Source organism: Undibacterium sp. FW305-107, from assembly GCF_058788535.1.
The window spans coordinates 217,497-274,663 of sequence record NZ_JBYTAV010000002.1; the positions used below are offsets into that span (position 1 = coordinate 217,497).

Consider the following 57,167-nt stretch of genomic DNA (forward strand, 5'->3'; position numbering starts at 1 on the left):
GAAGTATTGCAAATTTGCAGCAGGCCCGTGCCAGTGCCAGGCAAGGGTGAGTTATTGATCAGGGTTGTCGCGGCTGGTGTGAATCGCCCTGATGTCTTGCAGCGACTTGGTTTTTATCCTGTGCCACCAGGGGCTTCTGATTTGCCTGGGCTGGAGGTGGCAGGTGAGGTGGTTGGTGGTGATGTGCAGGGTAGTGGGTTTGAATTGGGTGATCAGGTTTGTGCATTGGTGCAGGGTGGTGGGTATGCGGAGTATTGCGTGGCACCTGCGGGTCAGTGTTTGAAGACGCCAGCGGGCATGTCCGTTATAGAAGCGGCCTCGCTGCCGGAAACCTATTTTACTGTCTGGAGCAATGTATTCCAGCGGGCGCATTTGTCGCCTGGCGAAAGTTTTCTGGTGCAGGGCGGTACTTCAGGCATAGGTGTAGCAGCAATCCAGATTGCCCGGGCATTGGGGCACAGGGTTTTTGCTACCGCTGGTTCTGATGAGAAGTGCAAGGCGACTGAAAAGCTGGGCGCGGAGCGCGGCATCAATTACAAGACTGAAAATTTTGTCGAAGTCGTCAAGGAATTGACTGCAGGTAAGGGTGTGGATGTCATCCTGGATATGGTTGCTGGATCTTATGTGCCGAAAGAAATCAATTGCCTGGCGGATGATGGCAGATTGGCCATCATTGCTCTGCTGGGCGGTACTTCTGCCGAGCTTGATCTGGGGCAGGTCTTGCGCAGGCGGCTGACGGTGACTGGATCGACCCTGCGACCTCGGTCTATTGCTTTCAAGGCAAAAATCTCTGCTGAGCTGCAAACGCATGTCTGGCCACTGCTGGTTTCGAGAAAAATAGTGCCAGTGATACACCAGGTTTTTCCTCTGGAGCAGGCGGCGCAAGCTCACGCCATGATGGAAGAGGGTTTGCATATAGGTAAAATCATGTTGGCTTTGGATTAGGGGCTGTGCCGCCTGCTTTCTTGAGTTTTCTTGCGAGTATGTAGTGTGCTTGCCTCTTATGTTGCTGTATTGCTCATATATCTGAGGTAATTATGCCTTTAAAGCAAGTTCTTGATGTAAAAACTGGTCTTGCTGGTTTGACCCTGTCTGCGCTGAAGGCTACAATAGACGGTTATTTATATTTTGGCTCACTATGCGACGCACCTTAATAGCCGGTAACTGGAAAATGAATGGTAGTTTTGCTGCTAACCGTTCATTGTTGTCTGAAGTCAAGGCGGGTTTGCCTGCCGATTTGCATTGCGATGTGCTGGTGTGTGCTCCTGCGCCTTATTTCGCGCAATGCGCCGATTTGCTGAGTGGTACTGCTGTCAACTGGGGTGCGCAAGATGTATCAGTGCATGCCCATGGCGCATACACTGGTGAGATTTCTGCTTCCATGTTGCAGGACTGCGCTTGCAAATATGCAATCGTCGGGCATTCTGAGCGCCGTGCTTATCATGCCGAGAGTAATGAGTTGGTAGCGCAGAAGGCGCAGCAATTGTTAAGGCACGGTGTATTGCCGATAGTCTGCGTGGGTGAAACGCTGGAGCAGCGTGAGAGTGGCCAGACTAATGCAGTTGTGGCTGCGCAATTGAATGCGGTTCTGGATGTGCTGGGTGCCTTGGATGGTGTGGTGATTGCCTATGAGCCTGTATGGGCTATTGGCACAGGTAAAACAGCAACGCCAGAAATGGCGCAAGAAGTACATCATTTCCTGCGCCAGCAGGTGGCTGCGCGTGATGCAGGTGCGGCAGAAAAAGTACAGATTTTGTATGGTGGTAGCATGAAGCCGGAAAATGCCAAAGAATTATTGGCAATGCCCGATATTGATGGTGGTTTGATTGGTGGGGCTGCACTGAAGTCGCAAGATTTTCTTGCGATTATCGCTGCCAGTTAATTGATTTATTGTAGTACTTAATTTTTACTTGGATGTTTTGAATGCAAACTTTACATACGTTGGTCATTGTTGTTCAGATACTGTCTGCATTGACAATTATTGGTCTGGTTTTGTTGCAGCACGGTAAAGGTGCTGATATGGGGGCCTCTTTTGGTTCCGGTGCTTCTGGTAGCTTGTTTGGTGCAACTGGCTCGTCCAATTTCTTGTCCAAAGCAACGGGTATAGCTGCTGCGATATTTTTTGCGGCGACCCTGGGTCTGGCAGTATTCAGTACTGGTGCCCGCAAACCTTCCGGTGGTGTGATGGAAGGCGTAACAGTCGTCCAGCCTGCTGCTAATGCTGCTGCAAGTGCGCCGGCATCTGCTCCTGCGGCGGCTTCTGCTGCAACTGCAACATCTGCGCCAGCTTCCGCCGCTGGTCAAGCGGGTCAGATTCCAAAATAAATTGATCTTGCTCAGCAAAAAACATTGAATTGCTGCAATTGCGCGTTGAACAATGAGGCTATACATAGTAGAATGCTGGGCTTAAGCCGACGTGGTGAAATTGGTAGACACGCTATCTTGAGGGGGTAGTGGCGAAAGCTGTACGAGTTCGAGTCTCGTCGTCGGCACCAAAAAAATAAGGCCAGTTTTCTTTGCTGGCCCGGTCGAGGAAGCAGTCGTTTCTTGTTGTCTGGTCTTAAGAAATGACTTGCTTCAATCTGGCATTCAATTACAGGTAGCCTAACGTGAACCTCGAAAATTATTTCCCAGTTCTTCTCTTTATTCTGGTTGGTATCGCTGTAGGTGTGGTGCCGCAAATCCTGGGGCGTGTTCTTGCTCCATATAAACCAGACTCACAAAAAAATTCTGCTTACGAATGCGGTTTTGAGGCATTCGAAGATGCGCGCATGAAATTTGATGTGCGCTATTACCTGGTGGCGATTCTGTTTATTTTGTTCGATCTGGAAACGGCATTCTTCTTCCCTTGGGGCGTGGCAATGCGTGATCTGGGCTGGACGGGTTTTCTGATTATGCTCGGCTTCGTGCTGGAGTTTGGCGTTGGATTTTGGTACATCTGGAAAAAAGGCGCTCTGGATTGGGAGTGATGGATTATGTCAATTGAAGGTGTATTGAACGAAGGCTTTGTTACGACAACAGCCGATAAGCTGATCAACTGGACGCGTACCGGTTCCATGTGGCCGATGACCTTTGGTCTGGCCTGCTGTGCGGTAGAAATGATGCACGCTGGTGCTTCCCGCTATGATCTGGATCGCTTTGGTGTGGTATTTCGTCCTTCTCCGCGTCAGTCTGATGTCATGATCGTTGCTGGTACGCTGTGCAACAAGATGGCTCCTGCCTTGCGTAAGGTATATGACCAGATGGCAGAGCCGCGCTGGGTTATTTCCATGGGTTCTTGCGCCAATGGTGGTGGTTACTACCATTATTCGTATTCAGTAGTACGTGGTTGCGACCGTATTGTGCCAGTTGATATTTATGTGCCAGGTTGCCCGCCAACTGCTGAAGCACTGATGTACGGCATCATACAGTTGCAAAACAAGATCAAACGTACCAATACCATTGCTCGTTAATCGCGCGATCGCTGGGGCAATATTAAATTATGACTACCAAACTGGAAAACCTTGAGGCAGCAGTAAAAAATGTCTTGGGTGAACGCATTCTTGACTTAAGGAATGCGCTGGGTGAAATCACCATCGTGGTTTCTGCAACTGCTTACCTGGATGTGATGCGCACTTTGCGTGACCATGCAGAAACCAGTTTTGAAGAATTGATCGACCTTTGTGGCGTTGATTATTCTGCCTATGGCGATGGCTTGTGGGAGGGTGCGCGTTTTGCCGCTGTTTCACATTTGCTGTCGATTAAGCATAACTGGCGTTTGCGTGTGCGCGTGTTTGCACCGGATGATGAAATGCCGGTCGTGCCATCGCTGATCGATATCTGGAATGCCGCCAACTGGTATGAGCGTGAAGCTTTCGATCTGCTCGGTATTCTGTTTGATGGTCACAATGACTTGCGTCGTATTTTGACTGACTATGGTTTTATCGGTCATCCATTCCGTAAAGACTTTCCAGTTTCCGGCTATGTTGAAATGCGTTACGACGCAGATCAAAAGCGCGTTGTTTACCAGCCTGTCACGATAGAGCCACGCGAAAATGTGCCGCGTGTGATTCGTGAAGAAAATTACGGGATGAAATAATGGCTGAGATTAAGAATTACACCCTGAACTTTGGTCCTCAGCATCCTGCTGCGCACGGTGTGTTGCGCCTGGTGCTGGAGCTTGATGGTGAAGTGATACAACGTGCCGATCCTCACATTGGCCTCTTGCATCGCGCGACTGAAAAGCTGGCTGAGCAAAAAACTTTCCTGCAATCTGTGCCTTACATGGATAGACTGGACTATGTATCAATGATGGCCAATGAGCATGCCTATGTCATGGCCATTGAAAAGATGCTGGGTCTGGAAGTGCCTTTGCGTGCGCAATACATCCGCGTCATGTTTGATGAAATCACGCGTCTGTTGAACCACTTGCTGTGGATAGGCGCGCATGCATTGGACGTGGGTGCGATGGCGGTGTTCCTGTATGCATTCCGTGAACGTGAAGATCTGATGGATTGCTATGAAGCAGTCTCAGGCGCACGCTTGCATGCTGCTTACTATCGCCCAGGCGGTGTGTATCGTGACTTGCCGGATCAAATGCCGCAATTCACGACATCGGCCTTGAAAAATGAAAAAGCGATGAAGCTGCTGAATGAAAACCGTCAGGGTTCTCTGCTGGATTTCATTGAAGACTTCACTAACCGTTTCCCGAAATATGTCGACGAATACGAAACACTGTTGACCGACAACCGTATCTGGAAGCAGCGTTTGGTTGGTATTGGTGTCGTGTCTCCTGAGCGCGCCATGGCCATGGGTTTTACTGGTCCTATGTTGCGTGGTTCCGGCATAGAGTGGGATTTGCGCAAAAAGCAGCCGTATGAAGTCTATGACTTGCTGGACTTTGATATTCCAGTTGGCGTCAATGGCGACAGTTATGACCGTTACCTGGTGCGTGTCGAAGAAATGCGCCAGTCCAACCGCATCATCAAACAGTGCGTTGAGTGGCTGCGAAATAACCAGGGCCCGGTGATTACTGATAACCACAAGGTTGCGCCGCCACATCGCGTGAACATGAAGTCGAATATGGAGGAACTCATCCATCACTTCAAACTGTTCACCGAAGGTTTCCATGTTCCTGCTGGTGAAGCTTATGCCGCAGTTGAGCATCCTAAAGGCGAGTTTGGTATTTACTTGATGTCCGATGGCGCTAACAAGCCTTATCGTCTGAAAATTCGTGCGCCAGGTTTCGCGCATTTGCAGGGTTTGGATGAAATGGCAAAAGGTCACATGATTGCTGATGCGGTAACGATCATCGGTACTCAGGATATTGTGTTTGGTGAGATTGACAGATAAAGCGGCGTCCTGAGGGCGTCGAATCGAGGCATTAGCTATGGTGTTATCAGAGCAGGCATTTAAAAAAATTGATCGTGAACTTGCAAAGTTCCCGGCTGACCAGCGCCAGTCCGCTGTGATGGCCGCATTGGCTATTGCCCAGGATGAAACTGGCTGGGTATCTCCGGAAGTCATGCAGACTCTGGCTGACTACATCGGCATGCCGGCAGTAGCAGTGCAGGAAGTTGCGACTTTCTACAATATGTACAACACCAAGCCGGTAGGCAAGTTCAAGATTTCGGTCTGTACCAATCTGCCTTGCGCCTTGTCTGGTGGCGAACGCGCTGCACATCACCTGAAACAAAGACTCGGTATCGATTACAGGGAAACCACGGCAGATGGCCAGTTCACCCTGGTTGAAGGCGAATGCATGGGTGCCTGCGGTGATGCGCCTGTGATGCTGGTTAATAACAAACGCATGTGCAGTTTCATGTCGAATGAGAAAATTGACGGTCTGGTCAATGAATTGAAAGAGGTTAAATAATGACGAGTCTGCATAATCGCCATATTAAGCCTTTAATATTGGCTGGCCTGGATGGTAAAAACTGGCATTTGCAAGATTACGTAGCTCGCGGTGGCTATGAATCTTTGAAACGCATCCTCAATGAAAAAATCCCTCCTGAGCAAGTGATTGCTGAGTTGAAGGCTTCTTCTTTGCGTGGTCGCGGTGGTGCGGGCTTTCCTACCGGTTTGAAGTGGAGTTTCATGCCACGTCAGTTCCCTGGTCAAAAATATCTGGTCTGTAATACAGATGAGGGCGAGCCTGGTACATTCAAGGACCGTGACATTATCCGTTATAACCCACATGCGTTGATTGAAGGCATGGCCATAGGTGCTTACGCCATGGGGATTACGGTAGGTTACAACTACATCCACGGCGAAATTTTTGCCGACTACGACCGTTTCGAAGAAGCGCTGGAAGAAGCACGTGCAGCCAATATGCTGGGCGACAAGATTGCTGGTTCAGACTTCAACTTCCAGTTGCATGCTTTCCACGGCTATGGCGCGTACATCTGCGGTGAAGAAACAGCCTTGCTGGAATCGCTCGAAGGCAAGAAAGGTCAGCCACGCTTCAAGCCGCCTTTCCCTGCCAGCTTTGGTCTGTACGGCAAGCCAACCACGATCAATAACACAGAGACATTTGCTGCTGTGCCTTTCGTATTTGCCATGGGCGGTGAAAAATATGCTGCGCTGGGCAAGCCAAATAATGGTGGCACCAAAATTTTCTCAATGTCTGGTGACGTAGCAAAACCAGGCAATTATGAAGTGCCGCTGGGCACGCCATTTGCCACCTTGCTGGAACTGGCTGGTGGCATGCGTGACGGAAAAAAAATCAAGGCAGTTATTCCTGGCGGTTCCTCCATGCCGGTATTGACTGGTGAAGTCATGATGGCGACCGACATGGACTATGACTCCATCGCCAAGGCTGGCTCCATGCTGGGTTCTGGTGCTGTCATCGTCATGGATGAAACACGCTGCATGGTCAAGTCACTATTGCGCCTGTCTTATTTCTATTTTGAAGAGTCATGCGGTCAGTGCACACCTTGCCGTGAAGGTACTGGCTGGTTGTATCGCATGGTGCACAGGATAGAGCATGGTCATGGCCGTCCGGATGATCTGGATATGCTGAACTCCATCGCTGACAATATCCAGGGCAAAACGATTTGCGCTCTGGGTGATGCAGCGGCGATGCCGGTACGCGCAATGATTAAGAATTTCCGCGAAGAATTTGAATATCACATCGAGCATAAGCATTGCTTGGTGCCCACTTACATGTAAGCCAGCTTCGGTTAGCACACTTAGAGTAGACCATGGTTGAAATCGAAATAGACGGCAAAAAAGTCGAAGTCCAAGAGGGCAGTATGGTGATGGACGCTGCCAATAAGCTTGGCACCTACATCCCGCACTTTTGCTATCACAAAAAATTATCTATTGCGGCCAACTGCCGCATGTGTCTGGTCGAGGTTGAAAAAGCACCGAAGCCTTTGCCTGCCTGCGCGACACCTGTCACGCCAGGCATGATCGTTCGCTCTTCCAGCGACAAGGCAGTAAAAGCACAAAAAGCAGTGATGGAATTCCTGCTCATCAACCATCCGCTGGATTGCCCTATCTGCGATCAGGGTGGTGAATGCCAACTGCAGGATCTGGCTGTTGGTTATGGCGGCACTGCATCCCGTTACGACGAAGAAAAACGCGTGGTATTCCACAAGGACGTAGGTCCTCTGGTTTCCATGGAAGAAATGAGCCGTTGCATACACTGCACACGCTGCGTACGTTTCGGCCAGGAAATCGCTGGCGTCATGGAACTGGGCATGCTCAACCGTGGCGAGCATTCTGAAATCACTTCCTTTGTTGGCAAAACGGTTGACTCGGAATTGTCCGGCAACATGATCGATCTGTGTCCAGTCGGTGCACTGACATCCAAGCCTTTCCGTTACTCCGCCCGCACCTGGGAATTGTCCCGTCGTAAATCGGTCAGCGGTCATGATGGCCTGGGTTCCAACCTGATTGTTCAGGTCAAGAACAACAAGGTCATGCGCGTAGTGCCTCTGGAAAACGAAGAAATCAATGAATGCTGGATTTCTGACAAAGACCGTTTCTCTTACGAAGCACTGAACAGCACGGAACGCCTGACCAAGCCCATGATCAAGCAGGGCGGCGAATGGCAGGAAACTGACTGGCAAACAGCACTCGAATATGTTGCGCATGGTTTGCGTAACGTCAAGCATGAGCATGGTGCTGATGCTATCGCCGCTGTTGCTGCACCAAGTTCTACTCTGGAAGAACTGACACTGTTGCAACGCGTTGTGCGTGGCCTGGGTTCTGATAACGTTGATTTCCGTCTGCGCCAGTCTGACTTCGCACTGAATTCTTCTGTCAAACCTTGGCTGGGTACCAGCATCGCCAAATTTGGTCAGTTGAAAAACGTTTTTGTGATCGGTTCTTTCCTGCGTAAAGACCATCCTTTGCTGGCAGCCCGTCTGCGTCAATCAGTAAAAATGGGGGCCAAGCTCAGCATCCTGCATGCAACGAATGATGAATTGCTCATCAAGCTGGCAAACAATGCAATCGTAGCTCCATCACTGTGGACAGCGTTTCTGGCCGAAGTTGCAGTTGCTATTGCAGCCAAAAAAGAAATCGCCAAACCAGCAGGTTTCGAAGCAGTACAAGCGTCTGCCAAAGCAGAAGCGATTGCGGCCAGCCTGCTGGCTGGCAATGCCGGCGTATTCCTCGGTAACACAGCGTCTTACCATCCAGAAGCATCGCAATTGCATGCACTGGCCCAATGGATAGCAGAAAACGCAGGTACAGAATTTGGTTACCTGACAGAAGCAGCAAACACAGTTGGTGGCTACCTGGCAAACGCAATTCCTGCCAATAATGCCAAGCCAGTATTCACTGAAGCCAAAAAAGCTTACATCGTCTTGCATGCCGAGCCTTTGCTTGACAGCGCACATCCTGTACAAGCCAAAGCTGCATTGGACAATGCTGAAATGGTCGTCGTCATGTCACCATTCAAGCACGGTGCTGAATATGCTGATGTCTTGCTCCCAGTTTCTCCTTATACAGAAACATCCGGTACTTTCGTGAACTGCGAAGGCCGTGCACAAAGTTTCCACGGTGTGGTCAAACCGCTGGGCGATACGCGCCCTGCATGGAAAGTCTTGCGCGTACTTGGTAATTTGCTGGGCCTGGAAAACTTTGATTTTGAAACAGCAGAAGCAGTGCGCGCAACAGTATTGACGCAAACTGACCTGACTACACAATTGAACAACTCGTCCAAGCTGGCTCCATCAGTTCCTGTCAGCGCAACTGCTGGCATGGAACGTATTGCTGACGTTGGTATCTACAGCACAGACGCTATCGTACGCCGTGCAGAATCCCTGCAACTGACAGCCGATGCCCGTGCACCACAAGCATGGATCAGCCAGGTTGATGCTGGCAAGCTGGGTATCGCTGAAGGCGATATGGTGAGACTGAGCAAAACAGGATCTACCCTGATCCCGGTTGGAATCGATAAGTCCCTGCCTGATAATGTAGTCAGGATTGCTGCTGGCCATACGCTGACAGCCAATCTGGATGGTATGTTCGGTGCGATCAAACTGGAGCGTGCATAATGAATTTGCTGCTCTCTATCCATGAACTGGGTCAGCACTACCTTGGTGCTTTGTGGCTGCCTTTGTGGACGCTGATCAAGATTGTCTGCATTACTTTGCCAGTGATGGGTTGCGTCGCCTACCTGACCTTGTGGGAACGCAAGATGATAGGCTGGATGCATATCCGTCTTGGCCCTAATCGTGTAGGTCCTGCAGGCTTGTTGCAGCCTATTGCTGATGCGCTGAAGCTGTTGCTGAAAGAAATCGTCATCCCGGCCAAGGCCAATAAAGTCTTGTTCGTATTGGCACCTATCATGACCATCATGCCAGCACTGGCAGCCTGGTCGGTAGTTCCATTTGGTCCTGAAACTGTATTGGCAAACGTCAATGCAGGTTTGCTGCTGATCATGGCAATCACTTCAATGGAAGTTTACGGCATCATCATCGCCGGTTGGGCATCCAACTCCAAGTATGCTTTCCTTGGTGCCATGCGTGCTTCTGCACAGATGGTGTCGTATGAAATCGCCATGGGCTTCGTACTGGTTATCGTGCTGATGGTGTCTGGCAGCCTGAACATGACCGACATCGTTAACGCCCAGACCAAAGGTTTTGCGGCCAGTCATGGTTTCAACCTGTTCTCGTGGAACTGGTTGCCATTGTTGCCTATGTTCGTGGTGTATGTAATTTCCGGTATCGCTGAAACCAACCGTCATCCGTTTGACGTGGTCGAAGGTGAATCCGAGATCGTTGCCGGTCATATGGTGGAATACTCTGGTATGTCTTTCGCCATGTTCTTCCTGGCTGAATACGCCAATATGATTTTGATCTCTGCCATGGCATCCCTGATGTTTCTTGGCGGCTGGTCTGCACCGTTCAGTTTCCTGGATTTCATCCCTGGCTGGATCTGGCTCGGTATCAAGACTTTTGTTGTGGTTTCCATGTTCATCTGGGCACGCGCATCTTTCCCACGCTATCGCTATGATCAGATCATGCGCCTGGGCTGGAAAGTATTTATCCCGCTGACTCTGGTGTATCTGGTGATCGTCGCAGCATGGATGCAAACTCCATGGAATATTTGGAAGTAAGAGGCTAAAAAAATGGAAGCAATCAAGGATTTTTTTGGCAGCCTGATGCTGCGCGAGCTGATCAAGGGCCTGGCCCTGACAGGCCGCTATATGTTTGCCCGCAAGATCACGGTGCAATTTCCTGAGGAAAAAACACCGCAGTCTCCACGTTTCCGTGGTCTGCATGCCTTGCGTCGCTACCCGAATGGGGAAGAGCGTTGCATCGCTTGTAAATTGTGTGAAGCAGTGTGCCCGGCAATGGCAATCACGATCGAATCTGAGCAGCGTGCTGATGGTACTCGCCGTACTACTCGTTATGACATTGATCTGACCAAGTGTATTTTCTGCGGTTTTTGCGAAGAGTCCTGCCCGGTCGATTCCATCGTGGAAACCCATGTACTGGAATATCACGGTGAAAAACGCGGCGATCTGTATTTCACCAAAGAGATGTTGTTGGCTGTAGGTGATCGTTACGAGCCACAAATTGCAGCAGCGCGTGCCGCTGATGCCACATACCGCTAACTGGACCTGGTTCGATATGGAATTTACTACCGTTTTATTTTATGTTTTCTCAGCGATTATGATAGTCGCTGCGATTCAGGTGATTTCTGCACGTAACCCTGTGCATGCCGCCTTGTTCCTGGTACTGACATTCTTCAATGCTGCAGGTATCTGGTTGTTGCTGAAGGCCGAGTTCCTGGCCATCGTACTGGTGCTGGTGTATGTCGGTGCGGTCATGGTGCTGTTCCTGTTCGTCGTGATGATGCTGGACATCAACCTCGACAAACTGAGGGAAGGTTTCTGGAGCCACTTTCCATTGGCTGCGGCAGTCGGTGTCATCATCGTGCTGGAAATGTCGGCAGTTTTGCTGCGCGGCTTCCTGCGTCCGGACAATCACGTACCGGCAGCTGCTGACAAGATAGGTAATACCAAATACCTGGGTATAGAGATTTTCACACATTATCAGTTTGCTTTTGAAGTCGCTGCAGCCATTCTGCTGCTGGCTATCATTGCCGCGGTTGCCCTGACTTTGCGTCGTCGTAAAGACAGCAAGTATTTTGATCCTGCAGCTGCAGTCAAAGTGAAAGCCAAGGACCGTATCCGTATCGTCAGCATGAAGGCTGAATCCGAACGCGCTGAGAATAATGCCACTGCTGCGGCAGCTACTGTGAATCCGGAGGCTTAAATGGCTTTGACTTTGAGTTTGACGCACTATCTGATTTTGGGCGCAATCCTGTTTGCGATTTCCATCGTCGGTATTTTCCTCAACCGTAAAAACATCATCGTCTTGCTGATGGCAATTGAATTGATGTTGCTGGCTGTGAACATCAATTTCATCGCATTCTCCCATTATCTGGGTGATGCAGCAGGGCAGGTATTCGTCTTCTTCATACTTACCGTTGCTGCTGCTGAGTCAGCGATAGGTCTGGCGATTCTGGTGGTCTTGTTCCGTAATCTGGACACCATCAATGTCGAAGACCTGGATGCATTAAAAGGTTAATCAGGTTAATGGTGCGGAATGTCGTGAATCGCGGCATTCCGGTATACGCTGGCGATTTAGAAAAGTAATAAAGCTAACAAAGGGTCATCATGGCGGGGCAACTTAACCCACAATTATTATTGGCAGTACCACTGGCGCCGCTGGTCGGGTCTGCTATTGCAGGTTTGCTAGGAACGAAGTTTTTCGGCAATGTGGTTGGCCGCAAGGTATCGCATACAGTCACCATACTTGGTGTGCTGATTGCACTGATCATCTCTTGCATGACCTTGTCTGCCGTGATGGATGGCGCAATTTATAACGAGACCCTGTATCAATGGATGAAGGTCGGTAACATGAAACTGGAAGTCGGTTTCATGGTAGACAGCCTGACAGCCGTGATGATGTGCGTTGTGACCTTTGTGTCGCTGATGGTGCATATCTACACAATTGGCTATATGGCAGAAGACGAAGGCTATAACCGCTTCTTCTCGTATATCTCCCTGTTCACCTTCGCCATGCTGATGCTGGTGATGAGCAACAATTTCCTGCAATTGTTCTTTGGCTGGGAAGCTGTGGGTCTGGTTTCTTATTTGCTGATCGGTTTCTGGTACACCAAACCAACGGCGATCTACGCCAATATGAAAGCCTTTCTGGTTAACCGTGTCGGTGACTTTGGTTTCATCCTGGGTATAGGCTTGCTGGTCGCTAATACCGGTTCCATGAACTACGTTGAAGTATTCGCCAAGAAAAATGAACTGGCAGCCATGTTGTTGCCTCATACAGACTGGATGCTGATTACTGTTGCCTGTATCTGCCTGTTTATTGGCGCGATGGGTAAGTCTGCACAATTCCCTCTGCATGTCTGGTTGCCAGACTCGATGGAAGGCCCAACCCCGATTTCTGCACTGATCCACGCGGCGACCATGGTTACCGCAGGTATCTTCATGGTGTCACGCATGTCACCATTGTTTGAATTGTCTGACACTGCCTTGTCCTTCATCCTGGTGATAGGTGCGATTACTGCGCTGTTCATGGGTTTCATGGGTATCATCCAGAACGATATCAAACGCGTGGTGGCTTACTCCACATTGTCACAACTGGGTTATATGACAGTGGCACTGGGTGCTTCTGCTTACTCGGTTGCGGTATTCCATCTGATGACACATGCTTTCTTTAAAGCGCTGCTGTTCCTGGGTGCCGGTTCCGTGATTATCGGTATGCACCATGATCAGGATATCCGCAACATGGGGGGCTTGAGAAAGTACATGCCGATTACATGGCTGACATCTCTGGCTGGTTCGCTGGCATTGATAGGTACACCATTCCTGTCCGGTTTCTATTCCAAGGACAGTATTATCGAGGCAGTGCAGGCCAGTCATTTGCCTGGCGCCGGTTTTGCCCAGTTTGCTGTACTGGCAGGTGTATTTGTGACGGCATTCTATTCTTTCCGCATGTATTTCCTGGTCTTCCACGGCAAGGAAAATTTCGGCAAGGCGCATGCACATGATCATCACGATGATCATAAAGTTGCACATAAGGATGCACACAAAGACGACCACCATGCTGCTGACGATCATCATGATGATCACCACCATGGTCTGGCTCCGGGTCAGAAACCGCATGAGTCTCCTATGGTTGTCTGGCTGCCTCTGGTCTTGCTGGCTATTCCTTCGCTGTTTATTGGTGCGATCGCAATTGAACCGATGTTGTTTGGCGGCTTCTTCAAAAACGTCATTTTCGTTAATGAAGCACATCATGCGATGGAAGAGCTCAAGCACGAATTCCATGGTGCTGGTGCGATGGGTCTGCATTCCTTCATGACGCCACCATTCTGGCTTGCGCTGGCAGGTGTGGTAACTGCTTATGTGTTCTACATGGTCAAACCTGAAATTCCGGCAGCGATCAAGAAGGCAGTCAACCCACTGTACACCTTGCTTGAAAACAAATACTACATGGACCGTTTTAACGAAATCGTGTTTGCCGGTGGCGCACGTGTACTCGGTGGCGGCCTGTGGAATATTGGTGACAAAGGCCTCATCGATGGCCTGGTAGTTAACGGCAGCGCGAAACTGGTTGGCTGGGTCTCCAAATTGATACGTCATTTGCAGAGTGGTTATATCTATCACTATGCATTTGTGATGATACTCGGCGTGATGGGATTCCTGGCTTATACAGTGCTGTTTCCCTTTGCTAAATAAGTGACCACGGCTATAAAAAGATAATTACTATGCAGTCTACTTCTACTCTACTTAGCCTTTCGATCTGGTTACCGATAGCCTTCGGTATCTTCATACTGGCCTTTGGTCGCGATAATAATCCCGCCCTGGTGCGCGGTGTTGCACTGATCGGTTCTATCTGCAGCTTTATCGTCACGCTGCCCTTGATCAAGCTTTTTGACAATGCTGCGCATGGCATGCAGTTTGTTGAAAAATATACCTGGATAGAACGCTTCAATGTGTTTTATGCACTGGGTATAGACGGCATTTCATTGTGGCTGGTGCCTCTGACAGCTTTCATCACCGTGATCGTCGTGATCGCAGCATGGGAAGTCATAGAAAAACAGGTTGCCCAATACATGGGTGCCTTCCTGATTTTGTCAGGCTTGATGATAGGCGTGTTCTGTGCAACTGACGGTATGTTGTTCTATGTCTTCTTTGAAGCCACGCTTATCCCTATGTACATCATTGTTGGTGTCTGGGGTGGTCCGAACCGTGTGTATGCAGCGTTCAAGTTCTTCCTGTACACCCTGATGGGTTCTTTGCTGACGCTGATTGCCATCATCTACCTGTACCTGAAAGCCGGTCACTCATTTGATATCCTGGTATGGCATAAACTGCCTTTGCCATTGACTACCCAGATCATGATCTTCTGCGCCTTCCTGATGGCGTTTGCAGTCAAGGTGCCAATGTGGCCAGTACATACCTGGTTGCCTGACGCTCACGTAGAAGCACCTACTGGTGGTTCCGTGGTACTGGCTGCCATCATGCTGAAACTGGGTGCTTATGGTTTCCTGCGTTTCTCTTTGCCTATCGCACCTGACGCCAGCCATTACATGGCAGGTTTCATGATCACATTGTCTTTGATCGCCGTTATTTATATCGGCTTGGTGGCATTGGTACAAAAAGATATGAAAAAGCTGGTCGCGTATTCTTCAATTGCGCACATGGGCTTTGTGACTCTGGGCTTCTTCATGTTCAACGACATGTCTGTGCAGGGCGCTATTGTACAAATGATTTCTCACGGCTTTATCTCTGGCGCGATGTTCCTGTGTATCGGTGTCTTGTATGACCGCGTACATTCCCGTGAAATTGCTGACTACGGTGGTGTGGTTCATACCATGCCTAAATTTGCTGCCTTGTTCGTGTTGTTCTCCATGGCTAACTGCGGCTTGCCGGCAACTTCCGGTTTCGTTGGTGAGTTCATGGTGATCCTGGGTGCAGTACAGTTTAATTTCTGGATAGGCATGCTGGCAGCAACAGCTCTGATTTTTGGTGCAGCCTACTCTCTGTGGATGGTCAAGCGCGTTGTGTTTGGCAATATCACGAATGAACATGTGGCTCATCTGAGTGACCTGAATAAACGTGAATTCTTCATGCTGGGTGTGTTGGCAATAGCGGTACTGGTAATGGGTTTGTATCCGGCTCCATTTACAGATGCAATGCAGGTCTCGGTAACTGATCTGTTGCAACACGTGGCAGTTCCCAAGCTGACACCCTGACCGGGAATTTGGATAAGCAAGCCACGGCAACCTGGATCAGGCAGTCGTGGCAGCAGATCAATGCTAGTAAAAAATGAATAATATGAACCTGATACCACTTTATCCTGAAATCTTTTTGCTGCTGGCGATTTGCGCCATCTTGCTGATCGATATGTTTTTGCCTGACAGCAAACGCAATGTGACATATGCGCTGAGCATACTGGCTTTGACGATCTGTGGTGTCCTGACTGTGCTATTCGCTGATCCGGTGAAGTCGGAGTATGTCAGTAACAACATGTTTGTTTCTGATCCCATGGCAGTGCTGCTGAAACTGTTTTCTTATATCGCAGTAGGTGTCACCCTGATTTATTCACGTCAATACGTCAGCGACCGCGCCATGACCAATACCCACCTTGGTGGCGAGTACTATGTGTTGGCGCTATTTGCCTTGCTGGGCCAGATGGTGATGATTTCAGGTAATAACTTCCTGGTGATTTACCTGGGCCTGGAATTGATGTCCCTGTCACTGTATGCCCTGGTTGCCCTGCGTCGTGACCATACTGTTTCTACCGAAGCGGCGATGAAGTATTTCATCCTGGGTGCGCTGGCTTCTGGTTTCATGTTGTATGGTATTTCCATGTTGTACGGTGCTACAGGTTCCTTGCAACTGAGTGAAGTTGTGAAGGTGACTGCTACTGCAACAGCGAATAAAACCATCCTGGTATTCGGTATTGTTTTCCTGGTTGCCGGCCTGGCGTTTAAACTGGGTGTGGTACCTTTCCATATGTGGGTGCCCGACGTCTATCAGGGCGCACCAACTGCAGTGACCCTGCTACTGGGTGGCGCACCTAAACTGGCAGCATTTGCAATCACCTTCCGTTTGTTGGTCGAAGGCTTGTTCCCGTTGGCAGTTGACTGGCAACAAATGCTGGTAGTGCTGGCAGTCTTGTCAATGGCGATTGGTAACCTGACCGCGATTGCGCAAACGAATCTGAAGCGTATGCTGGCTTATTCCACCATTTCGCAAATGGGTTTCATGCTGCTGGGCCTGTTGTCCGGCGTGGCAAATGGCAATTCTGATCTGGCAGTTGATGCTTACAGTTCTTCCATGTTCTACAGCATCACCTATGTCTTGACAACGTTGGGTACTTTCGGTGTCATCATGTTGCTGGCACGTTCAGGCTTTGAGGCAGAAAATCTGGAAGATCTGAAAGGTTTGAACAAGCGCAATCCATGGTTTGCCCTGGTCATGTTGCTGCTGATGTTCTCGTTGGCTGGTATCCCGCCTATGATGGGTTTCTATGCCAAGCTGTCGGTCTTGCAGGCAGTTTTGTCCACTGGCAAATTATGGCTGGCCCTGGTCGCCGTGGCATTCTCGCTGATTGGTACTTTCTATTACCTGCGCATCGTCAAACTCATGTACTTTGATGATCCGCTGGATCATAGTCCTATCGTTGCCAGCACTGACATGCGCATGGTCTTGAGCGTGAATGGCCTGATCGTCGTGGTTCTGGGTATCTTGCCGGGTTCTCTGATGACAGCCTGCGTGAATGCCATTTCCAATACACTTAAATACTGATACGGCCAGCAGTGGGTAATTCTGCATCTACCTGGCTGATCATCGTGTTGGCAGTGCTCGCTGCCAACCTGCCTTTCTTGAATGAGCGCTGCTTTGCTATTATTGGTTTGCAGCGCTTCGCATTTCTCAAATCTATTTTCTTTTGGAAATCAGCTTCCTCATCTGCAGTGGATTTGGCTGTTGCTACTCCGGCTGTTGAAGATGACGATGTGAATGCGACATCCATCATCACGAATGATGTGCCTGTGCGTACTAGGCCTGCATATTCTGAAGCACCAGAAATGAATGTGGCTGTTCAGGTAAAGTCGCTGTGGTTGCGTCTTTTTGAACTCATCATCCTGTATTTTTGTGTCGGTGGCATTGCTTTTGTCCTTGAGTCGGCCGCAGGTAACCGCTTCCCGCAGGGATGGGAGTTTTATGCGATCAATGCCTGCCTTTTCCTGGTATTGGCTTTTCCCGGTTTTGTGTATCGCTATCTGAAGCGCAATCATGGTTGAGAAAATCACCAGCAAACTCGATCTGCAAGAAACCAAGATCAGCAGCGAGCTGGTGTACGAGGGCAGTTTCCTCAAAGTCGACAAAGACGTCGTATCCTTGCCTGATGGACAGACAGCTACCCGTGAATACATACGTCACCCTGGTGCTGTGGTTATCATTCCTTTGTTTGACGATGGCCGCATCCTGCTGGAAAAACAGTTCCGCTATCCCTTGCATCAGGTCTTCATAGAATTCCCGGCTGGCAAAATAGATGCAGGTGAAGACCCCTTGCTGTGCGCCCAGCGCGAGTTGCGCGAAGAAACCGGCTACACCGCCAGCGACTGGTCTTTTGTCTGCACCATACACAATGCCATTGCGTATTCAGACGAGCATCTTGACATCTACCTGGCCAAGGGTTTGACGGCAGGGCAGGCCACCCTCGATGAAGAAGAATTTCTCGAAGTATTTACCGCCACCCTTCCAGAAATGCTGGACTGGATCAAATCCGGCCATATCACCGACGTGAAAACTGTCATAGGCACATTCTGGCTGGAGAAAATTCTGGCGGGTAAATGGTAATTAAAACTTGAAGTGATAGAAATCTTGAAAACGAAAAAGCCGCTGATCAGCGGCTTTTTCGCATCAGAACTTCATTTCAAACAGCAGTGCCAAGAAGGCTTGAGTAAGCGTAGCGAGCAACGCAAGTTTGAGTTAAGAAGCGCAGTCGTGCGAACGTACGATGACGAATCTGCAAAAACAGCAGGCTCAAAATTGCGCTGCGCAGTAGCTTAATCAGGACTTCGACTACATGTTTGGATAATTAGGTCCTCCCCCACCTTCAGGCGTTACCCAGACGATGTTCTGCGTTGGATCCTTGATATCGCAAGTCTTGCAATGCACGCAGTTTTGCGCATTGATTTGCAGGCGGTCTGCGCCTTCTTCCGTTTTCACGAACTCATATACACCAGCCGGGCAATAACGCGCTTCAGGGCCAGCAAATTTGGCCAGGTTGACTGCGACTGGCACATCAGCATTTTTCAAGGTCAGATGAATCGGCTGGTCTTCTGCATGATTGGTATTCGAGATAAATACTGATGACAGGCGGTCAAAAGTCAGCTTGCCATCCGGCTTTGGATAAACGATAGGCTTGCATTCCGAAGCAGGGCGCAGGCATTCATGATCAGCCTTGCTGTGATGCAAGGTCCATGGTGCCTTGCCACGCAAGACCACCTGATCCAGCCATACCAGTGGTGAACCATAAGTGCCGCGCTTGAGCAGGGGTTTGACATTGCGGGCAGTGTACAGCTCGTCATGCAGCCAAGATTGCTCAAACGCTGTTGAATAAGCGCTCAGCTCATCATGCTGGCGGTTGGCAGATACCGCTTCAAAGGCCGCCGCTGCAGCCAGCATGCCGGTCTTGATTGCTGCATGGCTACCCTTGATGCGGCTCATGTTGAGGAAACCGGCATCGCAACCTATCAATGCACCGCCAGGGAACACCAGTTTGGGCAGGGATTGCAAGCCACCGGCAGTAATCGCACGCGCGCCATAAGAAATACGTTTGCCACCTTCAAAGAAAGTGCGGATAGAAGGGTGGGTCTTGAAGCGCTGAAATTCTTCGTAAGGCGACAGGTAAGGATTTTCATAGGCGAGGCCAACCACGTAGCCAACTGCCACCAGATTGTCTTCCAGGTGGTACAGGAAAGAGCCGCTGTACTGGTCCATCAATGGCCAGCCGGTAGTGTGTACCACCAGGCCGGGTTTGTGTTGCTTCGGATCGATTTCCCACAATTCCTTGATGCCTATACCATAGGATTGCGGGTCTTTGCCCTTGTTCAAATCGTATTTAGCGATGACTTGCTTGCCCAGGTGGCCACGTGCACCTTCGGCAAACAGGGTGTATTTTGCATGTAATTCCATGCCGAGCTGGAAAGAAGAAGTCGGCTGGCCGTGACGGTCTACGCCCATATTGCCAGTGGCAACGCCTTTGACGGAGCCATCTTCGTTGTACAAGACTTCTGCTGCGGCAAAGCCAGGGAATACTTCTACGCCCAGGGCTTCAGCCTGCTGACCCAGCCAGCGTGTGACATTGGCGAGGGAGACGATGTAGTTGCCATGATTCTCAAAGCAGGCAGGCAACATCCAGTTGGGTGTGCGGTATGCGCTTTTCTCTGTCAATACCAGGACACGGTCTTCAGTAACTTCAGTATTCAATGGTGCGCCCATTTCCTTCCAGTTAGGAAAGAGTTCGGTCAGGGCTTTGGGGTCCATGACTGCGCCAGACAGAATGTGGGCACCAGGTTCGCCACCTTTTTCGAGTACGCAGACTGATACTTCCGTGCCTTTTTCTGCGGCCAGTTGCTTCAGCTTGATGGCTGCCGACAAGCCAGCGGGTCCACCACCAACGACGACGACGTCATATTCCATTGCGTCGCGGGGACCGTACTGTTCAAGTATGCTTTGTGTCATGGCTATTTTCACTTTCTGAAGATTTTCGAACGAGCGTGCTTATTTGCTGTCAGCATGTTATCTGCTGTGGATATATTGCGCAAGCGAGGACATGCTCGAATTTTTTGGACTTACGCAAAATTGTCCCAGCTGTGTTGCAGCACCTAGTCGTACTAAAGTACTGCCTTCGTTGCTATGCCTTGTTGGGACAATTTTGCGCAAGTCCTGACCAGTGATGCGCAAAATACACAGAATTATCGCAGAGCCAACTTTGGTATGCATCAAGATCATGCCAAATAGCAGGAAAATTTCTGTAAAAATCTGCAAGTAATTCAAAACCATACAACACAAGCATAATCAGTATGTCATCATAGAGTCTTATAGAATAGTGAATTTATTCCAAATATTTGCGGAGAATCAGATGGGCATAGAAGTCAATTTCGAAGGCAAGATTGCACTGGTAACCGGTGCTTCCAGTGGTCTTGGCGCGCGATTTGCCAAAATCCTGGCACAGGCAGGTGCGCAAGTCGTGCTGGCGTCGCGTCGTATAGACAGGCTCAAAGAATTGCGTGCTGAAATCGAATCTGAAGGTGGTGCCGCCCATGTGGTTGCTCTGGATGTGACGGATTACGGTAGTATCAAATCAGCGATTGCCCATGCCGAGACCGAGGCTGGCCCTATCGATATCCTGATCAATAATTCTGGTGTGTCAACCACGCAACGCTTGGTTGATGTGACGCCGGACGATTATGCCTATGTCATGGATACCAACCAGCGCGGTGCCTTCTTCGTAGCACAGGAGGCTGCCAAGCGCATGATTGCCCGCCATAAGGGCGACCCTAAAAAGCAACACCGCATCATCAATATCGCTTCAGTTGCTGGTTTGCGCGTGTTGCCACAGATAGGTATTTACTGCATGAGCAAGGCAGCGGTCGTACACATGACCAAGGCCATGGCGGTGGAGTGGGGCAAGTATGGCATCAATGTGAATGCGATTTGCCCGGGTTATATTTCCACAGAAATCAATTCAGATTATTTTGCGACCGAGGCTGGCCAGAAGTTGGTCGATGTCTTGCCAAGAAAACGTGTAGGAACACCAGAAGATCTGGACGGTTTGCTGCTTTTGCTGGCGGCGGAAGAATCACGCTTCCTCAATGGTGCCATCGTGACTGCAGATGACGGTATGAGCGTGCAATGATAGAGAATAAGGTTACGGAAAAGAAGCTGGTCTATACCGTCACCATTCCTATCCGGTGGGGCGATATGGATGCCATGGGCCATGTCAACAATACCGTATATTTTCGCTATATGGAGCAGGCGCGTATTGAGTGGCTGAGCATGATGGGTTGTCTGCCGGATGAGGCGGGCAATGGCCCGGTCATCGTCAATGCCTATTGCACCTTCAAAAAGCCTTTGAAGTATCCTGGTCAGGTGGAGGTGTGTACCTATATCGGTGCAGCGGGGCGAAGCAGTTTTGAAACCATGCAGGAGATGCGTTCCGTCGGTGACGGTTATGCCCTGTATGCAGAAGGCGGTGCCAAAGTCGTCTGGGTGTCGGCTGAGACGGGCAAATCTGAAGCCTTACCCGAAGCGATCAAGCAAAAGTTGAGTGAAATCAAAGTCGCAAAACGTAAAAGTAAAGCCGTGAAGATTTGAATTTGCGCTTGAATTTGCTTTTGAGTTTAAGCTTGCGTTAGTGAGACAAGCCAGATGCGACCTCAGGCATTTTGATGAATTGGCCGCTTAGCGCATGATGCCCAGCAGTTTGTGCACCAGTTCACTGGATGTCGCAGAATTGAACTTGCGCATGAGCTTTGCTCTGTGCATTTCCACGGTCCGTGGGCTGAGGTTAATCTGGCGCGCAATCAGCTTGCTGGTTTTGCCTTCTACCAGCAGTGCCGCGATTTCGCGTTCACGGGGTGTCAGTTCGGCAGTTACAGAGCGTTTGGCACTCAGGTCTTCAAAAGTCCAGATACCGGCGGCGTGCGGGTTGTCCTTGTTCAGGCCACGGCCTGATACGTGGCACCAGAACAATTCCTGGTTTGCCCGTTTCATGATGCGTTCATCAGAATAATAGCCCTTGGCATTCATGATGGGCGTGATGCGTGCACCGGTACGTTCAAACTCGTCAGGACTGGGGTAAAGTACCAGAAAAGACTGACCCAGCAATTCATCTTTTTGATAGCCAAACATGTTAGCCAGATCATCATTGCAGGCATGAATAATACGGTTTTGCGACACGCACATACCAACAGGTGCATGTTGAAATATGGATTCAAAATCGATAGGCTGTACGACATTCATTTCTGCGGTCCACTGACAGGTTTGTAGGAAAGGCGTATTTTTACGGTATTGCGCAGTATAACGCAGCATCATATCCTGTAAGACTAATGATTTGCATGGCTGTTCACTGTATGTTGCAAGCAGCCATTTGATAAAAGAAATATCGATTTACAACCTGGAGAGGGGACATTATGGACAAAGTTTATCCTGACGCAGTCAGTGCGCTGGCGGGCATTATCAAGGATGGTCAGACCATCGCTGTAGGCGGTTTTGGTCTGTGCGGCATTCCTGAGGCACTGATTGCTGCCTTGCGCGATTCTGGCGTCAAAGAGTTGACCGCCATTTCAAATAATGCCGGTGTTGACGGTTTTGGTCTGGGGCAGTTGTTGACGACCCGCCAGATCAAGAAAATGATTTCATCCTATGTTGGTGAAAACAAGGAGTTCGAGCGCCAATACCTGGCTGGCGAACTGGAACTGGAATTCACACCACAGGGTACACTTGCTGAAAAATTGCGTGCTGGCGGCGCTGGTATCCCGGCCTTTTTCACCAAGACTGGTGTAGGCACCATCGTTGCCGATGGCAAGGAAATTCGCGAATTCGATGGCCAAAAATATGTGATGGAACGTTCACTGGTATCTGATGTGTCCCTGGTCAAAGCCTGGAAGGCTGACAAGGCCGGTAATCTGGTCTATCGCAAAACTGCACGCAACTTCAACCCCAATGTGGCGATGGCGGGTAAGTTTACGGTGGCTGAAGTCGAGGTGCTGGTGGAAATCGGTGAGCTGGACCCGGATGAAGTCCACACACCAGGTATTTTCGTGCAGCGCATCGTCGTCAATGCCAATCCAGAAAAACGTATAGAACAGCGTACCGTACGCCCATCGAATTAAGATAGCAGGAGACAAGACATGGCATGGAATCGTGATGAAATGGCTGCACGTGCAGCACAAGAGTTGCAAGACGGCTTTTACGTTAACCTGGGCATAGGCTTACCGACCCTGGTCGCCAATCATGTGCCACAAGGCATGGAAGTCTGGCTGCAGTCAGAAAACGGTTTGCTGGGCATAGGCCCTTTCCCGACTGAAGAAGAAGTTGACCCAGACATGATCAACGCTGGCAAGCAAACGGTAACGACCTTGCCCGGTTCATCGATATTCAGCTCAGCAGACTCTTTCGCCATGATACGTGGCGGCAAGATCAATCTGGCTATCCTGGGGGCGATGCAGGTCAGTGAGCATGGCGACCTGGCTAACTGGATGATCCCCGGCAAGATGGTCAAGGGTATGGGCGGTGCGATGGATCTGGTGGCAGGGGTAGGCCGCGTCGTGGTGCTGATGGAGCACGTGGCCAAGGGCGATGCGCATAAAATCCTTAAGGCTTGCAATCTGCCATTGACAGGTGTAGGCGTGGTCAATCGCATTATTACTGATCTCGGCGTCATTGACGTTACGCCAGCAGGTTTGAAGCTAGTCGAATTGGCGACTGGTGTCAGCAAGGAAGAAATCATCGCCAAGACCGAGGCAACACTGGATGTCAGTGCTGTAGCCTGATATTTGGGCGCGGCTTAAAAACAAAGGCCGGTGCACATGCGCCGGCCTTTGTTGCTATTGAAGACAGTAAAATTCTATAGGATTTATTTCTTCTGTGGCATGGGGAAGGGTTTGGTATCACCACAGTCATTGCCCAGCCATTTACCTGTGGTTTCCATATGGTGGTTAATTGGCTTGCCACGTGAGCTACCGTTGAAGTCATAGACGGAATTCAGGCTTTCTGAGGTCATACTACCTTTGACGGTACCTGTGCCTTTCATGTCCGGGCCCTCGCAGACCATCTCAGCCGTATAAGTGTTGCCAGACCGGTTGAAGCTCTTATTTTGGCAGTGTTGCTCGCGACCACTGGCCGGTGGTTTATCCTGGTCAACCATTTCTTTGGTGAAGCAAACTTTGTGCACCATAGCGCCATTTTGCATATCAGGCATTTTGATACCCATCTGCTTCATTTTTTCCAGTTGCTCTGGCGGGATCTTGGGCATGGCCTTCATGGAATCTGACTTGGTCGTCATTTCCCACAGGCCAGGCTTCATCTTGTCAGCCGCAGCGCAAGTAGCGGCACTCAATAAAGTTACAGAAACCAGAACGATGTGCATGGTAGTTTGCATGGGTGCTCCCTATTCAAATGACTAATGAAACTATACATCTGAATTCAGGAACGCTACTAGCGAAACCAGATACTTTGTCGCATCCCTATCCTGTTTATATTTTATTGCGCTACCCAGCCACCATCCATATTCCACGCTACACCGCGAATTTGATCGGCCGCCGGGCTGCAAAAGAATACGGCAAGTGCGCCGAGTTGTTCCGGCGTCACAAATTCACCTGAGGGCTGTTTTTCCGCCAGCAAGCGTTTTTTTGCGGTTTCATTATCAACACCATCTTTTTCTGCGCGCGCATCGACCTGTTTTTGTACCAGCGGTGTTAATACCCAGCCAGGGCAGATAGCGTTGCAGGTAATGCCTGTTTGCGCGGTTTCCAGTGCCGTGGTCTTGGTAAAGCCGACCAGACCATGCTTGGCTGCCACGTAGGCAGATTTTTGTGCGGATGCAACCAGGCCGTGGACGGATGCCAGGTTAATGATGCGGCCCCAGTTTTTTTGCTTCATTTGCGGCAAGGCCAGGCGGGTAGTGTGGAAGCTGGAAGTCAGATTGATGGCAATGATGGCATCCCATTTTTCAACCGGGAAGTCTTCAATGTTAGCGACATGCTGTATGCCTGCGTTATTGACCAGGATGTCTACGCCGCCAAAAGTATTGCTGGCGAAGCTCATCATGGCTTCGATTTCAACTGCCTTGCTCATGTCAGCGTTGTGATAAGCAGTCTTCACGCCAAATTCGCTTTCCACGGCAGTTTGCAAGACCTGTATTTCTTGCCGGTCACCAAAGCCATTGAAGACGATATTTGCACCTTCAGCAGCCAGGGAGCGGGCGATGCCCAACCCTATGCCGGAAGTGGAACCTGTAACCAGTGCGGTTTTGCTTTTGAGTGAAGATGCTGACATGCTGTCTCCTGTAGTGAGTTTTGTTATGGGAATGAAAAAATAGCTACTGATATCCTTCAAGGCACGCATTTTTTGTCAAAAAAACATGCCTATCAACAGTTAACAATGATTTTAAGCGCAACGAACGGTAAAATGTCAGTCATATACGCTAGTAAAAATACTGTTCACGAGGATAATCCATGCAGGCCAGACGCAAATCAGTGCAATGTATCTCGCCTACCGGCTTGCACGCCATGTCATACAAAGAGTGGGGTGACCCGCTTAATCCCAAGGCCTTAATCTGCGTCCACGGTGTGACGCGGGTGGCTGAGGACTTTGATTCTCTGGCTGTGGCTTTGTGCGAGGAATACCGCGTGGTGTGCCCTGATGTCGTCGGGCGTGGCTATTCAGGCCGTTTGCGCAATCCCATGCACTATCAGATACCGCAATATGTCAGTGATATGGTCAGCCTGCTTGCCAGGCTGGACGCTGAAACCGTGCACTGGTTTGGCACCTCCATGGGTGGTTTGATAGGCATGAGTCTTGCGAGCTTGCCTGACAATCCCATCAAAAAGTTGATCCTGAATGATGTGGGTCCCGTGCTTAATCCGGATGCACTGGCGAGGATAGGTGATTACATAGGCCAGGATGTGCGTTTTGCCAGCTTTGATGAGGCGCAAGCCTATATCAAGGCCATTTCGATCTCCTTTGGTCCGCATAGTCCGGCGCAGTGGGAAAAACTGGCGCGGGATGTTTTGCGTCAAAATGAACAAGGGCAATGGGTGCGACACTATGACCTTGGCCTAGCGCAGCCTATCAAGGCCAGTACGCCAGAATTGGCGGCAATTGCCCAGACCATGTTGTGGGCAGCGTATGATGCGATACAGTGTCCGACCTTGCTGGTACGTGGGGCAGAATCAGATTTGCTGACCGCTGAATCAGCACAAGCGATGACGCAGCGTGGTCCGCGTGCACGGCTGGTGGAGTTTGCCGGTGTGGGGCATGCTCCAACTTTTGTTCAGCCTGAGCAGATCGCTGTGGCTGTTGATTTTTTATTGAACTAAAATTAAGAAAAAAATGAGTATCCAAAGATTTCACGTAGGTCCGCGTTTGTCCGAAACCGCCATTTTTAATAAAGTTGTTTATTTGGCTGGCCAAATTCCTGACGACGCCAGCCAGGATATTGCAGGGCAAACAGCGCAAGTGCTGGCCCATATCGACCGCTTGCTGGCTGAAGCCGGGAGTGACAAGACGCGCATACTTAGTTGCCAGATATTTTTGTCTGACATCAGCCTCATCAGTGGTATGAATCAGGTATGGGATGCCTGGGTTGCTCAGGGTAATACGCCACCGCGTGCAACGGTAGAAGCTAAATTGGCCAATCCGGCCTGGCTCATAGAGGTTGTTGTAACAGCTGCACAGATATAGATCATATGGTATCAATCTCGACTACAGCAACAGAAGCGGCTTTGCTTGAAGGCTTGTCCGAAGCCGATGCCGAGCGCGTCATCGCGGCGCTGGAATACGTTACCCCCTTATATGCGAACAAGTGCGTCATCACAGAGCAAAATGCCCTGCAGTTTGTCAATGGCGTGGTGGCGACGCTGGCCATGTTGCGTACCGATGTTGATACCCGTATTGCTGCCATTCTGTTTGAATTACCAGAATTGAATCCGATCGCAGCGGAGCAGATAGAAATACGTTTTGGTAAGGAAATCGCAGATCTGGTCACAGGCATACGCCGTCTGATGAAGTTGCGTGAAGCTGCCTTGACGCAACACGATGTAGGCCGTGGTAAAGACGCTGCTGAAAAAGCCGCCAACCAGATGGAAACCCTGCGCAAGATGGTGTTGGCCATGGCCACCGACATGCGTGTGGTGCTGGTGCGTCTGGCATCCCGGGTGACCACCTTGCGTTATTTTGCAGAATGCAAACGCGAAGATGGTGCAGCCCAGCAATATGCCAGTGAAACCATGGACTTGTATGCGCCGCTGGCAAACCGCCTGGGTGTCTGGCAGCTTAAATGGGAATTGGAAGACCTGTCCTTCCGTTTTCTCGAGCCACAACAATACAAGCGCATTGCCAAGATGCTCGAAGAAAAGCGCCTGGAACGCGAGAGCTTTGTCGTCAATGCCATAGACAGGCTGAACAAGGAATTGCAGATAGCAGGCGTCAAGGCTGAGGTATCCGGGCGCCCCAAGCATATCTACAGTATCTGGAAAAAAATGAAGGGCAAGTCAGTCAACTTTGATGAGTTGTATGACGTGCGTGCTTTCCGTGTCATCGTCGATGACATCAAGGATTGCTACACCGTCCTGGGTCTGGTTCACAATGCCTGGACACCGATACCCAAAGAGTTTGACGATTATATTTCCCGCCCCAAGCCGAATGGCTATAAATCATTACATACGGTTGTGGTGGTAGAAGATGGCAGGCCGCTCGAAGTGCAGATACGCACGCGTGAAATGCATCAGTTTGCAGAATATGGCGTGGCGGCGCACTGGCGCTATAAAGAGTCGGGTGGGTCAAACTTTTCAGCGCAGGAATATGATGAAAAAATTGCCTGGCTCAGGCAATTGCTGGCATGGAAAACCGATGTCACCGATGTCGTCGTCGAACAAGAAGAGTTGCAACGTGAATGGGTAGAAAAGCTCAAGGCCGCCAGCCTTGATGACAGAATTTATGTGCTGACCCCGCAAGCCCGTGTCATAGAGCTGCCTTGCAATTCCACTCCTGTGGATTTTGCCTATCACCTGCATACTGATGTTGGCCATCGCTGCCGTGGTGCGCGGGTCGATAATGTCATGGTGCCGCTGAATACACCTTTGCAAAATGGCCAGACGGTAGAGATTATCACTCTCAAGGTCGGCTCTTCTCAGGCTGGCCCGTCGCGCGACTGGCTCTCACCAGATTACTCAGCCAGCACCCGCACACGTACTAAAATCCGTGCCTGGTTCAATGCAATTGACCAGGAAGAAACTCTGTCAAATGGCCGCGCCCTGGTAGAGAAAACCTTGCAGCGCGAAGGCAAGACCGCAGTCAATCTTGAAGAACTGGCCCGCAAACTGGGTTTTGCTGATGTCAATGATCTCTTCCTCTCTGTTGGTAAAGATGAGTTCAGCCTCAGGCAAATAGAAACAGTTTTGCGTGAAAATGTTGTGGAAGTTGAGCCAGATGAAGTCAATTTCACCAATAAAAGCCGGGCATCCAGCGTTACACAAGGTGCCAAATCCGGTGTGCTGGTAGTAGGCACTGAAGGTTTGATGACACAACTCGCACGCTGCTGCAAACCAGCACCACCTGATGACATCGTCGGCTTTGTCACACGCGGCAAGGGGGTTTCGATTCACCGTCTGAGTTGCAAAAATTTTGCAGAAATGCGCAATAAAGCGCCAGAGCGGGTGATACAAACCACCTGGGGGGATCACGGCAAGGATACGGTTTATCCCGTGGATATCTTTGTGCTGGCGCAGGACAGGCAGGGTTTGCTGCGTGATATTTCTGAAGTATTTTCCCGCGAAAAAATCAATGTGATAGGCGTCAATACCCAGAGTGCAAAGTCACAGGCGCGTATGTCGTTTACTGTGGAGATAGGTGGCACTACGCAATTGCAAAAAGCACTGACTGTGCTGCATGAAGTCAGTGGCGTGCTGGAAGTGCGCAGGAATTAAATTGTTTGCACGGGATGATATTTCATCCCGTGTTCATATTTTAATCCTGATATTCTTCACTCTCTGCGACTTCCGCTTGCAGCGTAATATGGTCAATCTTGTGCTTGCTGAGCAGCATGGCCTTGACACTTTCCAGTATGCGAGGCCAGGCACTTAGGTCTTCGATTTCCAGGTGGCCGATCAGGGCAGGGTAGCCGGGTGACATTTCCCATACATGCAAATCGTGTACAGACAGTACGCCATTGATGTCTTCCAGGTCGGTGCCGATTTGTACGTAGTCTATATGATGGGGCACACCTTCCATCAGGAAGTGGTAGGACTCCTTTAAGACCGAGAATGTGGATTTCAAAATCAGCAGCGAAACAAAAATCGATAGCAATGGATCGATTTGCATCCAGCCAGTTTTGTAAATGACGGCGCCAGAAATAATCGCGGCGATGGAACCCAGTAAATCCCCCATGACGTGAACCAGGGCAGCCTTGGTATTCACGCTTTCCTTATCATGTGACAGTACCCAGGCAACCACGATATTAATCGCCAGCCCTATACCAGCCACCAGCATGACGGTTCCGCCTTGCACAGTTTCTGGTGCAGAAAATCTTTGTATCGCTTCTTTGCATATCCATGCAATCACACACAGCATGGCCAGGCCATTTACAAAAGCTGCCAATGCCTCGGCCCGGCCAAAACCAAAAGAATTTTTTGCCGTAGGTGGGCGCTTGGCAATGATTTGCGCCAACAAAGCCAGGCCCAGTGCCGCAGCATCAGTCACCATGTGCCCTGCGTCAGAGATCAGTGCCAGGGAATTTGATATAAATCCAAATGCGACTTCGACTGCGGCAAAACTCAGGGTCAGGCCCAGTGCCCACGCGAGGATTTTTTGACTACGATTTTCGAAATAATGCCTGTGCTGTGCATCACCACGCCGGTGGTCGTGCAGATGATCGCTGTTCTGGTGAGGGGTGTGATAGGTCATGAAGAATAGGCTGCTTGATAAACATGTGATTAGTGTAGCCGAAGGCGTGTCTGTATATACTATGCGGATGGAAATCCCCTGCATTGAAATTGCGTTGCAGAAACAAGGAAATACCAGGCTCATGGGAGGGCATGGAAATATTTTGCCCGAAGGGACTAGCAATTTTCTCAAAGTCTCTGCTATACTCTTGTTTCTTAGGCGCGTAGCTCAGCTGGTTAGAGCACTACCTTGACATGGTAGGGGTCGTTGGTTCGAGTCCAATCGTGCCTACCAAAGATTTTAAAATTATTAAAACATTATATTAAGAGCGAGAAAGGCATCCCTGGTTATGACACCGCGAACTACCACTAAACTGGTTTGGGAGCGACTCTAGTCGAGGATACTTTTCGTTTGAAACAAACTGAAAAAGCACGGCTAGCCGTGCTTTTTTTTCGTCTGCGTTTTTTAGACTCATCTTTTATCTCAATTATTTTTGTATTTTTTCCGCTTTGGAGAGTGACATGGTTTCAGTAAAACTTCCTGATGGTTCGCAACGACAATTCGATGCGCCGGTAACGGTGGCGCAAGTTGCTGCCAGCATCGGTGCTGGCCTGGCAAAAGCTGCTCTGGCTGGCCGCGTCAATGGCAAGTTGGTCGATACCTCGCATCTGATTGATGCTGATGCAGATCTGGCCATCGTCACTGACAAGGATGCTGATGGCCTGGAAGTGATACGTCACTCTACTGCTCACTTGCTGGCTTATGCTGTCAAGGAGTTGTATCCAGATGCGCAAGTCACTATTGGTCCAGTCATCGAGAATGGTTTTTACTATGACTTTTCCTACAAGCGTCCATTCACACCGGATGATCTGGTGGCGATAGAAAAGAAAATGGCTGAGCTGGCGAAAAAAGACGAGCCAGTTACACGCAAGGTGTTGCCACGTGATGAGGCTGTTGCCTACTTCAAATCCATAGGCGAAGCCTATAAGGCAGAGATCATAGAATCGATTCCTGCTGACCAGGATGTGTCGCTGTACACAGAAGGTAATTTCACTGACTTGTGCCGTGGCCCTCACGTGCCATCGACAGGCAAGCTGAAAGTATTCAAGCTCATGAAGCTGGCCGGTGCCTACTGGCGTGGTGACTCCAAAAACGAGATGCTGCAACGTGTCTACGGTACTGCTTTTGCCAAGAAAGAAGATCAGGAGGCTTATCTGCACATGCTGGAAGAGGCGGAAAAGCGCGATCACCGCAAACTCGGCAAGGCACTGGACTTGTTCCACTTCCAGGATGAGGCGCCTGGCCTGGTGTTTTGGCATGCCAAGGGCTGGACTATCTGGCAGCAAGTAGAGCAATACATGCGCAAGGTCTATCAGGACTGCGGCTATCAAGAGGTTAAGGGCCCGCAGATTCTGGATAAAAGCCTGTGGGGCAAGACTGGTCACTGGGAGAACTATAAAGACAATATGTTTGTCACTGAATCCGAGAGCCGTGAATATGCCTTGAAGCCGATGAATTGCCCTGGTCATGTGCAGATTTTCAATTCTGGCATGAAGAGCTATCGTGATCTGCCTTTGCGTTTTGGCGAATTCGGTCAATGCCATCGTAATGAACCTTCTGGTGCACTGCACGGCATCATGCGTGTGCGTGGTTTTACCCAGGATGATGGTCATATTTTCTGTACTGAAGAGCAAATTCAGGATGAGGTAATGGCTTTCCATCCGCAAGCGATGAAGGTGTATGAAGACTTTGGTTTTGACAAGATATTCATCAAGCTGGCCTTGCGCCCTGAAAACCGCATCGGTAGCGACGAAATCTGGGATAAGGCAGAAGCTACTCTGCGTACTGCACTGAGTTCCTGTGGCGTTGAATGGGAAGAGTTGCCGGGCGAGGGCGCTTTTTACGGTCCTAAAATTGAATATCACCTGAAAGACAGTCTGGGCCGCCCATGGCAGGTTGGTACCATGCAAGTCGACTTCTTCATGCCAGGCCGCCTGGGGGCGGAATATGTCGCAGATGACAACAGCCGCAAAGTGCCTATCATGCTGCATCGTGCGATTGTTGGCTCGATGGAGCGTTTCATCGGTATCTTGATAGAAAATCATGCTGCTGCCTTGCCTTTGTGGCTGGCACCAGTGCAGGTTTCTGTCCTGAATATCTCGGAATCGCAGGCGGAGTATTCACAATCTGTTGCAGAAATCCTGAAGAAACAAGGGTTTAGGGTAAATACTGATTTGCGTAATGAGAAAATTACCTATAAAATACGCGAGCATTCCATTCAAAAACTGCCATATATCCTCGTGATAGGCGATAAAGAGAGGGATGCCAATACAGTGGCTGTGCGTACGCGTGGCAATCTGGATCTGGGGGTAATGCCTCTGGACGCCTTTATAGCTCGTTTGAAAAACGAAGTTGAAACCAAGGTTTAACAGATTAGCAGCGACCCTGTTTTAAACAGGGCTGCATAGCCTTTTATTATTATTTTCGAAGGAAACTGCAATAGCTACTGACAAGTCACATCGCATCAACGGTGAAATTACAGCGCCAGAAGTGCGCTTATCCGGCGTTGAGAACGAGCCCTTGGGCATCGTAAAACTGGGTGAAGCCTTCCGTTTAGCGGAAGAAGCCAATGTTGATTTGGTGGAAATAGCGCCGACGGCGCAGCCGCCAGTTTGCCGTTTGATGGACTACGGCAAGTTCAAATACCAGGAGCAAAAGAAAGCTCACGAAGCCAAGCTGAAGCAAAAAGTCATTCTGGTCAAGGAAGTCAAATTCCGTCCGGGCACTGATGATGGTGATTACAATATCAAATTGCGTAATCTGACCAAGTTCCTGGATGATGGCGACAAGACTAAAATCACACTGCGTTTCCGTGGTCGTGAAATGGCGCATCAGGAAATCGGCATGCGTATGTTGGAGCGTTTGAAGGCTGATCTGGAACCGTATGGCCAGGTCGAGCAGTTTCCAAAGATGGAAGGTCGTCAGATGATCATGATTCTGGCACCTAAGAAAAAGAAATAAGTTTTTGCTTGTTTCTGGTTAGAGTTTGTGAGGCACGCATCAGCGCGCATTACGAAAGACCCACTCTTAAGGTGGGTCACAATAAGTGAGAAGTAGGCATCCAAGAGTAGCGATTGTTGCTGCCACCTACCATCATATAAAAGTGGAGCTGTCTTAAAAGACAGATAGTACTATGCCAAAAATGAAGACGAAAAGCAGCGCCAAGAAGCGCTTCCGCGTCCGTCCAGGTGGTACCGTTAAACGCGGTCAAGCTTTCAAACGTCACATCCTGACCAAGAAAACTACCAAGAACAAACGTCAATTGCGCGGTTCCGTAGGTGTTCATGACACCAATATGGTATCCGTAATGCGCATGATGCCAACCGCTTAACCTCATACTCATTATTTAAGGAGTTATTATGCCTAGAGTAAAACGTGGGGTTACAGCTCGTGCCCGTCATAAGAAAGTTCTCAACCTTGCTAAAGGTTACCGTGGTCGTCGTAGTAAGGTATTCCGTATTGCCAAGCAAGCAGTTATGCGCGCTGGTCAATATGCATACCGCGATCGCCGCAACAAGAAACGTGTATTCCGCGCTTTGTGGATCACACGTATCAATGCAGCGGCTCGCCAGCATGGCCTGACTTACAGCGTGTTTATGAACGGCCTGAAAAAAGCCGCAATTGAACTCGACCGTAAAGTACTGGCTGACATGGCTGTGACTGACAAACCAGCATTCGCTGCGATTGTTAATCAAGTCAAAGCTAACCTGGCTGCTTAATCACATTAGTGATCGCAATCAGTGAGTCGTAGTGACTGGTGAAAACCAGTTGCAAATATCAAGCGGGGCAGAGGTTGAATCCTATGCCCCGTTTTGTTTTCAGATCATTATTTCAGCTTCACAGTAAGCGGGAACAAGGCATGAACCCTTTAGATCAAATCGTCAGCCAGGCACGTGCTGATTTTCTGGCAGCAAATGATGCTGCAGCATTAGAGAACGCGAAAGCGCTTTACCTTGGTAAGAGTGGTCAGATTACAGAACAGATGAAAAGTCTGGGTAAATTGCCACCAGAGGAGAAAAAAATACAAGGTGCAGTGATCAATGCCGCCAAAGTACAGATAGAAGAAGCCCTGACTGAAAGACGCGATGCCCTGGCGAATGCGCAAATGCAGGCGCGCCTGAATGCAGAAGCGATCGATGTCAGCTTGCCTGGCCGTGGCCGTGGTGTTGGTGGTATCCACCCCGTCATGCGTACCTGGCAGCGTGTTGAAGAAATCTTCCGTTCCATCGGTTTTGACGTGGCAGACGGCCCCGAAATCGAAACGGACTGGACCAATTTTACCGCGCTCAATAGTCCTGAAAACCACCCTGCACGTTCCATGCAGGACACCTTTTATGTCGATGGCAAAGATAGCCAGGGTAAACAATTATTGCTGCGTACCCATACCAGCCCCATGCAGGTGCGTTATGCACGCATGAACAAACCGCCGATCAAGGTCATTGCACCTGGCCGTACTTATCGCGTCGATAGCGATGCCACGCACTCCCCGATGTTCCATCAGGTTGAGGGCTTGTGGATTGCTGAAGACATCAGCTTTGCTGACCTTAAAGGCGTGTACCTGAATTTCGTCAAAGCCTTCTTTGAGACTGACGATCTGCAAGTGCGCTTCCGTCCATCGTATTTCCCGTTCACTGAACCATCTGCCGAGATCGATATCGCCTTTGGCAGTGGCCCTTTGAAAGGCCGCTGGCTGGAAGTGTCTGGCTCTGGTCAGGTACATCCTAGCGTGGTACGTAACATGGGACTGGACCCGGAAAAATACATAGGCTTCGCCTTTGGTTCCGGTCTTGAGCGCCTGACCATGCTGCGCTATGGCGTCAATGATCTGCGCCTGTTCTACGAAGGCGATTTGCGCTTCCTGAAGCAATTCAACTAAAAGAATTACACAGCGCATCCCTGAATTTTTGAGCGGCGCATCGCGCCCTGCATCCAACATTAGACGGCTGAATTATGCAATTTTCTGAAAACTGGCTACGTACCATGGTCGATCCGAAGATGACTTCGGATGAGTTGTCCCATCTGCTCACCATGTCGGGATTGGAAGTCGAAGAGGTGGAGCCGGTTGCTCCTCCATTTAATAATGTCGTCGTCGCGGAAATCCGCGAAATCGCCAAGCATCCTGATGCTGACAAGCTCAATGTCTGTCAGGTTGATGTAGGCACCGGCAGCTTGCTTAACATAGTCTGCGGCGCACCGAATGTACGTGTAGGCATGAAAGTGCCTTGCGCCATGGTGGGCGCCATCCTGCCTCCTGGTGCAGATGGCAAGCCATTTGAAATCAAGATAGGCAAACTGCGCGGCGTTGAATCCTACGGCATGCTGTGCTCCGCCCGCGAATTGAAATTGTCGGAAGACCATGGTGGTTTGATGGACTTGCCATCTGATGCACCAGTCGGCCAGAACTTCCGTGATTACTATCAACTCAATGACCTGAAATTCACCATCAAGCTGACGCCGAACAAGGCAGATTGCCTGTCGGTACTCGGCGTGGCACGTGAAGTATCTGCTCTGACTGGCACAGCCATGCAATTGCCAGAGGTAGCCGTGCTGCCAGTGACTTTGCAAGAAACCCTGCCTGTTAAAGTCAGTGCGCCTGACCTGTGCGGTCGTTTTGCCGGCCGTGTTATCCGTGGCGTCAACGCCCGTGCGGCAACGCCAGAATGGATGAAGCAAAGACTGGAACGCAGTGGTCAGCGTCCTATTTCTGCACTGGTGGATATTTCCAACTATGTCATGCTGGAACTTGGCCGTCCTTCCCACGTGTTTGACCTGGACAAGATCCACGGTGGCCTGGAAGTGCGCTGGGGTAAGGCAGGTGAATCGCTGAAGCTCCTGAATGGCAATACCGTTGAGGTAGATGACTGGGTTGGTGTCATTTCTGATGATAAAGAAATCGAATCCCTGGCCGGTATCATGGGTGGCGATTCCACATCTGTGACGCTGGATACGCAAAACATTTATCTGGAAGCCGCTTTCTGGTGGCCGCAAGCGATACAGGGCCGTGCCCGTCGCTTCAATTTCTCTACCGATGCAGCGCATCGCTTTGAGCGTGGCGTGGACTTTGCATCCATCGTTGAACATATAGAGCGTATCAGTGCCCTGATCGTCGAAATTTGTGGTGGTAACGAGCAAGTCAAGCTGGGTCCGGTGGATGACCAGATCGTGAATCTGCCACAACGTCTGCCAGTCAAGCTGCGTACAGCGCGCGCTGTCAAAGTTATCGGCGTAGCGCTGGATGATGCCAGGATTGCTGATATTTTCACACGCCTGGGTTTGCAGTTCACCCAGCAACCAGGTGAGTTCCTGGTGACACCGCCATCTTATCGCTTCGATATAGAAATTGAAGAAGATCTGATCGAAGAAGTAGCGCGTGTTTATGGTTTTGAAAATATTCCGGCACTGCCGCCAGTAGCTGCCAATGCCATGCTGATCGCACCAGAAAATCAGCGTTCGCTGTTTGCTGTGCGTCGCCTCGTGGCTGACCAGGATTATCAAGAAGTCGTGAATTACAGCTTCGTAGAAGAGGCATGGGAAAAAGATTTTGCTGGTAATGATGCGCCAGTCAAATTGCTCAATCCTATTGCCAGCCAGATGAGCGTCATGCGTACCAGCATGATAGGCAGCCTGGTGGCGAATACCCGTTATAACCTGAACCGCAAACTGAACCGCGTACGCATTTTTGAAATCGGTGCAGTGTATTTGCAAGATGCCAGTGTGCAGGATGGTCCGCTGGAAGTGGCTGGTTACAATCAGCCCAAGCGTTTGGCCGCACTGGCCTATGGCCCGGTAGCAGAAGAGCAGTGGGGGCAGGATACCCGCAATGTCGATTTCTTTGATATCAAGGCTGATCTGGAAGCGCTGTTTGCACCTGGCTCTTTGCGTTTCGTCAAAAATGAGCACGTCGCCCTGCATCCTGGCCGTAGTGCAAGCATAGAATTTGATGGTAAAGTGATCGGCTTTATTGGCGAATTGCACCCGCGCCTGCAGCAAAAATATGACCTGCCTTTAGCACCAGTGGTATTTGAAGTTGATGTGACAGCCTTGCAACAAGTGCAGGTGCCCTCATATCAGGAAATATCCAAGTTCCAGGCAGTCACCCGCGATTTGGCGCTAGTTGTCAAACAGACAGTTGTAGTGCAAAATCTGCTGGATGTTTTCAAACAGGAAACGCAGCAAAACGAAGCGTGTAAAATCGTGCAAGGCTTTGTTTTGTTTGATGAATATCGTGGAAAAGGTCTGGAAGCAGATGAGAAAAGTCTTGCTTTCCGCTTTAGCTTGCAAGATACTCAAAGTACGCTGCAAGACGATAAAGTGGAGGCTGCCATGCAAGCCCTGGTACAAGCTGCGAGTCAGCAATTTGCTGCCAAACTGCGTTGATCTTGTCTGTAATTGTTAGTATTAATTGAGAAGAGTTTCGAAATGAATGATGTGATTTCCGCTGAGTTCCAGTCGGTGCTGGATGCTGATTTGAATCGCGCAATGCAAGAAGCCAGGGCGCGATCACAGGCGGAAAAGGAATTACCAACCTTAACCAAGGCAGAGTTGGCCGAGCTCTTGTTTGAACATGTAGGTTTAAACAAGCGCGAAGCCAAGGACATGGTAGAAACTTTTTTTGATGAAATCCGTGATGCACTGGAAAGGGGCGAGGCCGTCAAGTTGTCCGGCTTTGGCAATTTCCAGTTGCGTGACAAGCCGCAACGTCCTGGTCGCAATCCTAAAACCGGTGAAGAAATTCCTATTACTGCACGTCGTGTCGTTACTTTCCATGCCAGCCAGAAACTCAAAGGCATGGTCGACGATGTCGGTAATCAACCTCTTGCCCATGCTGCCTGATATTTTCCATGACTGAAATCAAGATTGAGTCTTTTGTACTGCCGCCCATCCCGGCCAAGCGGTATTTTACGATAGGCGAAGTTGGTGAATTGTGTGGCGTCAAACCGCATGTCCTGCGTTATTGGGAGCAGGAATTTACCCAGCTCAAGCCAGTCAAGCGTCGCGGTAACCGTCGTTATTATCAGCATCATGAAGTGTTGCTGATACGCCGTATCCGCGAATTATTATATGAGCAGGGTTTTACCATCAATGGCGCAAGAAATAAACTTAACGTCAATGGCGGTCATGCGGAGTCAGCATCCAATGAGCCAGTTGAAGAACCGGTGAATTTGCATCAGATCAGGGATGAATTGCAATCCATACTGGGTTTGTTGAAGGTTTGAATAAAATCTGAGGCATCAAACAACTGTGCTGGCAACTGCACAAACAACTGCAACACCAAAAAAAGCCACCAGCGTATTTGCCCGGTGGTTTTTTTCATGATTGCGAGATGCCGACTGATTGTTGCCGGCTCACTTTATGCCGCCAGTTTTTTCTTCTCTGGCGCAGTTAGTGTAAAACGGTCGTCTGAGTTGCTGGCGAGATGCAGGCGTTGCGCTTCTGCGACAACTACTGCCTGGGTTTTGAATACGCTCACTGCGGCACCCAGAGAAGCTGCCTGTTCTTCCAGTTTGGCAGTGGATGCACTCGCCATTTCAACCAGACGGGTATTGTCTTGCGTGATTTGATCAATATCACCTATCGCCTGATTTACGTCAGAAATTCCCACGCTTTGTTCCTGGCTGGCTTTGGCAATCTGCTTGATGAGCTCGGTGACCACTTCCACATTGTCGGCAATATTGCGCATAGTCTGGCCAGCTGTATTAATCATTTTGCTGCCAGCTTCCACGGCCTGGCCAGACGAGGCGATCAGGCCTTTAATCTCTTTGGCTGCATTGGCGCTGCGTTGTGCCAGATTGCGCACCTCTGCTGCCACTACGGCAAAGCCACGGCCCTCCTGGCCAGCCCTGGCAGCCTCAACGGCAGCATTCAAGGCCAATATATTGGTCTGGAAGGCGATGCCATCCATAACGCCGATGATCTCGGTAATTTTTCTGGAGCTTGCGCTGACGGTTTGCATGGACAGGATACTGCTCTCCATGACTTCCAGACCTTGCTGCACACGTTCAGCTGAGCTATGCATGAGGCTGTTCGCCTGTGCAAGATTGCCTGCGTTTTCAGCAATGGTGGCAGTCAGTTCATCAATTGCTGTGGCTGTCTGTTGCAAGGAAGTTGCCTGGCTTTCTGTGCGGCTGGCCAGGTCAGTGTTTTCATCGTGAATTTCCCTGGCGATGACATCTACGGTTTGCGCACTCAGACGTATATTGGCAACCAGGTTACTCAGTTCCACATTCATCCTGCCGACAGCATTGATCAACTGTGCCAGTTCATCTTTGCCACGGCTGCTGACGCGGTTTTGTAAATTGCCTGCGGCAGTTTCTGCTATCGCTTTTGTCAATGTGTTGAGATCCAAGGTCAATGCCTGATAAATGGCCACCAGAAGATAGCTGGCCATCAGCAAGAGCAAGATAATGCCTGCAGACATTTGCCAGGCACGCTGATTGGCCTTGTCTAGTTCATTGGCAAGATTGTTGGCGATAAGGCTGGCGATCGCCATTTTGGTCGTGGCGAGTTTGTTCAAATTATCTGTGCCTGCTTGCAGGAATGCTTCACCGCTACTTTGATTGACCGATGCCAGCACTTCATCTTGTGAGCGCTCCAGGAATTTTTTTGCCTCAGCAATGCTGGCTTGCATGTTGGTATTTGCTAAAGCGTATTCTTTGCCAGGTGCGCCCAGGTTTTGCATGTTCAATGCCAGCCCGGACAGATCGAGCTTTGCCAGCATATGCAGGGAGTTAAGCATCACATCTTCACCGGCTTCGAATAAGCCGGTGTCAATATAAGCAGCTCCGCGACCAGCGATGATGGATAACTTCTCTTCTATCTGCGGTAGGGTGTTGATATAAATGTTGACGAGCTGATGGGTTTTTAAGTCGCTATCCAGGGCCAGTTTTGAACTATTGGCAATTTCCGCAATCTCAAGTTCCAGCGAATTTGACAGCTTGGTATATTCAATAAAACTTTCTGCTGACTTGAGCTGATTTTCTCTTGCCAGCAGGGTAGCCCATAGATTTTTGACCGGACTGGTCTGATCGGTTTGTTTAAGTAATGCGTCTATCTTGCCCTGATTTTCTGTGATGCTGCTTGTCAGTTGCTTGTTGCCAAGCAGGCGCATGTGTTGCAAGGCACGCTGCTTTTGTATCAACAGACGTATCTCATTTTTTATCGCGATACTTTTGATGGCGGTTTGCTTTGCCTGGGTTTGCAATACATCTTCCCGCAGGTTTTGAAATAGCAAGGCCAGTACGACAAGCAAGGGGATTGCAAAGGCAAGGGCGACAAAACTGAGTTTGTGGGAAATTTTAAAATTGCCTAGCAGGCGGATAGCAGGGGAGGTAAGCAGGGTCATTTTGAGATGCCAAATGAGTTTGTGAAAGCGGGTAAGGCGAAGCCTAAACGGACAATGTGACTATGCAGTGACAGCAGGCAACATCCTTATGATTCGCAAGGATTTGTCTATCTGGTTTGGATTGCGATTTGCTAATGACGTTTGCTTTGCTGTGGAATAGTTAAATCAAACGTTTGATTTATGTGCTAGTATGCACCGCATGAAAACATCCAGCCAGAAAAAAGCCGTAGCGCGGCACACTCAGCCAGATAGCCAGGTAGCTACACCCGACGGAAAAATATTGCGTATCGATGGTATTGAGGCGCGTACACGCCTGCTGGACACGGCCTTGATATTATTTGCAGAAAAAGGTTTTGCCAAAACCTCGATACGTGAAATTGCCAAGGCAGCCAATGTCAATATTTCTGCCATCAGTTACTATTTTTCTGATAAGGCAGGTTTGTACCGTGCGGTGTTCAATGACCCGCGCACCAATCCAAATGTCGATCCTGAGATATTTGAAGCGGATGTTGCAGACTTGCGTACTATTTTGTTGAAACTGATCTGCACCTTTACGGATTCGCTGAAGCAGGGCGAAATCATCGAGACTTGCATGAAGCTGCATTTTCGTGAAATGCTGGAACCCACAGGCCTGTGGATGGAAGAAATTGACACCGTCATCAAGCCCTCGCACCAGGGGTTTGTCAGGCTCTTGTGCCGTTATCTTGGCATCACCAAGGCAGATGATGATGTGCACAGGCTGGCGATTTCGATTACTGGCCTGGCCATTTCGCTGTTGATCAGCGGTGACGTGATACAGGCGACCAGGCCAGCATTGATCGCCAAACCCAAGGCAATTGATGCCTATGCTTCCCGCCTGGTGGACTATGCCATCGCCATGTGCGAAGACGAAAAGCGGCGCCGGCTGGTAGCAAACTCTGACACTGATAAACCAACTTCTTCGACAGCGATATGACTATACGACGTTTTATTCTTATGCCTGCCATTGCCGCCTTGCTGGCAGCATGTTCGACCACAAGCCCTCTGACATCCAGTACCGGTAGTGTGCCTGCGCAATGGCAGGCGATATTGCCCGCCGCAGAAAAAAATACTGAATTGCATAATTGGTGGCAAGCCAATGGCGATGCCAGTTTGCTGGAATTGATAGAGTCTGCCCAAAAGGTCAGCCCTAACATTGCGCAAGCCTGGTCACGCATAGAAACAGCCAGGGCAGCGAGAGTTGCCAGTGGCGCTGCACTCTTGCCCTCACTGGATGCGGTTGCCAATGCGACCCGGGCAAAAAACCAGCCTGGTGTACCAGTCGCCACCACATCGCAGGCAGGTTTGCAGACAGCATGGGAAATTGATGTATTTGGCGCAAACCGCGCTGCGAACCAGGCTGCCCAGGCAGAACTGGAAGGTACGCAAGCGCTTTGGCATGATGCCAGGATATCGGTGGCGGCGGAAGTGGCGCAGCTGTATTTCTCTGTCATCAGTTGCCAGCAAACTGCTGACCTGACCTGGCAAGATGCCAAGTCACGCGCAGAAACTGCCAGGTTGACTGAACTCAGCACCCAGGCTGGTATGTCTTCCAGTGCGACATCCGCATTGGCACGCGCCAGCGCTGCTGAAGGTAATAGCCGTGCCATACAACAGGCAGCATTATGTGATCTGGATGTCAAAGCCCTGGTCGCACTTACCGCCAAGCCAGAACCAGAACTCAGGCAACTGTTGACAATTGCCCAGGCCAGTTTCAAAAACCTGCTGCCTTTGGCTGTCACCTCATTACCCGCACAATTGCTGGGGCAAAGACCAGACGTGTATGCAGCAGAGAAAGAAGTGGCGACCGCCAGTGCCCAGGTTGGTGCAGCGGAGGCGCGACGTTATCCCCGTCTGACACTCAGTGGTTCCATAGGCACCATGCGCTATGACGTTGCTGGCAGTACGACCAGGATGGATACCTGGTCTGTCGGCCCACTGGCATTGACGCTGCCCATATTCAATGGCGGCCAGACTACGGCCAATATTGAAGCAGCCAAAGCACGTTACCTGAATGCCAGCAGCAATTATCACGGCAAGGTCAGGCAAGCGGTGCGCGAGGTGGAGGAGGCACTGGTCAACCTGAATAGCACGGATGCACGCCGTCTTGATTCTGAAATCTCTGCAAAGGGCTACGATCAGGCTTTGCAGGCAACTGCCCAGCGTTACAGCAAGGGCATGGCCAGCTTGCTGGAACTGGAAGATACGCGACGCACCGCATTTGCTTCCCAGTCTGCCCTGATCGCATTGCAGCTCGAAAGAAACCGTGCCTGGATCGCACTATACCGTGCCTTGGGCGGCGGTTGGGACCTGAATGCGCAAGCTGCTGCCCAGCCCCAGACAAATTCCTGAATTTAAAAATTAAACAGAAAGCGTATCAGACATGATGAAACTCATTTCACGCAAACCATTATCCCTGAGCCTGGCTGGCATGATTGCCGTAGGCGCAGGTGGCATCTGGCTGTCGGCGACATCCAATGCTGCTGATGAACCTGCCAAGGCAGCCAGTGCCTCGGCACCTGCCGCCAAGGTCAAGCCCGCCCTGACTGTCACTACGACCAAAGCCAGCAGCGGCAATCTTGTCATCAAACTGGCTGCTAATGGCAGTGTCGCAGCATGGCAAGAGGCCTTGATAGGTTCAGAAGCAACTGGCCTGCGCATACAGGAGTTGCATGCCAATATCGGTGATGTGGTGCAGCGTGGGCAGTTACTGGTCAGTTTTGCCAGTGAAACCGTGAAAGCCGATCTGGCGCTGGCACAAGCCAGTCTGGCCGAAGCGCAGGCTAATCTGGCTGACGCCGCCGCCAATGCTGAACGCACCCGCGCTCTGCAAACCAGCGGTGCACTCAGTGCCCAGCAAGTCGGTCAATACCTGACGGCAGAACAAACTGCCAAGGCCAGAGTTGAATCGGCCAAGGCAAGTGTAGAAGCCCAGCAATTACGTATGCGCCATACCCGCGTTCTTGCCCCCGACAGCGGTATCATTACTGCACGTGCGGCTACCCTGGGTTCTGTCGTTGGTAATGGCGCAGAATTGTTCCGCATGATACGTCAGGGCCGCCTGGAATGGCGTGCTGAAGTAACGGCTAGTGAAATGGCAAAAATAGTGCCCGGTACTGAAGCCATTGTTACCGCACCAGGCGGCACGCAATGGAAGGGCAAGGTCAGGGTGGTGTCGCCAACAGTAGATGCACAAACCAGGATGGGCCTGGTGTATGTTGATCTGGTGCCAGATACAGCTAATGTTGCCAAACCACAGACAGCCACAGCCTCACTGGCATTCAAGCCGGGCATGTATGCCAAGGGCGAATTCGTGATGGGTAGCTCTCAGGCCCTGACCATACCTCAGCAGGCAGTGGTGGTCAGGGATGGTTTCAGCTATGCCTTCCGTCTTAATGCTGATGGCCGTGTTACGCAGATCAAAGTGCAGACCGGGCGTCGCGTTTCCAATGCACAAGGCGACCTGGTGGAAGTGGTCTCTGGTTTGAACGCTGACAGTACTATTGTTTCCAGCGGCGCAGGCTTTCTCAATGATGGCGATACGGTAAAAGTTGTGGCCGCAACCAAGCCTGCCAATGCTGCTGCAGCCAGCGCAGCCACAGTAGCTGCTGCAAAAAATTAAGGGGTTCATGTGAATTTCTCTTCCCTCTCCATTAAGAATCCCATACCGGCGATCATGCTGTTTATCTTGCTGACGCTGGCAGGGATATTGTCGTTTCGCTCCACCATAGTCCAGGATTTTCCTGATATCGAGCTGCCTATAGTCACCGTCAGCGCACCTTTGTCCGGTGCCGCACCGGCACAATTGGAAACAGAAGTCGCCCGCAAGATAGAAGATGCGGTCGCTTCCTTGCAAGGTGTAAAAAACGTCTACACCAAGGTGCTGGATGGTAATGTCGAAGTTACTGTCGAATTCATCCTTGAAAAAGTGATCTCGGATGCGGTCAATGAAGTGCGTGATGCCGTGGCAACCGTGCGCGCCGATTTGCCTAGCGAAATGCGAGACCCTACCGTGACCAAGGCATCCACTGCGGGCCGTGTCATCATGACTTACACGGTAGAAGCTGCAGAAGATGGTAAAGACAGTAAGGTCGTTGCTGGCGAAAGCAGCAAACCAGACGCCCAGGAGCTTAGCTGGTTCGTGGACAATACTGTGGCAAAACGTTTGCGTGCCGTACCTGGTGTTGGTGCAGTCAGGCGTATGGGTGGTGTCAGCCGTGAAGTGCGGGTTGAGCTTGATACCAGCAAGATGGCCGCTTTGAACGTTGCTGCTGTTGATGTATCGCGTCGCTTGAAACTGGTGCAACAAGAGGCACCGGGTGGCCGTGGCGATGTCAGTGGTGCTGAGCAATCTGTACGTACCATCGCTACTGTCAAGACTGCGGCTGAGCTGGCAATCCTCGATATTCCATTGCCGGATGGCAGGCATATACGCCTCGATCAGGTGGCACGTGTGCTCGATACTGTCAGCGAGCCCCGTTCTGTGGCTACGCTGGATGGTAAAGCTGTAGTCGGCTTTGAAGTTTTCCGCACCAAGGGCGCCAGTGAAGTTGATGTAGCCAAAGGTTCACATGCCGCAGTGGATGAACTGCAGGCTGCGCATCCGAACATGAAGTTCCATCAGGCTATAGATAATGCCCAGCCGGTAGAGGAAAATTTCGATGGTTCGATGGACTTGCTGTATGAGGGTGCATTGCTGGCTATCCTGGTAGTCTGGTGGTTCTTGCGCGACTGGCGTGCGACGCTGGTGGCTGCGGCAGCATTGCCTTTGTCCGTAATACCTACCTTCCTCGGTCTCAAGTATTTTGGTTATACCTTGAATACGGTGACCTTGCTGTCGCTTGCACTGGTCGTGGGTGTGCTCGTCGATGATGCAATTGTTGAAATTGAAAACATCGCCCGCCATTTGCACATGGGTAAAACGCCAATGCAGGCAGCTATGGAAGCGGCAGATGAAATTGGTATGGCTGTTATCGCCACCACCTTTGCCCTGGTAGCGGTATTCTTGCCTACTGCATTCATGGGTGGTGTGCCGGGATTATTCTTCAAGCAGTTTGGCTGGACGGCGGTAATTGCGATCCTGGCGTCATTGGTCGTGGCGCGTTTGCTGACGCCCATGATGGCTGCTTACATCATGAAGGCACCCAAGCCAGGTAAAGCTGGCGAACATGATGGTGTGCATGGTCAAAAAGACGGCTGGATCATGACGCATTACATGAAAACCATGCAATGGTGTCTGCGTCATCGACTGATTACCATGATAGCCGCAACGGTATTTTTTATTTCCTCGATAGCTTTGGTCGGTTTGCTGCCAACTGGTTTTGTGCCTTCGGCAGACCGTGCACAAACACAGGTCAATATAGAGTTGCCACCGGGTAGCACACTGGCAGAAACCCGCTCAGTTGCCGAGCAGGCACGTGTCGCCATCATGAAGAACAAGGAGATTATCAATGTCTTCAGTTCTATCGGCGGCGGTTCCAGTGGCGATGCATTTGCCCCGGGTGCCGCAGCAGAAGCAAGACGTGCAGTTTTGACAGTGACAGCAGTACACAGGAATAAGCGCAAGGATTCGATTGCCGATATTGATGCCAAAATCCGTACTGAGGTGGCGGACATTTCAGGTGCCAGATTCACGGTAGGCCCGCCGGATACTGGCGTCAAAATGCAACTGGTTTTGCAAAGCGAAGACCCGTTGGCATTGCTGGAAGCGGCACAAAAAGTCGAGAGGGAATTGCGCACGCTGAAAGGTGTAGGGAATGTCAGTTCCAGTGCATCGCTGGTACGTCCTGAGATCATTGTTCGCCCTGATATGGCAAGAGCCGCTGACCTGGGTGTGACTGCTTCTGCCATAGGTGAAACAGTGCGTGTGGCAACTGCAGGTGATTATGATCAGGCCTTGCCCAAGCTGAATCTGTCACAACGTCAGGTACCTATCCGCGTCAAGTTACCTGATAGCTTCAGGGCTGACCTGGCCGAGATAGAACGCCTGACTGTACCCGGCAAGAATGGACCCGTCATGCTGGGCAGTGTCGCCAGCGTCAGCATGGAGTCCGGCCCGGCGCAGATAGACAGGCTGAATCGCAAACGCAATGTGACCCTGGATGTAGAACTGGGTAACCGTCAGCTCGGTGAAGTCAATGAAGAAGCACGCGCCTTGCCAAGCATGAAAAACCTGCCGCCATCAGTCAGCATTGCTGAACTTGGCGATGCACAGGAGATGCAAGCCCTGTTCGCCAGTTTTGGTATCGCCATGCTGATCGGTGTGCTGTGCATCTATGGTGTGCTGGTTCTGTTGTTCAAGGACTTCTTGCAGCCGGTGACTATCCTGGCGGCTCTGCCTTTGAGTATTGGTGGTGCATTCGTCGCTTTGCTTGTGACTGGTCGCGCTTTGTCCATGCCATCCATGATAGGTCTGATCATGCTCATGGGTATCGTCACCAAGAACTCGATCTTGCTGGTTGATTATGCGGTGCTGGCAAGAGAGGCTGGCATGAGCCGTTTTGATGCCCTGGTTGATGCCTGTCACAAGCGCAGCCGCCCCATCATCATGACCACCATCGCCATGGGTGCGGGCATGATGCCATTGGCGCTGGGTTGGGGTGCTGACCCCAGCTTCCGTTCACCGATGGCGATTGCGGTAATCGGTGGTTTGATTACTTCAACCTTGCTGAGTCTGTTAGTGGTGCCGGCAGTGTTCACTTATGTTGATGACTTTGAGCACTTACTTGGGAGGATCAGGCGCAAATTATCTGGCAAGTCCGCAAGTCAGCTTGCAACGGATACTCATTAAGATTTTATGGAGCTCCACTTTGTTTGCGATCCTGTGAGCTTGTAGAAAATGTATCGGAATAAAAACCCCCGCAACATGAAAGTGTTGCGGGGGTTTTGTCGTTTGTACATTGGCAACGACTCGCATATTTCCAAAACATCAGATATCGCATCGTTTGCCTGACACTATTTTTCCTTTGAGAAACAAAGGCTTGAATTAAAAAACAACTCCATTGATCTTGCGATATATCAGATTGTGGACTCTATTCATGCTTTGCTATAATGCGTCCCTCATTTGTTACAAATTGTATAGGGCAACACTTATATGAGCAGTGACATGCTAAAAATGGATGAAAAAATATAATAATGCGTGTTCATGGTGTTCGTTTCTCAATTGATAACTTTGCCGCCTGGGCTCCTGGTGTCACGACCAGGGATGCGTGGAAGGAATGGGCTATATCACCATTTCCTCTGACTGGTGATGCTGAGCCTGGTGTTGCAATAATGCCAGCGATGTTGCGCAGACGTGCCGGTTTTCTTGGGAAAATGGCACTGGAAGTTGCATATCAGTGCCTGAATGGGCAGACTAATGTTCCCACGGTATTTTGTTCCCGTCATGGTGAGGTGGCACGCGCTGTTGATTTATTGACAGAGCTGATGCAGGATGCATCAGTATCACCGACTGGCTTTGGTCTGGCTGTGCACAATGCCAGCGCAGGTTTGTTTTCTATTGCGCGCAAGGATCAAGCCAATCATATCGCCCTGGCGGGTGGAAAAAATACAGTGGAACATGCAGTCATTGAAGCATGTGGCTTATTGGCAGATGGCGCGCCCATGGTGATGCTGGTGGCCTATGATAATATTTTGCCATCTGTTTTTGCATCATTTCAAGACTGTGATGAACAGCCTTACGCCTGGGCCTGGTTGATGGTGCCAGCACGGGAAGACGCTATTCATCTGAAATGGGATGAAGTTGAAGAACGGGAAATAAACGCCAATGACAGGTCTGGCGGCCTGGAAGTGTTGCGTTTTTTAATCGGAGAGCAAGCGCAGATGCAGCGTATAGTCGGTAAGCGACGCTGGTTGTGGTCGCGCCATGTTTGACAAGCTTGACCGTTGCTGGCGGGTGTTGGCCACTGGCATCAGTTTTCTGACGTTTGGCATAGGCGGTTTATTGTTGCGGGTTCTGGTGTTTCCGGCTTTGTATGTGCTGGTATGGCAACAGCAAAAGCGTACCAAGGCAGCGCGCCACATCATACGTCTGACGTTTCGTGGTTTTGTCGGCCTGATGCGACTGCTTGGTGTCTTGCGCTATGAGATCACTGGTCTGGACAGGCTGGAGCGTGGTGGCTTGCTGATACTGGCAAATCATCCTACCCTGATTGATACGGTTTTTTTGATGGCCTTTGTCAAGAATGCAGATTGCATCGTCAAAAGCCATTTATGGAATAACCCCTTTACCCGCGGCCCAGTAAGGGCTGCTGGTTACATCAGTAATGAGCAGGGGACAGAATTACTGGAGGCCTGTATAGCTTCCTTGCAGGCCGGCAATAATTTGATTGTGTTCCCTGAAGGGACGCGTACTCCCGCTGATGGTGTCATATGCATGAAGCGTGGTGCAGCGAATATTGCTGTACGTGGGGTCTGTGCGGTAACACCGGTAGTGATACGTTGCGACCCGCCAACTTTGGGCAAGGGTGAGAAATGGTGGCATGTACCAGAACGTTTTGCGCAGTTCAGAATAGCAGTTAAAGAGGATATTCCGATCCAGCATTTTATTGGTGCTGGCCAGTCGGATGTCATGGCAGCTCGTCATTTGACGGATCATCTGCAGCATTATTTTACCGAGGAAAATCAACGTCATGCTTGAGCAAGAAGTAAAAGAATTAATTATCGAAGTGTTGCAACTGGAAGATATCACAGCTGCTGACATTGATAGCGATGCCCCCTTGTTTGTAGAAGGCCTGGGTTTAGATTCTATCGACGCGCTCGAACTGGGCGTGGCCTTGCAAAAGCGCTACGGTATTTCGCTGTCAGCTGATTCCGAAGATACGCGTCGCCACTTTGCATCGGTGAACGCATTGGCTGCATTAATTGCTGCAAATAGAAAGAAGTAAGGAGTCTGTAATGGTAGTGGTAAGTGAAATGAGCAGAGACGAGCTCTATGTTTGGGTGGTGGACCTGCTGGCTGAAATGTTTGAGCTGGATAAATCGGCTTTGACGATGGAATCCAATCTGTATGCCGATTTGGACATTGATAGCATTGATGCGGTCGACCTGGCAGTCAAGCTCAAGCAAATGACAGGCATGCGTCTGCAACCCGAGGTATTTAAAAAGATACGTACTATTGGTGACGTGATTGATGCCCTGCTCAATCTGCAGGCGGAGCAGTCAACATAGTTCGCGCAATCCTGACCGTTGTTGCGGTCATACTTACTGTGCTTTATCCACTCGTCATCTGGTTTGGCCAGGGGCAGGTGGAACCACGCTGGCTGGCTGCCTTATTGCTATTGGCAGCGGCGACCCGATTACCGACATTCAAGGTCAGCCGTGTAGCGCGCTGGTCCATGTTATGCGCCTTGCTGCTGGCTGGCTGCGCTGTGTGGGCCAATGCATTATTGCCCCTTAAATTGTATCCGGTATTGGTGAATGGCGTATTGCTGGCTGTTTTTTCATATAGCCTGGCAGTGCCGCCGTCCATGGTGGAGCGATTCGCACGCCTGCGCGAACCTGAATTACCTGACGTGGCAATCGCCTACACACGCCGTGTGACGCAAGTCTGGTGCGTGTTTTTCGTCGTCAACGGGAGCATCGCTTTTGCTACGGCCATGTGGGCTTCGCCCGCTATCTGGTCACTGTATACCGGCGTGATTGCCTATATCCTCATGGGGCTGTTATTCGCCATCGAATACCTGGTGCGCCTGCGCTTTAAACGAATTCATCATGTCTGATTTTTCTCCCGATCCCTGCCTTGCGCTGGCAGCTCGTCCCGGCCACGCCATCATGGGCTGGAATGCCAAGGGTGCAGTATCGCATAGCGACTTCTTGCAGCGCATAGGTGCATGGAGTGCTGCAGTCCGTAGTACGGCAGGAACACAACTGGCCTTGTATCTCGAAGACAGCCTGGAGTTTTCTGCTGCCTTGCTGGCTGCTTGGCTGGAAAATAAAACGGTATGGCTGACAGCCGATACCTTGCCTGCCACATGTCTTGCATTGTCCAAATCTGTGGATGCGTTTCTGGGCGAGTTCCCCGAAGAATATCAACCGGTAAAAGCGGCAACTGATGCCGTGCCTGTGATATTGAAAGCATTCGACCCCGATTTCAAAGGCCTGGTCGTGCACACTTCAGGCAGTACCGGACAGCCGCAGGCCATACCCAAAAAACTGTCGCAACTGATGAGTGAAGTTGCTAGCCTGGAGCAGGTATTTGGGCAGCGTCTTGGCAATGCCGAGATTGTTTCTACCGTATCGCATCAACATATTTATGGTTTGCTGTTCAAGGTCTTGTGGCCTTTATCAGCAGGCCGCGTTATTCATGCCTTGAGCGTAAACTTTCCTGAGCAACTGGCGCAAATATTGGCGCAGCGTGAATGCGCCTTGATTGCCAGTCCAGCTCATCTGAAACGACTGCCAGAGCATCTGGACTGGCAGGCTGGCAAGCAAAGATTGCGCGCCATCTTTTCATCCGGTGGTCCACTGGCAGCAGAGACTGCATATGCAGTTGGCGATATGCTCGGGCAAGTGCCTTTTGAAGTCTATGGCAGTTCTGAAACCGGTGGCGTCGCCTGGCGTCAGCGCAAACCGGGCGCAATCGAAAGCTGGGAGGTTTTACCCAAGGTCGATTTGCGTATAGCAGAAGAAGATTTACTGGAAGTGCGTTCGCCGCACCTGGGCCAAACAGACTGGTTGCGCCTGGCTGACAAGGCGCAATTGACAGATAACGGTCGTTTGCTATTGCAGGGACGTAGTGACCGTATCGTCAAAATCGAAGAAAAACGTATTTCTCTCGATGCCATCGAACAGGCTTTATTGGCCTCTGATCTGGTCAGTGAAGCCAGGGTGATCGCGGATCATGAAGTGCCTGGACAAAGACAAAAACTGTCTGCCTTTATCGTGACGACTGAACAAGGTCGTCAACAACTGGTACTGGAAGGGAAGAGGGCGTTCAACCTGCGCATGCGTGCAATATTGAGCGAGCTGGTGGAAGCGATTGCCTTGCCACGTCGCTGGCGTTATCTGGATCAAATGCCAGTCAATGCACAGGGCAAGACTACAATCGCACAATTGCATGCCTTGCTGGATGAAGCGGGGGATCCGCGCCCACGTTTGCCACAAATACGTCTGCTGGAACAAGCACCAGAAAAAGTCTTGTTTGAGCTGATCGTACCAGCAACTCTGTTTTATTTTGATGGACATTTTTCGGTGGCACCTGTGCTGCCTGGGGTAGTGCAACTCGATTGGGTCATCAAATATGCCCGCGAGTATTTTGCATTGCCACCCATATTCAAGTCTGTTCATGCGCTGAAGTTCCAGCATGTGATCCATCCTGAAGTGCCAGTCATGCTGGAGTTGGTACATGAGGTAGTAAAAGACAGTCTGCAATTCCGTTATTTTTCTGAGGCCGGGCAACATGCCGGTGGTCGTATTATTTTCGCTAATGAAAAGCCCGCATGCTAGATAAGAAATTTTCTCCTGAACGCCAATCCGCTTTTGCCGCTCGTTTTGAAGCGCAAAAGATTGCCTTTGGTCCTGTCGTTTTCCAATGTGTACGCTATGCCTGGAAGCGCGGCATGTTGCAGGCACTTGCCGATGCCGGAGGCACAGGTCTGACTATTGCCGATATGGCAGCCACAGGCAAGTGGACTGAATATGTATTGAAGGTCGTACTGGAAACCTGTCTTTCATCGGGCGTGGTGTATCTGAGTGCCGGTTCTTATGTGCTCGACAAGGCTGGCTATTGTGTGCTGACTGATTCCATCACCCAGGTCAATCTCGATTTCAATCACGATGTCTGTTACGAAGGTTTGTTCAAGCTTGACGAGTCACTGGATAATGAAAAACCCCTGGGCCTGAGCGCCTTGGGTAACTGGCCCACGCTGTATCAGGGTCTGTCGCAGTTGCCAGAACCGGCGAAGACCAGTTGGTTTGCTTTCGACCATCATTATTCTGATACTTCTTTCCCCAGCATCTTGCCTGACGTGTTTGCAACAGCACCACGCAAGCTGATGGATATCGGTGCCAACACTGGCAAATTCAGTTGTGCAGCGCTGGCCTACAATCCTGCTGTAGAAATGCATCTGGTGGATTTGCCACGTCAGTTGTCGGTGGCGGAAGAAAATCTGAAAACCGCAGGTGTGCGTGAGCGCGCCCATTTCCACTCTATCGATTTGCTGGACAATGAAGCTGCCTTGCCTGATGGCATGGACATGATCTGGATGAGCCAGTTCCTCAGCTGTTTTTCAGAGTCTGCCATTGCCAGTATCCTGCAACGCGCTGCCAAAGCGCTGGCCCCTAACGGGCAATTGCTGATCATGGACACATTCTGGGACAGGCAGCGTTATGATATCGCCGCATTTTGCCTCATCAATACTTCACCTTATTTCACGGCCATGGCCAGTGGTAACAGCAAGATTTATGAGAGCGGTGATTATGTGCGCCTGGCAGAAGCCGCTGGCCTGCAATTGATCACGACCCGCGACGATATCGGCTATTGCCATTCCCTGTTGCGTTTTGCGAGGGTGGAGAAGTAAAGTGTTCAAGCCCTGCATCCTCATCCCCGTCTATAACCATGAACATGCGATAGCTGCCGTAGTGCAGGCCGTGCTGGCACATGAAGTGGATTGCGTGCTGGTGGATGATGGCTGCTCGGCTGCCTGTGCGCAGGTGTTGCAGGGTTTGCAGGCCGCAACAGATCGCGTGACTTTACTGCGTCACGACGTCAATCAGGGCAAGGGCGCCGCCGTGCTGACAGGTTTTCGCTATGCGGCGCAAGCGTCTTACACCCATCTTTTGCAGATTGATGCAGATGGGCAGCATTGCGTGGCCGATGTACCGCAATTCTTGACGCAGGCAAAAGCACATCCGCAGGCAGTGATTGCCGGTTACCCGGTCTATGATGAATCCGTGCCTGCCATACGTTTGTATGCGCGTTACCTGACCCATGTCTGGGTCTGGATTAATACCTTGTCGCCGGCCATACGCGACTCCATGTGCGGTTTCCGTGTCTATCCTGTGGATGCCGTGATCGCGTTGATGGCCAGGCAGGACATAGGCAGGCGCATGAATTTTGATACCGATATCCTGGTCAGATTGTATTGGGATGGAGCAGCAGTCATCAACCTGCCTACCCGTGTTGCTTATCCCACGGATGGCGTTTCTCATTTTCGCGTCTGGCGTGACAATGTTCTGATCACCGTCATGCACACCAAGTTATTCTTTGGCATGTTGTTGCGCATTCCATCTCTGCTGGCACGTCACTGGCGTAGCCAGCCTGAGGTGGACAAATGAAACAGAACACACAGCATTCAGGTTCTGCCTGGCATTGGGCAAGCATCAATGAAGTCAGCTTTGTGGCTGGCATGCGTTTTTTGTTCTGGGTATTCAAGGTCTGTGGGCGCTGGCCGTTCCGCATATTTTTGTATCCGGTGCTGGCCTGGTATGTGCTCACCAAACCTGCGCCACGCCGCGCATCTATGGCTTACCTGCAACGTATGAATGCCTATAGCAAAGTCGCTCAGGGGTGGACTGGTGTGTTACAGCATTTTGCTGCCTTTGCAGAAAATATACTCGACAAGATGTTGTTGTGGGGTGGCTTGTTTGATGAGCGCAAAGTCGAGTATGCCGGGCAAGAAGAAATGCATGTTCAGGTCACCCAAAAGCGTGGTGGCCTGATCGTATGTTCGCATCTGGGTAATCTGGAAATGTGCCGCGTGTTGTCGCGCCGTTTTCCTGAAGTGAAATTGACGGTGCTGGTGCATACCAAACATGCGCAGGCATTTAACCGCATGCTGGCCAGGTTAGATCCAGAGAGCCAGATGAATTTATTGCAGGTGACGGAAATGACACCTGCCACCGCCATGCTATTGGCAGACAAAATTGCTGAAGGTGGTTTTGTCGTGATTGCTGGTGACCGTATCCCGGTAGCGCCGCAACCCAGGGTGGCGGTGGCCTCTTTTCTTGGGCAGGATGCAGCTTTCCCGGTTGGTCCTTATGTGCTGGCCAGTGTCTTGCAATGCCCGGTCTATCTGCTGTTTTCCTTGCAAATGGATGGCGTGCCGCAAGTCTGCTTTGAACTCTTGCGTGAGGCTATCAGGCTGCCACGCAAAGGGCGTGATGACGTCTTGCGCAGCGTAGTCGCTGAGTATGCCGCCCGCCTCGAATATTATGCAGTGCGGGCACCACTGCAATGGTTTAATTTTTATGATTTTTGGCATTTACCCGAATTGGAAAAACAAGATGCAATCCGCTGATCAGAGCACCAAGCTGCGCACCGTACAATTCGACCGTAACAGATTGAGCATAGAAGATATCGTTGATATCGCCCACGGCCGCGCCAATGCGGCGCTGTCTGCCGACCCTGAGTTTCGCGCAGCGATAGCCCGTGGCGCAGATTTTCTGGATCGCCTGTTGCGTGAAGACGGCACCATTTATGGCGTCACGACTGGCTATGGGGATTCCTGTACCGTCACCGTGCCGCCAGACCTGGTGGCAGAATTGCCGCACCATCTGTATACCTATCACGGCTGTGGCCTGGGTGAATATCTGTCACCGGCACAAACCCGCGCCGTGATGGCTACACGTCTGGCATCTTTGTCCAAAGGCTTTTCTGGTGTCAGCGTAGAGTTGCTGGAACAGATCAGCCGTTTGCTTGAGGCGGGTCTTTTGCCGCTGATCCCCAGCGAAGGCTCTGTCGGTGCCAGTGGTGACCTGACACCTTTGTCTTATCTGGCTGCAGTCCTGTGTGGCGAACGCGAAGTCTGGCGCGATGGCGTGCAGGTACCTGCGGCCCAGGCTCTGCGTGAAGCCGGAATCACGCCTTTGCGCCTGCGTCCGAAAGAGGGCCTGGCCATCATGAATGGCACAGCCGTCATGACAGCGCTGGCCTGCATGGCCTATGACCGTGCTGATTATCTGGTGAAGTTGACTACGCGCATTACCGCAATGGCCTCAGTGACCCTGGATGGTAATGTTCACCATTTTGATGAAGTATTGTTTTCAGTGAAGCCACATCCCGGCATGCAGGGTGTGGCTGCATGGTTGCGCCAGGATTTACCAGCCGGGCAAGTTGAGCGCAATGGCAAACGCCTGCAGGACCGTTATTCCATACGTTGCGCCCCACATGTCATAGGTGTGCTGGCCGACGCCATGCCTTTCTTCCGTCAGTCCATAGAAAATGAATTGAACAGCGCCAACGATAATCCGATTATCGATGGCGACAATGAGCGTGTACTTCATGGTGGCCATTTCTACGGCGGCCATATTGCTTTCGCCATGGATGGCATGAAGAATGCCGTCGCCAATCTGGCAGATTTGCTGGACAGGCAAATGGCTCTGATGGTCGATAGCCGTTATAACCATGGCTTGCCGGCCAATCTGTCTGGCATGGAAGGGCCGCGTGCGGCAATTAACCATGGCTTGAAAGCCTTGCAAATCAGTGCATCAGCCTGGACAGCAGAAGCATTGAAGCTGACCATGCCTGCCTCGGTTTTCTCGCGATCCACCGAATGCCATAACCAGGACAAGGTCAGCATGGGTACCATCGCTGCCCGCGATTGCCTGCGTGTGCTGGAATTGACTGAGCAGGTAGTGGCTGCCTTGCTTATTACAGTAAGGCAGGGTGTCTGGCTGCGTTTGCGTGTGAGTCAGGATTTACAATTATCGCCAGCGTTGACACAAATGATGGATGCACTGGCTGGCGATGTAGCACCGGTGCAGGAAGACCGTCGCCTGGAACCTGACCTGCGCCTGATGCTGGAGCGTATCCGCCAGCAAGAATGGAAGCTCTATGCGTAAAAAGAATACACCCAGTCCATGGGTTGCCGAAGTCGAGATACAGGTTCAGTTCTTTGACCTGGACCCCATGGAAATCGTCTGGCATGGCAACTATGTCAAATATCTGGAAATAGCGCGCTGCGCCTTGCTGGATCATATCAATTACAACTATGTGCAGATGAAAGAGTCCGGTTATGCCTGGCCTGTTATCGACATGCAGTTGCGCTATATTGCTCCCGCCAGTTTTGGCCAGAAGCTGACCCTGCGTGCCGAGATTGTCGAATGGGAAAACCGTTTAAAGATAGATTACCTGATCACCGACACCGTCACAGGAAAGCGCTTGAACCGTGCCAGCACGACCCAGGTCGCCGTTGAAATTGCCAATGGAGAAATGTGCTTTGTTTCTCCTGCCATCTTGTTTGAAAAATTGGGAGTGCCCATTCCATGATGTCCATGATGCGTTTGTTATCTATTATCTGCATACTATTGCTGAGCCTGTTTTGGACAGACAGCAGTAATGCCGCCGCACCTATCAGCAAAATTCAGAACATGCTGGCCAAGCCGCCAGTGCTGTGCGGCAGGTTTGATCAGACCAAGCAATTACAGGGCATGAAAAAACCACTGGCATCCAATGGCCGTTTTTGCGTCGTTAATGGCAAGGGCATCTTGTGGCGTACGTTGCAACCATTCCCAAACACCTTGCGCCTGACGCGTGATGAGATCGTACATTTGCAAGGTGAGCGGGTAGCCATGCGCCTGGATGCGCAAAAAGAACCTACGGTACGCATGATTAACAGCGTACTGTTTTCTTTGCTGTCTGGTGATCTGGGC

At 50.6% G+C, this 57,167-nt stretch carries 55 protein-coding genes, 2 tRNA genes and 2 pseudogenes (2 of these 59 cut by a window edge); 53 read left to right on the forward strand and 6 right to left on the reverse strand.

Annotated features, from left to right (window positions below; translation table 11 throughout):
- The 21 genes and pseudogenes from AC3WQT_RS05060 to AC3WQT_RS05160 all read left to right on the forward strand — a co-directional run.
- On the forward strand, positions 1-945 hold the 3' portion of the coding sequence (locus AC3WQT_RS05060; protein ID WP_492702730.1) for an NAD(P)H-quinone oxidoreductase. 36 nt of this gene lie to the left of the window's left edge; the window shows 945 of its 981 coding nt (coding positions 37-981); the start codon falls outside the window, past its left edge; its stop codon occupies positions 943-945.
- Between the two features lie 193 nt (positions 946-1,138).
- Positions 1,139-1,882, forward strand: a complete 744-nt coding sequence (gene tpiA / locus AC3WQT_RS05065; protein WP_492702731.1) for a triose-phosphate isomerase — start codon at positions 1,139-1,141, stop codon at positions 1,880-1,882.
- 41 nt (positions 1,883-1,923) lie between these two features.
- The gene (gene secG / locus AC3WQT_RS05070; RefSeq protein ID WP_492702732.1) at positions 1,924-2,325 is read left to right on the forward strand and encodes a preprotein translocase subunit SecG; all 402 of its coding nucleotides are present in this window, start codon (positions 1,924-1,926) and stop codon (positions 2,323-2,325) included.
- Positions 2,326-2,410: 85 nt separating this feature from the next.
- Positions 2,411-2,495: transfer RNA gene (locus AC3WQT_RS05075), tRNA-Leu, on the forward strand.
- A 114-nt stretch (positions 2,496-2,609) separates the two neighbouring features.
- On the forward strand, positions 2,610-2,969 hold the full coding sequence (locus AC3WQT_RS05080) for an NADH-quinone oxidoreductase subunit A (RefSeq protein ID WP_110253971.1): 360 nt from the start codon (positions 2,610-2,612) through the stop codon (positions 2,967-2,969).
- A gap of 6 nt (positions 2,970-2,975) precedes the next feature.
- Positions 2,976-3,452, forward strand: coding sequence for a NuoB/complex I 20 kDa subunit family protein (locus AC3WQT_RS05085; RefSeq protein WP_110253970.1), 477 nt, complete (start codon positions 2,976-2,978; stop codon positions 3,450-3,452).
- A gap of 29 nt (positions 3,453-3,481) precedes the next feature.
- On the forward strand, positions 3,482-4,078 hold the full coding sequence (locus AC3WQT_RS05090) for an NADH-quinone oxidoreductase subunit C (RefSeq protein ID WP_492702733.1): 597 nt from the start codon (positions 3,482-3,484) through the stop codon (positions 4,076-4,078).
- A complete protein-coding gene (locus AC3WQT_RS05095) occupies positions 4,078-5,331 on the forward strand; it encodes an NADH-quinone oxidoreductase subunit D (protein WP_162041814.1) in 1,254 nt (417 codons plus the stop codon). The genes AC3WQT_RS05090 and AC3WQT_RS05095 overlap by 1 nt, the downstream gene beginning before the upstream one ends.
- 37 nt (positions 5,332-5,368) lie before the next feature.
- A complete protein-coding gene (gene nuoE, locus AC3WQT_RS05100) occupies positions 5,369-5,854 on the forward strand; it encodes an NADH-quinone oxidoreductase subunit NuoE (RefSeq protein WP_422950386.1) in 486 nt (161 codons plus the stop codon).
- On the forward strand, positions 5,854-7,149 hold the full coding sequence (nuoF, locus tag AC3WQT_RS05105; RefSeq protein ID WP_492702734.1) for an NADH-quinone oxidoreductase subunit NuoF: 1,296 nt from the start codon (positions 5,854-5,856) through the stop codon (positions 7,147-7,149). Before nuoE ends, nuoF begins: the two co-directional genes overlap by 1 nt.
- Positions 7,150-7,181: 32 nt before the next feature.
- Positions 7,182-9,488 carry an NADH-quinone oxidoreductase subunit NuoG gene (gene nuoG / locus AC3WQT_RS05110; protein WP_492702735.1) on the forward strand — a complete coding sequence of 769 codons (2,307 nt, stop codon included), beginning with the start codon at positions 7,182-7,184 and terminating at the stop codon, positions 9,486-9,488.
- Positions 9,488-10,552: an NADH-quinone oxidoreductase subunit NuoH gene (gene nuoH / locus AC3WQT_RS05115; RefSeq protein ID WP_492702736.1), complete on the forward strand. Its 1,065-nt coding sequence runs from the start codon at positions 9,488-9,490 to the stop codon at positions 10,550-10,552. The genes nuoG and nuoH overlap by 1 nt, the downstream gene beginning before the upstream one ends.
- A 12-nt stretch (positions 10,553-10,564) precedes the next feature.
- Complete coding sequence (gene nuoI / locus AC3WQT_RS05120; RefSeq protein WP_492702737.1) at positions 10,565-11,053, forward strand: NADH-quinone oxidoreductase subunit NuoI; 489 nt, start codon at positions 10,565-10,567, stop codon at positions 11,051-11,053.
- Between the two features lie 16 nt (positions 11,054-11,069).
- Entirely contained in the window at positions 11,070-11,717 is a 648-nt protein-coding gene (locus tag AC3WQT_RS05125; RefSeq protein ID WP_492703113.1) for an NADH-quinone oxidoreductase subunit J, read from the forward strand.
- Positions 11,718-12,032: an NADH-quinone oxidoreductase subunit NuoK gene (nuoK, locus tag AC3WQT_RS05130; RefSeq protein WP_162041807.1), complete on the forward strand. Its 315-nt coding sequence runs from the start codon at positions 11,718-11,720 to the stop codon at positions 12,030-12,032.
- An 89-nt stretch (positions 12,033-12,121) separates the two neighbouring features.
- The gene (gene nuoL / locus AC3WQT_RS05135) at positions 12,122-14,209 is read left to right on the forward strand and encodes an NADH-quinone oxidoreductase subunit L (protein WP_492702738.1); all 2,088 of its coding nucleotides are present in this window, start codon (positions 12,122-12,124) and stop codon (positions 14,207-14,209) included.
- 29 nt (positions 14,210-14,238) lie between these two features.
- Complete coding sequence (locus tag AC3WQT_RS05140) at positions 14,239-15,729, forward strand: NADH-quinone oxidoreductase subunit M (protein WP_492702739.1); 1,491 nt, start codon at positions 14,239-14,241, stop codon at positions 15,727-15,729.
- A gap of 73 nt (positions 15,730-15,802) precedes the next feature.
- A complete protein-coding gene (gene nuoN, locus AC3WQT_RS05145; RefSeq protein WP_492702740.1) occupies positions 15,803-17,287 on the forward strand; it encodes an NADH-quinone oxidoreductase subunit NuoN in 1,485 nt (494 codons plus the stop codon).
- Between the two features lie 11 nt (positions 17,288-17,298).
- Positions 17,299-17,388, forward strand: a pseudogene (locus AC3WQT_RS05150) (DUF2818 family protein); the annotation flags it as partial.
- Between the two features lie 198 nt (positions 17,389-17,586).
- Positions 17,587-17,784: pseudogene (locus AC3WQT_RS05155) on the forward strand (DUF2818 family protein); the annotation flags it as partial.
- A complete protein-coding gene (locus AC3WQT_RS05160; RefSeq protein ID WP_492702741.1) occupies positions 17,777-18,343 on the forward strand; it encodes an NUDIX domain-containing protein in 567 nt (188 codons plus the stop codon). The pseudogene AC3WQT_RS05155 and the gene AC3WQT_RS05160, both read left to right, overlap by 8 nt.
- Positions 18,344-18,568: 225 nt before the next feature.
- Here the strand turns inward: AC3WQT_RS05160 and AC3WQT_RS05165 are convergent, their stop codons facing one another.
- Entirely contained in the window at positions 18,569-20,191 is a 1,623-nt protein-coding gene (locus AC3WQT_RS05165; RefSeq protein ID WP_492703115.1) for an electron transfer flavoprotein-ubiquinone oxidoreductase, read from the reverse strand.
- A 442-nt stretch (positions 20,192-20,633) separates the two neighbouring features.
- Between AC3WQT_RS05165 and AC3WQT_RS05170 the strand changes: the two genes are divergently transcribed.
- On the forward strand, positions 20,634-21,410 hold the full coding sequence (locus AC3WQT_RS05170) for an SDR family oxidoreductase (protein WP_492702742.1): 777 nt from the start codon (positions 20,634-20,636) through the stop codon (positions 21,408-21,410).
- Positions 21,407-21,868, forward strand: coding sequence for an acyl-CoA thioesterase (locus AC3WQT_RS05175; RefSeq protein ID WP_492702743.1), 462 nt, complete (start codon positions 21,407-21,409; stop codon positions 21,866-21,868). Before AC3WQT_RS05170 ends, AC3WQT_RS05175 begins: the two co-directional genes overlap by 4 nt.
- An 87-nt stretch (positions 21,869-21,955) precedes the next feature.
- Here the strand turns inward: AC3WQT_RS05175 and AC3WQT_RS05180 are convergent, their stop codons facing one another.
- On the reverse strand, positions 21,956-22,516 hold the full coding sequence (locus AC3WQT_RS05180; protein WP_492702744.1) for a LuxR C-terminal-related transcriptional regulator: 561 nt from the start codon (positions 22,514-22,516) through the stop codon (positions 21,956-21,958).
- Between the two features lie 170 nt (positions 22,517-22,686).
- On the opposite strand from AC3WQT_RS05180, the gene AC3WQT_RS05185 reads away from it, so the two are divergent.
- Complete coding sequence (locus AC3WQT_RS05185; protein WP_492702745.1) at positions 22,687-23,388, forward strand: CoA transferase subunit A; 702 nt, start codon at positions 22,687-22,689, stop codon at positions 23,386-23,388.
- Between the two features lie 18 nt (positions 23,389-23,406).
- Positions 23,407-24,048: a CoA transferase subunit B gene (locus AC3WQT_RS05190; protein WP_110253950.1), complete on the forward strand. Its 642-nt coding sequence runs from the start codon at positions 23,407-23,409 to the stop codon at positions 24,046-24,048.
- An 83-nt stretch (positions 24,049-24,131) separates the two neighbouring features.
- On the opposite strand, the gene AC3WQT_RS05195 is transcribed toward AC3WQT_RS05190, so the two are convergent.
- On the reverse strand, positions 24,132-24,656 hold the full coding sequence (locus tag AC3WQT_RS05195) for a DUF3617 domain-containing protein (RefSeq protein WP_492702746.1): 525 nt from the start codon (positions 24,654-24,656) through the stop codon (positions 24,132-24,134).
- 101 nt (positions 24,657-24,757) lie between these two features.
- Positions 24,758-25,552, reverse strand: a complete 795-nt coding sequence (locus AC3WQT_RS05200) for a 3-hydroxybutyrate dehydrogenase (RefSeq protein WP_492702747.1) — start codon at positions 25,550-25,552, stop codon at positions 24,758-24,760.
- A gap of 179 nt (positions 25,553-25,731) precedes the next feature.
- Here AC3WQT_RS05200 and AC3WQT_RS05205 point away from each other — a divergent pair, with 179 nt between their 5' ends.
- Genes AC3WQT_RS05205 through AC3WQT_RS05215 form a run of 3 tightly spaced genes read left to right on the forward strand, consistent with a single transcriptional unit; the run spans position 25,732 to position 29,202 of the window.
- Positions 25,732-26,595 carry an alpha/beta fold hydrolase gene (locus tag AC3WQT_RS05205; protein WP_492702748.1) on the forward strand — a complete coding sequence of 288 codons (864 nt, stop codon included), beginning with the start codon at positions 25,732-25,734 and terminating at the stop codon, positions 26,593-26,595.
- A 13-nt stretch (positions 26,596-26,608) separates the two neighbouring features.
- Entirely contained in the window at positions 26,609-26,959 is a 351-nt protein-coding gene (locus AC3WQT_RS05210; protein ID WP_492702749.1) for a RidA family protein, read from the forward strand.
- A 5-nt stretch (positions 26,960-26,964) separates the two neighbouring features.
- Positions 26,965-29,202 carry a RelA/SpoT family protein gene (locus AC3WQT_RS05215; RefSeq protein ID WP_492702750.1) on the forward strand — a complete coding sequence of 746 codons (2,238 nt, stop codon included), beginning with the start codon at positions 26,965-26,967 and terminating at the stop codon, positions 29,200-29,202.
- Between the two features lie 40 nt (positions 29,203-29,242).
- On the opposite strand, the gene AC3WQT_RS05220 is transcribed toward AC3WQT_RS05215, so the two are convergent.
- Entirely contained in the window at positions 29,243-30,178 is a 936-nt protein-coding gene (locus tag AC3WQT_RS05220) for a cation diffusion facilitator family transporter (RefSeq protein WP_492702751.1), read from the reverse strand.
- Between the two features lie 196 nt (positions 30,179-30,374).
- Between AC3WQT_RS05220 and AC3WQT_RS05225 the strand changes: the two genes are divergently transcribed.
- From AC3WQT_RS05225 to AC3WQT_RS05265, 9 genes are all read left to right on the forward strand, one after another.
- Positions 30,375-30,451: transfer RNA gene (locus AC3WQT_RS05225), tRNA-Val, on the forward strand.
- A gap of 227 nt (positions 30,452-30,678) precedes the next feature.
- Positions 30,679-32,586, forward strand: a complete 1,908-nt coding sequence (gene thrS / locus AC3WQT_RS05230; protein ID WP_492702752.1) for a threonine--tRNA ligase — start codon at positions 30,679-30,681, stop codon at positions 32,584-32,586.
- 70 nt (positions 32,587-32,656) lie between these two features.
- Positions 32,657-33,178, forward strand: coding sequence for a translation initiation factor IF-3 (gene infC, locus AC3WQT_RS05235; protein ID WP_110253943.1), 522 nt, complete (start codon positions 32,657-32,659; stop codon positions 33,176-33,178).
- Positions 33,179-33,350: 172 nt separating this feature from the next.
- A complete protein-coding gene (rpmI, locus tag AC3WQT_RS05240) occupies positions 33,351-33,548 on the forward strand; it encodes a 50S ribosomal protein L35 (protein WP_110253942.1) in 198 nt (65 codons plus the stop codon).
- A gap of 28 nt (positions 33,549-33,576) precedes the next feature.
- Entirely contained in the window at positions 33,577-33,936 is a 360-nt protein-coding gene (rplT, locus tag AC3WQT_RS05245) for a 50S ribosomal protein L20 (RefSeq protein WP_110253941.1), read from the forward strand.
- 140 nt (positions 33,937-34,076) lie between these two features.
- Positions 34,077-35,093, forward strand: coding sequence for a phenylalanine--tRNA ligase subunit alpha (gene pheS, locus AC3WQT_RS05250; RefSeq protein ID WP_492702753.1), 1,017 nt, complete (start codon positions 34,077-34,079; stop codon positions 35,091-35,093).
- Positions 35,094-35,167: 74 nt separating this feature from the next.
- Complete coding sequence (pheT, locus tag AC3WQT_RS05255) at positions 35,168-37,594, forward strand: phenylalanine--tRNA ligase subunit beta (RefSeq protein WP_492702754.1); 2,427 nt, start codon at positions 35,168-35,170, stop codon at positions 37,592-37,594.
- A 102-nt stretch (positions 37,595-37,696) separates the two neighbouring features.
- Entirely contained in the window at positions 37,697-38,050 is a 354-nt protein-coding gene (locus tag AC3WQT_RS05260) for an integration host factor subunit alpha (RefSeq protein WP_456243381.1), read from the forward strand.
- Between the two features lie 8 nt (positions 38,051-38,058).
- On the forward strand, positions 38,059-38,433 hold the full coding sequence (locus tag AC3WQT_RS05265; protein ID WP_162041789.1) for a MerR family transcriptional regulator: 375 nt from the start codon (positions 38,059-38,061) through the stop codon (positions 38,431-38,433).
- Positions 38,434-38,567: 134 nt separating this feature from the next.
- Here the strand turns inward: AC3WQT_RS05265 and AC3WQT_RS05270 are convergent, their stop codons facing one another.
- Positions 38,568-40,559, reverse strand: a complete 1,992-nt coding sequence (locus AC3WQT_RS05270; RefSeq protein ID WP_492702755.1) for a methyl-accepting chemotaxis protein — start codon at positions 40,557-40,559, stop codon at positions 38,568-38,570.
- A gap of 199 nt (positions 40,560-40,758) precedes the next feature.
- Between AC3WQT_RS05270 and AC3WQT_RS05275 the strand changes: the two genes are divergently transcribed.
- The 16 genes from AC3WQT_RS05275 to AC3WQT_RS05350 form a co-directional block, all read left to right on the forward strand.
- The gene (locus AC3WQT_RS05275) at positions 40,759-41,514 is read left to right on the forward strand and encodes a CerR family C-terminal domain-containing protein (RefSeq protein WP_492702756.1); all 756 of its coding nucleotides are present in this window, start codon (positions 40,759-40,761) and stop codon (positions 41,512-41,514) included.
- On the forward strand, positions 41,511-42,929 hold the full coding sequence (locus tag AC3WQT_RS05280; protein WP_492702757.1) for an efflux transporter outer membrane subunit: 1,419 nt from the start codon (positions 41,511-41,513) through the stop codon (positions 42,927-42,929). The genes AC3WQT_RS05275 and AC3WQT_RS05280 overlap by 4 nt, the downstream gene beginning before the upstream one ends.
- A gap of 31 nt (positions 42,930-42,960) precedes the next feature.
- Positions 42,961-44,199, forward strand: coding sequence for an efflux RND transporter periplasmic adaptor subunit (locus tag AC3WQT_RS05285; RefSeq protein ID WP_492702758.1), 1,239 nt, complete (start codon positions 42,961-42,963; stop codon positions 44,197-44,199).
- 9 nt (positions 44,200-44,208) lie between these two features.
- Positions 44,209-47,367: an efflux RND transporter permease subunit gene (locus tag AC3WQT_RS05290; RefSeq protein ID WP_492702759.1), complete on the forward strand. Its 3,159-nt coding sequence runs from the start codon at positions 44,209-44,211 to the stop codon at positions 47,365-47,367.
- A 344-nt stretch (positions 47,368-47,711) separates the two neighbouring features.
- A complete protein-coding gene (locus AC3WQT_RS05295) occupies positions 47,712-48,449 on the forward strand; it encodes a beta-ketoacyl synthase chain length factor (protein WP_492702760.1) in 738 nt (245 codons plus the stop codon).
- Positions 48,442-49,215, forward strand: a complete 774-nt coding sequence (locus tag AC3WQT_RS05300; RefSeq protein WP_492702761.1) for a lysophospholipid acyltransferase family protein — start codon at positions 48,442-48,444, stop codon at positions 49,213-49,215. Before AC3WQT_RS05295 ends, AC3WQT_RS05300 begins: the two co-directional genes overlap by 8 nt.
- Positions 49,208-49,462 (forward strand): phosphopantetheine-binding protein, encoded by a 255-nt coding sequence (locus AC3WQT_RS05305; protein ID WP_423002813.1) that lies wholly within the window; start codon positions 49,208-49,210, stop codon positions 49,460-49,462. The genes AC3WQT_RS05300 and AC3WQT_RS05305 overlap by 8 nt, the downstream gene beginning before the upstream one ends.
- A gap of 28 nt (positions 49,463-49,490) precedes the next feature.
- Positions 49,491-49,745, forward strand: a complete 255-nt coding sequence (locus AC3WQT_RS05310) for an acyl carrier protein (RefSeq protein ID WP_423002811.1) — start codon at positions 49,491-49,493, stop codon at positions 49,743-49,745.
- Between the two features lie 38 nt (positions 49,746-49,783).
- Complete coding sequence (locus tag AC3WQT_RS05315; RefSeq protein WP_492702762.1) at positions 49,784-50,296, forward strand: COG4648 family protein; 513 nt, start codon at positions 49,784-49,786, stop codon at positions 50,294-50,296.
- Positions 50,289-52,022 (forward strand): ApeI family dehydratase, encoded by a 1,734-nt coding sequence (locus AC3WQT_RS05320; protein WP_492702763.1) that lies wholly within the window; start codon positions 50,289-50,291, stop codon positions 52,020-52,022. Before AC3WQT_RS05315 ends, AC3WQT_RS05320 begins: the two co-directional genes overlap by 8 nt.
- The gene (locus tag AC3WQT_RS05325) at positions 52,016-53,095 is read left to right on the forward strand and encodes a class I SAM-dependent methyltransferase (RefSeq protein WP_492702764.1); all 1,080 of its coding nucleotides are present in this window, start codon (positions 52,016-52,018) and stop codon (positions 53,093-53,095) included. Before AC3WQT_RS05320 ends, AC3WQT_RS05325 begins: the two co-directional genes overlap by 7 nt.
- 1 nt (position 53,096) lies before the next feature.
- Positions 53,097-53,852: a glycosyltransferase family 2 protein gene (locus tag AC3WQT_RS05330; protein ID WP_492702765.1), complete on the forward strand. Its 756-nt coding sequence runs from the start codon at positions 53,097-53,099 to the stop codon at positions 53,850-53,852.
- A complete protein-coding gene (locus AC3WQT_RS05335) occupies positions 53,849-54,814 on the forward strand; it encodes a lysophospholipid acyltransferase family protein (RefSeq protein ID WP_492702766.1) in 966 nt (321 codons plus the stop codon). The genes AC3WQT_RS05330 and AC3WQT_RS05335 overlap by 4 nt, the downstream gene beginning before the upstream one ends.
- Positions 54,801-56,357: an HAL/PAL/TAL family ammonia-lyase gene (locus AC3WQT_RS05340; RefSeq protein WP_492702767.1), complete on the forward strand. Its 1,557-nt coding sequence runs from the start codon at positions 54,801-54,803 to the stop codon at positions 56,355-56,357. Before AC3WQT_RS05335 ends, AC3WQT_RS05340 begins: the two co-directional genes overlap by 14 nt.
- The gene (locus AC3WQT_RS05345; protein WP_492702768.1) at positions 56,350-56,784 is read left to right on the forward strand and encodes an acyl-CoA thioesterase; all 435 of its coding nucleotides are present in this window, start codon (positions 56,350-56,352) and stop codon (positions 56,782-56,784) included. The genes AC3WQT_RS05340 and AC3WQT_RS05345 overlap by 8 nt, the downstream gene beginning before the upstream one ends.
- An 8-nt stretch (positions 56,785-56,792) precedes the next feature.
- Positions 56,793-57,167, forward strand: partial view of an outer membrane lipoprotein carrier protein LolA gene (locus AC3WQT_RS05350; protein WP_492703116.1) — the 5' portion only. Its footprint extends 243 nt past the window's final position; only the first 375 of its 618 coding nucleotides appear in the window; it begins with the start codon at positions 56,793-56,795; its stop codon lies off the right edge, out of view.

What these genes read in the sequence shown, in the direction of transcription:
- tpiA (WP_492702731.1), top strand. Translation starts at nt 1,139, where the DNA reads ATGCGACGCACCTTAATAGCCGGTAACTGGAAAATGAATGGTAGTTTT.
- secG (WP_492702732.1), top strand. Translation starts at nt 1,924, where the DNA reads ATGCAAACTTTACATACGTTGGTCATTGTTGTTCAGATACTGTCTGCA.
- AC3WQT_RS05085 (WP_110253970.1), top strand. Translation starts at nt 2,976, where the DNA reads ATGTCAATTGAAGGTGTATTGAACGAAGGCTTTGTTACGACAACAGCC.
- AC3WQT_RS05090 (WP_492702733.1), top strand. Translation starts at nt 3,482, where the DNA reads ATGACTACCAAACTGGAAAACCTTGAGGCAGCAGTAAAAAATGTCTTG.
- AC3WQT_RS05095 (WP_162041814.1), top strand. Translation starts at nt 4,078, where the DNA reads ATGGCTGAGATTAAGAATTACACCCTGAACTTTGGTCCTCAGCATCCT.
- nuoE (WP_422950386.1), top strand. Translation starts at nt 5,369, where the DNA reads ATGGTGTTATCAGAGCAGGCATTTAAAAAAATTGATCGTGAACTTGCA.
- nuoF (WP_492702734.1), top strand. Translation starts at nt 5,854, where the DNA reads ATGACGAGTCTGCATAATCGCCATATTAAGCCTTTAATATTGGCTGGC.
- nuoG (WP_492702735.1), top strand. Translation starts at nt 7,182, where the DNA reads ATGGTTGAAATCGAAATAGACGGCAAAAAAGTCGAAGTCCAAGAGGGC.
- nuoH (WP_492702736.1), top strand. Translation starts at nt 9,488, where the DNA reads ATGAATTTGCTGCTCTCTATCCATGAACTGGGTCAGCACTACCTTGGT.
- nuoI (WP_492702737.1), top strand. Translation starts at nt 10,565, where the DNA reads ATGGAAGCAATCAAGGATTTTTTTGGCAGCCTGATGCTGCGCGAGCTG.
- AC3WQT_RS05125 (WP_492703113.1), top strand. Translation starts at nt 11,070, where the DNA reads ATGGAATTTACTACCGTTTTATTTTATGTTTTCTCAGCGATTATGATA.
- nuoK (WP_162041807.1), top strand. Translation starts at nt 11,718, where the DNA reads ATGGCTTTGACTTTGAGTTTGACGCACTATCTGATTTTGGGCGCAATC.
- nuoL (WP_492702738.1), top strand. Translation starts at nt 12,122, where the DNA reads ATGGCGGGGCAACTTAACCCACAATTATTATTGGCAGTACCACTGGCG.
- AC3WQT_RS05140 (WP_492702739.1), top strand. Translation starts at nt 14,239, where the DNA reads ATGCAGTCTACTTCTACTCTACTTAGCCTTTCGATCTGGTTACCGATA.
- nuoN (WP_492702740.1), top strand. Translation starts at nt 15,803, where the DNA reads ATGAATAATATGAACCTGATACCACTTTATCCTGAAATCTTTTTGCTG.
- AC3WQT_RS05160 (WP_492702741.1), top strand. Translation starts at nt 17,777, where the DNA reads ATGGTTGAGAAAATCACCAGCAAACTCGATCTGCAAGAAACCAAGATC.
- AC3WQT_RS05165 (WP_492703115.1), bottom strand. Translation starts at nt 20,191, where the DNA reads ATGGAATATGACGTCGTCGTCGTTGGTGGTGGACCCGCTGGCTTGTCG.
- AC3WQT_RS05170 (WP_492702742.1), top strand. Translation starts at nt 20,634, where the DNA reads ATGGGCATAGAAGTCAATTTCGAAGGCAAGATTGCACTGGTAACCGGT.
- AC3WQT_RS05175 (WP_492702743.1), top strand. Translation starts at nt 21,407, where the DNA reads ATGATAGAGAATAAGGTTACGGAAAAGAAGCTGGTCTATACCGTCACC.
- AC3WQT_RS05180 (WP_492702744.1), bottom strand. Translation starts at nt 22,516, where the DNA reads ATGAATGTCGTACAGCCTATCGATTTTGAATCCATATTTCAACATGCA.
- AC3WQT_RS05185 (WP_492702745.1), top strand. Translation starts at nt 22,687, where the DNA reads ATGGACAAAGTTTATCCTGACGCAGTCAGTGCGCTGGCGGGCATTATC.
- AC3WQT_RS05190 (WP_110253950.1), top strand. Translation starts at nt 23,407, where the DNA reads ATGGCATGGAATCGTGATGAAATGGCTGCACGTGCAGCACAAGAGTTG.
- AC3WQT_RS05195 (WP_492702746.1), bottom strand. Translation starts at nt 24,656, where the DNA reads ATGCAAACTACCATGCACATCGTTCTGGTTTCTGTAACTTTATTGAGT.
- AC3WQT_RS05200 (WP_492702747.1), bottom strand. Translation starts at nt 25,552, where the DNA reads ATGTCAGCATCTTCACTCAAAAGCAAAACCGCACTGGTTACAGGTTCC.
- AC3WQT_RS05205 (WP_492702748.1), top strand. Translation starts at nt 25,732, where the DNA reads ATGCAGGCCAGACGCAAATCAGTGCAATGTATCTCGCCTACCGGCTTG.
- AC3WQT_RS05210 (WP_492702749.1), top strand. Translation starts at nt 26,609, where the DNA reads ATGAGTATCCAAAGATTTCACGTAGGTCCGCGTTTGTCCGAAACCGCC.
- AC3WQT_RS05215 (WP_492702750.1), top strand. Translation starts at nt 26,965, where the DNA reads ATGGTATCAATCTCGACTACAGCAACAGAAGCGGCTTTGCTTGAAGGC.
- AC3WQT_RS05220 (WP_492702751.1), bottom strand. Translation starts at nt 30,178, where the DNA reads ATGACCTATCACACCCCTCACCAGAACAGCGATCATCTGCACGACCAC.
- thrS (WP_492702752.1), top strand. Translation starts at nt 30,679, where the DNA reads ATGGTTTCAGTAAAACTTCCTGATGGTTCGCAACGACAATTCGATGCG.
- rpmI (WP_110253942.1), top strand. Translation starts at nt 33,351, where the DNA reads ATGCCAAAAATGAAGACGAAAAGCAGCGCCAAGAAGCGCTTCCGCGTC.
- rplT (WP_110253941.1), top strand. Translation starts at nt 33,577, where the DNA reads ATGCCTAGAGTAAAACGTGGGGTTACAGCTCGTGCCCGTCATAAGAAA.
- pheS (WP_492702753.1), top strand. Translation starts at nt 34,077, where the DNA reads ATGAACCCTTTAGATCAAATCGTCAGCCAGGCACGTGCTGATTTTCTG.
- pheT (WP_492702754.1), top strand. Translation starts at nt 35,168, where the DNA reads ATGCAATTTTCTGAAAACTGGCTACGTACCATGGTCGATCCGAAGATG.
- AC3WQT_RS05260 (WP_456243381.1), top strand. Translation starts at nt 37,697, where the DNA reads ATGCAAGAAGCCAGGGCGCGATCACAGGCGGAAAAGGAATTACCAACC.
- AC3WQT_RS05265 (WP_162041789.1), top strand. Translation starts at nt 38,059, where the DNA reads ATGACTGAAATCAAGATTGAGTCTTTTGTACTGCCGCCCATCCCGGCC.
- AC3WQT_RS05270 (WP_492702755.1), bottom strand. Translation starts at nt 40,559, where the DNA reads ATGACCCTGCTTACCTCCCCTGCTATCCGCCTGCTAGGCAATTTTAAA.
- AC3WQT_RS05275 (WP_492702756.1), top strand. Translation starts at nt 40,759, where the DNA reads ATGAAAACATCCAGCCAGAAAAAAGCCGTAGCGCGGCACACTCAGCCA.
- AC3WQT_RS05280 (WP_492702757.1), top strand. Translation starts at nt 41,511, where the DNA reads ATGACTATACGACGTTTTATTCTTATGCCTGCCATTGCCGCCTTGCTG.
- AC3WQT_RS05285 (WP_492702758.1), top strand. Translation starts at nt 42,961, where the DNA reads ATGATGAAACTCATTTCACGCAAACCATTATCCCTGAGCCTGGCTGGC.
- AC3WQT_RS05295 (WP_492702760.1), top strand. Translation starts at nt 47,712, where the DNA reads ATGCGTGTTCATGGTGTTCGTTTCTCAATTGATAACTTTGCCGCCTGG.
- AC3WQT_RS05300 (WP_492702761.1), top strand. Translation starts at nt 48,442, where the DNA reads ATGTTTGACAAGCTTGACCGTTGCTGGCGGGTGTTGGCCACTGGCATC.
- AC3WQT_RS05305 (WP_423002813.1), top strand. Translation starts at nt 49,208, where the DNA reads ATGCTTGAGCAAGAAGTAAAAGAATTAATTATCGAAGTGTTGCAACTG.
- AC3WQT_RS05310 (WP_423002811.1), top strand. Translation starts at nt 49,491, where the DNA reads ATGAGCAGAGACGAGCTCTATGTTTGGGTGGTGGACCTGCTGGCTGAA.
- AC3WQT_RS05320 (WP_492702763.1), top strand. Translation starts at nt 50,289, where the DNA reads ATGTCTGATTTTTCTCCCGATCCCTGCCTTGCGCTGGCAGCTCGTCCC.
- AC3WQT_RS05325 (WP_492702764.1), top strand. Translation starts at nt 52,016, where the DNA reads ATGCTAGATAAGAAATTTTCTCCTGAACGCCAATCCGCTTTTGCCGCT.
- AC3WQT_RS05335 (WP_492702766.1), top strand. Translation starts at nt 53,849, where the DNA reads ATGAAACAGAACACACAGCATTCAGGTTCTGCCTGGCATTGGGCAAGC.
- AC3WQT_RS05340 (WP_492702767.1), top strand. Translation starts at nt 54,801, where the DNA reads ATGCAATCCGCTGATCAGAGCACCAAGCTGCGCACCGTACAATTCGAC.
- AC3WQT_RS05345 (WP_492702768.1), top strand. Translation starts at nt 56,350, where the DNA reads ATGCGTAAAAAGAATACACCCAGTCCATGGGTTGCCGAAGTCGAGATA.